The organism is Sphingomonas sp. URHD0057 (genome assembly GCF_000620665.1).
GTDB lineage: Bacteria > Pseudomonadota > Alphaproteobacteria > Sphingomonadales > Sphingomonadaceae > Sphingomicrobium.
On record NZ_JIAU01000012.1, the window covers coordinates 1 to 56,457 of the forward strand.

Consider the following 56,457-nt stretch of genomic DNA (forward strand, 5'->3'; position numbering starts at 1 on the left):
ACGATCAAGCAGGGCGCGACGGTGCTTGCGGATTACACCGCCGACAATCTCGGCCGGCGCACTGGCGTCACGTTCGCCAATGGGGCGTCGCAGAGCTTCGGCTACGACCCGGTGTCGCGCCTGGCGAGCGTCGGCAACACGCTGACCGACGCCAACAATTTGTCGGCGACGTTCGCCTACAACCCGGCATCGCAGATCACGAGCAACGTGCGCACCGGCGACACGTACGCCTGGACCGGGCACGGCAACGGCTCGACCGCGAGCGTGGCGAACGGCTTGAATCAGCTGTCGTCGATCGGCGGCGTGAACACCACGCACGATACCAAGGGCAATCTCACCACCGACCCGATCAGCGGCAAGACGTTCAGCTACTCGAGCGAGAATTTGCTGACCTCGAGCTCAGGCGGCGTGACGCTGGCCTACGATCCGCTGCTGCGCCTGTACCAGGTCGCCGGAGCATCGACGACGCGGTTCGTCTACGACGGGCTCGACGCAATCGCCGAATATAACGGCAGCAACGCGCTGCAACGGCGGTTCGTGTTCGACCCGACCATGGACCAGCCGGTGGTGTGGTACGAAGGCACCGGCACCGCCGCGACCGACCGGCGTTACCTCTCAACCGACGAGCGCGGCAGCGTGATCAGCGTCAGCGACAGCAGCGGTGCGTCGCTCGGGCTCAATACGTACGACGAGTTCGGCAAGCCCGGCGCATCGAACATCGGCCGGTTCCAATACACCGGCCAGGCGTGGATCCCCGAGCTCGCGCTCCCTTCGCGAGGCCCTTCAGCCGGCATTCCGCCCATAATCGTTTGCGCTCGGACTCCAGTGCTTTGAGATACAGGTCAGCCACCGCTCATTACCTCTTGCGGATCTTGCCGGGGCGAACGCGTCGGATCGCGGCATTCCTTTTGTTCACGACATCCTCATCGCTCAACTTGCGCCAACGTTGCACTCGCGCAAGTTCGAGAGTCCTTTGCGCGATAGCGGCACGAATGGCACATCCAGGCTCCTCAGCGTGGGTGCAGTTAGTAAACCGGCACTCGAGCGCGATCGCCACTATGTCATCGAAGACCTCGGCTACGCCAGAGGTCACTTCGGACATTTGAAGCTCGCGCATTCCCGGCGTATCCACGAGCCAGCCGCCTCCCTCCGGACCGGAGCCAAGGCGGTGCATCTCTCGGACGGTAGTCGTGTGAAGTCCCTTGCCGTCACTTTCACGTACAGCCTGTGTCAGGATGGTATTAGATCCTTTCAGCGTATTGACGAGAGTTGACTTGCCGACACCGGATGATCCCACCAGCGCAACCGTTTCCCCAACGCCACATTGAGCCACGAGGCCAGCGGCGCTCTTGGGATCGAGCGCGTTCACCAACTCAACCTGCAGCCCAGGCTGGAGCGCCCGCGCTGCTTCAAGGAAGCAGCCGGGCGCGGGCGAAAGGTCGGCCTTCGTCAGCACGACGATCGGGCGCACACCGACCTCCCGCGCGAGAACAAGGTAGCGCTCGGTGCGCGCGACATTGAAATCCTGGTTGCAGGACGTGACGACGAAAAGTGTATCGACATTAGCCGCGATGAGCTGAAGACGCCTGTCGTCGCTCGGAGCCGGCCTCTTGAACAGGCTTGTCCGATCAAGAATGCGGACGATGTTCCGGCTTTCTCTGTCAATCAGCAGCCAGTCGCCTACGCTAGGCCGGTCTTCTGGTCCCCTCTGCGCGGAGAGGCTGGACGATATCGAAGCCTCCAGACCATCGCCTACGACAGTCACCATTCCCCGATGAACAGACATCACGCGAACAGGCTGGCAGTTGCGATCTTCGTCCAAAGTTACTTGCTTGCGGAAGAACGGTTTCCAGCCGAGTTGGAGAAGGGCCGAACTCCTTGCTTCCATTGGCTTTCAACAGCGCTTTCGTAAGAGCTCGGTCGACCCGCCATGCGACGGCTCATGCGAAAGACTCTTCACTTACGTTTTAGTGCCGTTTTTCTCGTCCGCCGGTTCGTTCCGCAATCCACGCGAGCACCAGGAGCGCCGGCGCCCAGAAAGGGAAAATGCCGTAGAGCGTGTCGCTGGCCGAGTGCGAGTGGCGATCGATTCGCCCAAAAGGTGTTCACGCTAAATGTAAGCGCGCCACCGCACAGCAGCCAGCCCGTGACCGAGTGTCGCAGTCAATCTCGAGTTCGATCGATTTCGAACGATAAACTTGCCACCTTGGGTCGTACCGGTTACGCAACGCTCATTGCCTGTTGAAGGATTCAGCCGGATGGGCTCGGACGGCCGGTTGCGTACACGCTGTCGCGTCACCACGGCGCTGTGCTGCACGCTTGCACCCCTGCTTGCTGTGATCGCCGCATCGCCGGCGCGCGCGGCCGACGAATGCGGGCCGGTTCCGCCGGGCGGCGGGACCGTCGAATGTCCGGCCGCCGATTATCCTGACGGCATCTCTTATGATGCAGGGATCGAGGATTTGACCGTCGTCGTCGATCCCGGTTCGACGGTCGAGGGCGGATTCAGCCTGGACGGACAGAGCGACCTCTCGGCGCTGCTCTATGGCGTCAGCGTTTCCAGCACGGATGATTTCATCAGCGCCGTGTCCGTCAATTCTGCCGGCGGCCAGCTCATCCTCCATGTCGCCGATGCCGCGACGTCCGGTGACGGCGCCGCCGGCGTCTATGCCCGCGACGGCGGCAGCTATGCCGCGGTCTACAGCGGCACCGTCGCGACGACCGGCGACGGGTCGGCGGGCGTGCAGCTGATCGGCGATTACGGCTATCAGGTGGTCGTCGCCGATCTAACCAACACGATGGGCGACGAATCCACGGGAGTGTCGGTCGGAACCAAGTCGGGCGACGTTTTCGCCATGACCTTCGGCGTCGAGACCGAGGGCGACGACAGCGACGGCATCCAGATCTCGTCGGGCAGCGGCGACATCGTGTCGCAGAGCGGACAGCATATCCTCGTCGGCCAGGTGACCACCCATGGCGATCATAGCGATGCAATCGACCTCTCAACCGTCGAGGGCGACATTGCTTCGCGTTCGCAATATGTGACCACGTTCGGCGACCACAGCGACGGCATCCACGCCGTTTCCGGCAGCGGCAACATCGCCATTTACAATGGCTTCAACACCTCTCCCGGGGTGATCGCCACTTACGGCGATCTGAGCGACGGCATCCACGCTGAAAGCGGCGGCAATATCGGGATCGTCAGCGATACCGTTCAGACCCATGGCGCCGGCAGCGACGGCATCGACGCGGCGAGCAGCGGGGGCTCGATCTTCATCGCCTCGAACTCTGTCGAAACCTACGGCGGCGGCCGCGGCATCGTTGCCGACGCGGCGCAGGATCTCGCGATCGTCAGCGGGTCGATCGCGACCGAGGGGAAATATGCGACGGGCATCAGCGCCGTCGCGCATGGCGGCAACATCTCGATCGGTGGTGGCGGCGATGTCGCCACTCGTGGCGATGACGCATTCGGGATCATCGCGACTGCGGCCGGTTCGATCGATGCCGACGTTGGCGATGTCTCGACGTACGGATTTTACAGTCGCGGGATCCAGCTTGTGGCGGGCGGCGACATCAAGCTCCGCGCCGGCGATGTCTCCACGCACAGTCCATCCTTCGCCGCCGCCGGGATTACCGCGATCGCCGGTGGTGGCGTTTCGATCGATGCGGGATCCGTCGATGTCTACGGCAGCCACAGCTACGGCATCTACGCCTATGCGACCGGCGACATTTCGATCGCCGCGGAGTCGGTCAAGACTCGGCACATTTCGGTCGACGGCTACGCTGCCCCAAGCGCCGGGATCGTAGCGGTGTCGACCTATGGCGACATGACGATCGACGCCGGCTCAATCGACGCTGCGGGCGTCGGAGTGATCGCATTCGCCAGCGGCTATTACAGCTCGGGCGACGCTCTCGTCACCGCGGACAGCATCAGCACGACCGGGGACCTCGCGACCGGCGTTCGTGCCGTAACGCGCTATGGCGACACGGAAGTCCGAGCCGGCTCCGTTTCCACCGACGGTTACTATTCCGGTGGGATTTGGATGGTCGGCAATGGAGACAAAGCGACGTTCGGCGATATCCAGACAAGCGGGGACTTTTCATTCGGCGCTTATGCAAGGAGTAGCCAGGGTGGTGTCGCCATCTCCGGCGACCGCGTGTCCACCTCGGGCTACGCGGCGTTCGCGGTATCGGCGATCGCGGATGGGGGCGCCGTCTCGATCAGCGTTGATACCGTCAAGACCGAAGGGATCGGAAGCTTTGGCCTGGTTGGCGCGGCGCTGCGCTATTCGTTCGTCGGCGGATCGGTCGAGTATTTCGGGAATCTCGATATCGCCACCGACGACTTGCGCACCTACGGCGACTTCGCCGGCGCCATCTACGGCGTCACCCAGGCCGGCGACGTCAAGATCGACGCGGGCCATTTGGAGACCCATGGCGCTTATGCGCCAGGGATTCAGGTGATTGCCACGTCGCTCTATGCGCCGGACGATTATCTGCGATCGCCCTCGATCGTGGTGACCGGCGGCGATCTCGCAACCTTCGGCGACCGCTCGGACGCAATATCGATCTATACCAGCCTGGGCGGATCGGTCGACGTGGCTGTGGAGTCCGTCAAGGTCGAAGGAGCTTATTCGGCAGGCGTCGTCGTCGACACGCCATTCGTATTGTTCGGCAGCCCCTCGCCGGTGGATGTGACCCTCGACATCGGCAGCGTTGAAGTGGGCGGGACCGCCGGGGTCGGCGTCCTGGTTTTCGACGGCACCGGTTCGGTCACCATCGATGTCGATTCAGTCGAGGCAACCGGACATAACGCCAGCGGTGTTGTCGCGTTCGGGCGCAACGGCGCAAGCCTCGACGTCAATGCCGGAAGCATCGAATTGCATGATCCCGGTGGCGATTACGCCTTCTTTTCACCGGGGCTTTACGCCGTCAGCAGCGGCGGCAACGTGACGGCCTCTGCCGGCACCGTCACCACCGAGGGCGATGACTCCGCCGGCCTCATCGCGGCGTCGAACGGCACCATCGACTATTACGGCCAAATCCATATCGGGAACGTGTCGGCCTCGGTCGATAATGTGTCGACGCTCGGCGACTATTCGATCGGTGCCGCCGCGACCTCGTCCGGAGGTTCGGTCGATCTCAATGTCGGTTCGGTCGAGACCCATGGCGACTATTCGGTCGGTGTCGCCGGCAACGCGCTCAGCTTCGTCGGTGGCTATGGAGTGTCGGATCATACGCTTCACGGCGGCGAGCTGACCGTTGCCGCCGGCAATGTCGTCACGACCGGCGACCATTCGGACGGCGTCAGCGCGCTCGGTTTCAGCGGCGGCGACACCGATGTCACGGTCGGCACGGTGGAGACCAGCGGAGCCGATTCCTATGGCCTCAACGTCGTCACCAGCGGCCAGGCCAATTATTACACGGGTGAGTTTTACAGCGGGTCGACGACGGTCACCGTCGACAAGGTCACAACCTCGGGCGCGAACTCAACCGGCGTGCGGGTATTCGCTTTCACCGGCGACGTCGACTTGACCGTGGGGTCGGTCGAAACCGCCGGCGAAGGCAGTGATGCGGTCGTCGCGGTCAACGGCTCGGCCGGCTCGGTCGTCGTCAATATTCTCGATCAGGCGCGCTCGATGCATGGCTTTGGCGTCGCCGCCAGCGCCTACGACAATGTTGACGTCAGCATTGCCGAGGGCGCGCGCGTGTTCGGCGGCAAGGTCGGTGTTTACGCCGGCGCCTATGCGGACGGCGCGGCGGCACACATCGTCAACAACGGCGAAATCGCGACGGGCGGCGACGGCATCGCGATCCTCGCAACGGGCCAGAGGATCACGATCGACAACGCAGGCGCGGTGATTGGCCCGGTTTCGCTCACCGATCACGACGACCTCTTTAATAATCACGGTGTGTGGCAAAGCTTCGGCGCGAACCGCTTCGGTCTCGGCGACGACCTCGTCGTCAACGCCGGGCAGTTGATCATCGGGGCCGGACAAGCGGGCGCGGAAACCGACTGGAGCGCGCTCGAGACGCTCGACAACCGCGGTCTCGTGACCATGGCGGATGGTCACGCCGACCAGGTCTTCGATCTCAATGCGACCGCCTTGATTGGGGGGACTGGAAGCCGTCTTTCCATTGATGTCGCGACGACGGGGACGGGCATCATCGCCGATCAGGTCCAGCTCGGAGCGGCGTCCGGCTCGACCCGGCTTCTGCTGAACGGGACCGGCGGCCTCGGCCGCGCCCTGGTTGTCGACGCATCCGCTTCGACCGCAGCCAACAATTTCTCCCTCGGCGAGGAGAGCGTGGACCTCGGCTTGGTTCGCATGTCGCTCGACTATGATGCGGCCAAGTCGGATTGGTCGCTGGTGGGCGCGCCCGATCAAGAGGTATTCGAAGGCGTTCGGTTCGGCGCCCAGGCACAATCATTGTGGCGGCGCGCGGTCGATGTCTGGTCGCTGACGATGGACGAGAGTCCGTCCCCCGAGCGCTTCACCCTGTGGGGCCGCTACCTGACCGGGCACGAGGACCAGGATCTCAGTCCGAGCTTCAGCGTCCTTGGGACAAATCTTACGCCCGCCCTCGATACGCATGCCGAATGGAACGGCGCGGTGCTCGGAGCCAATTTCGGCCATGGCGGATGGACCTGGGGCGCGCTTGCTGCGGTCACCACGCAAACCACGCGCTTCACTTTCGACGATAACAAGCTGCGCGCGAAGGGCACGAGCTTCGGCGCCTATGCCGGCTGGCGCGGCGACAAATTGTTCGCTCGCGCACTCGCCAATTATCAGCATATCCGGGCCAAGGCCGACCTGACCAGCGCCGGAGCGAACGCGAGGATTCCCGGGTCGATTTCCGGACTGCGCGCGGAAGCCGGGCTCGATCTCGCCGCGGGCGCCCTGGAAATTCGGCCGCTCGTTTCGGTGGACTGGACGCACGGACATTTGGGCGATCTCCGCGCGCCGGGCGGCGATCTCGATTTCCGCGGATTCACCAGCCTCGAAGGCAGCGTCGGAGCAAGTTTGAGCGGGGCCTTTCGCATCGGCTCGGTCCCGCTCCATCCCTATGCGGGTATTTACGCGGTGCACGAATTCGCCGCCGACAACGCCCTTGATTTTAACATCGGAAGTCAGTCGCTTCGGCTCGTCGATCGCCCCAAGTCCGACTATGCCAAAGCGACTGCAGGCTTCGCCGCCGATCTTGGGCGCACGGCCCGCATCTCGATCGGCGGCGAAGTCGACGCATTCGGTGGACGTAGCGCACTCAAAGGCGTGATCGGGCTAAGCTGGCACGGCTGACTTCATCCGAAACAGCAGATAAGCCTCCTCGCATGGCAGAACGAAAACCGCGCGCGAAGCCGACGAAGAACAAGGCCGCGGCGGCGGCGGCGCTGGTGCCGCCCGCGACGGATTCCCTCGAGACGACGTCCGCCAAGCCGCCCGCGACCAATATCACCACCTCACGGGGGCTTGCCGCCTGGCTTCGCAGCCAGCGTTGCGCCGTCGCGTTCACCTCATACCAGACGGGCAAGCTCTTTCTGATCGGGTCGCTTCCGGATGGCCGCATCAGCTTTCACCAACAAAGCTATCAACGGGCGATGGGCGTGCATGCCCAGTCCCAGCGGCTTTACGTTGCATCGCTGTTCCAGATCTGGCGCCTGGAAAACGTCCTTGCGCCCAGCGAGCGCGCCAACAAGGTCTTCGACCGCCTGTTCGTGCCGCGCAACGCCCAGATCGTCGGCGATCTCGACACCCACGAAATCGGTGTCGACCGCGCGGGCCGGCTGATTTTCGTCAATACCAAATTCAGCTGTCTGTGCACGACGAGCACGCGCTTCGGGTTTCGCCCGATCTGGAAACCGCCGTTCATCTCCCGGCTCGCGGCCGAAGACCGTTGCCATCTGAACGGCCTCGGCATGGCGGGCGGAATTGTACGCTATGCGACCGCGGTCAGCCGGTCCGACATCATCACCGGCTGGCGCGACCGCCGGCACGAAGGCGGCGTGCTGATCGACGTTCAGGACAACCGAATCGTCACCGATGAATTGTCGATGCCGCACAGCCCGCGGATGCACGCGGGCAAGACCTATCTCCTCGATTCGGGCCGCGGCATGCTGGTCGAGGTCGATGCGAAGTCCGGGAAGCGCCGCGAGATTGCTTTTTGCCCGGGCTTCCTGCGCGGTCTCGCTTTCCACAATGAATTTGCATTGGTCACGGTTTCGCTTCCTCGCGACGGCAGCTTTTCGGGCCTCGAGCTCGACGAGGTGATCCGCAAGCGTGATGGTGAACCATGGTGTGGCGTGCTCGTCATCTCATTATCGAGCGGAGATATCGTGGAATATCTTCGTCTCGACGGCGAAATCCGCGAGTTATTCGACGTCGCGGTGATTGCGGACGCGACGCTGCCGATGGCGATCGGCCTGAATGCCCCGGAGATCCATTCGATGACCTCTTTCGACGCCGAGTTCGGACTCCTCAATCCTGCGCCACAGTGATCGAGGGGCCTGGCGAAATTCTGGCGGCATACCACACACCAGGAGCTGGATGACCCTCGGCTATGGCACGACGGGGCTGTCGGTGGGACAGCGGCTGTTCGGCCTCATGGATTGGTATCGCGACCACACCCTGGCCGAGCATGAGGCCGTCCAAGCGCGCAATCTCGCGCCGCTTCCGGGCGACATGGCTAGCTTTCTCAGTGCGGCGTTCACTGCTACCCGACCGCAGCATCCAGAGACGGGAGCGGCGCGCTATGGGTGATGGCGACGCAGGTGAAACGAGAATGGTTTCCGCTGCGATGGGCCTCCGACCCCTTCTTCGCGCGGGGCCGCCTCTCTTGGCTTTGGCTCTCTTCGTTTTCGATTTTTGGCTATTCGCTCCCGGACTCGTCACCTTCGATTCCATCCGCCAGTACCAGGAAGCGGTAAGCGGCCAGTACACGGACACGCACCCGCCATTGCTGGCCGCCGTTTGGCGCGCGCTACTTCCCCTGTCTCCCGATGCGCGTCCGATGCTCGGCCTCAATCTCGTCCTATATTGGGGCTCGTTCGCAGCGCTTGGGCTCTATTGCGTTCGCTCGAACCCGCGGCGGTTGGCAATCGCCGCCGTGCTCGCCGGACTGTTCCCGTTCTTGCTGTCTTTCTCCGGGGTCGTCTGGAAGGACGTGACGCTGGCTGCGAGCTGGGGCCTTGCGTGCGCATTGTTGCTCCTTTCATGCTCGTCCCGGCCCGATGGCATGGCATTCCGCGTGCTGTGGACGGCAAGCGCGCTGCTCCTGATCTTCGGCGCTGCGATGCGTTACAACGCCGCTCCCGCGGCAATCATATTGGCAATCGCGCTGGTCCAGCCGCTCGATGTCAGCCGCCGCCTGCGCTTCTTCATCTTCGCATTAGTAGCCGCGACGGTAACCTTGGCCGTGCCGATCTCGGCCCGGCTACTTCAAGCGAGAGACATGGCGCCCTTTCAAAACCTGGTGCAATGGGACCTTGTCGGTATTTCCTATTTCAGTGGACAGAATGCCCAGGCCGATCCACCGGTGGCCCTGCGACCGTACAGCCTCGATTGCTACTCGCCCCGGGTGAACCGCTGCCCATTGGTCGAATTCAAGAACACCGGCGAGGCCATCTCGCGCTGGCGCCAGGCGATCGAGCGTGAGCCTCTAGCCTATTTGAAACATCGGGTCCTCGCGTTTGGCATGTTGATTCGCTTCGGGTGCAAGGATTGTCGCCCTTATGTTTGGGAGAGCGGAAGCAAGGACAATCCGCCCGGGCTTGGGTATCGGCCGAATGTCGTCCGAAAGGGCCTCGGCTACGTCATGTTTCAGCTCGGAAAAACCGCGCTTGCTCGCCCTTATGCATGGCTGGTCGCGGCTTTAGGAATGAGCCTCATGCTGCGGGGCAAGGGCCGAAACCTCGATCTGAACGTGCTAGCGCTGATCGCCCTCTCGGGCGCCGTCTACGTGCTCGGATATGCAATCGCTACGGTCACCGACGAGTTTCGCTATACCTATTGGCTGATCTATTCGGTCGTCCTGGTCGGGACCGCATCGGTCTTTGCCGTCGGTGTCCGATGGCGCGACCTGATGGCCTGGGTGGCGGTCCCCGTCCTCGCCGCGATCGCAGTGGACACGCTGGTGCAGTACGTTCACCCCACTGACGGCATCGCTCCATCCATGGCCGCAATCTATTAGCGGTTTCTCCCGAGCTGCCTGGGCGGCGGGCAAGCGTGCAGATTGCCTGATCGCGGGATCATGGCATACACGCGGGCGAACGCGGCCGAGCCGGGTTCGGATCGGGACGCGATAGGATCGCGAGCCCTCGGACGCGGGAGCCTTGTACGTGGCGTTATCAACAGACTTAGGCGAGCGCCGCAGCGTGCTTGTCACCGGCGGCGCCGGATTCTTGGGGTCGTTCTTGTCCGAGGAGCTTCTTGGCCGCGGCCACGATGTGTTGTGCGTCGACAATTTCTACACCGGCATGAAGCGCAACATCGAGCACCTGCTCGACAACCCGCGCTTCGAGCTCTTGCGCCACGACATCACCTTTCCATTGTCGGTGGAAACGGACCAGATCTATAATCTCGCCTGTCCGGCGAGCCCGATCCATTATCAATACGACCCCGTCCAAACCACCAAGACCAGCGTCCACGGCGCGATCAACATGCTCGACGTCGCCAGGAGGACCAAGGCGCGGATCCTCCAGGCTTCGACCTCGGAGGTTTACGGCGATCCCACGGTTCATCCGCAGCGCGAGGAATATTGGGGCAATGTCAATCCGCTTGGACCGCGCGCTTGCTATGACGAAGGCAAGCGGTGCGCCGAAACGCTTTTCTTCGACTATCGGCGGCAGTTCGGCCTCTCGATCAAGGTCGCCCGCATCTTCAACACCTACGGGCCCCGCATGCGTCCCGACGACGGCCGGGTCATTTCCAACTTCGTCGTCCAGGCGCTGAAGGGCGACCCGCTCACAATCTATGGCGACGGCTCCCAGACGCGTTCCTTCTGCTACGTCACCGACCTGATCTCGGGGCTCATCGCCCTGATGGATAGCGACGACGAGATCACCGGTCCGATCAACCTCGGCAACCCGGTGGAGTTCACCATGCGCGAACTTGCGGACCTCATCATCGACCTGTCGGGATCGCGGTCCGCCATCCTACACCAGCCATTGCCGGAAGACGATCCTCGGCAGCGCAGTCCCGACATCGCGCGCGCCCGCGAAACCTTGGGCTGGGAGCCGGGAATCGCCCTTCGCGATGGTCTCCGAACGACCATCGGCTATTTCGAGGAATTGCTGAGCCTCGGCGTCAACGCGGGGACCGGATCGCAATGAGCAAGGCACTGATCGTGGGGGGCGCCGGCTATATCGGAGCCCATTGCTGCAAGGCCTTTGCCCAATCGGGTTGGGAGGTCGTCGCCTTTGACGACCTTTCGCGCGGTTGGCGCGACGCGGTCCGATGGGGACCATTGATCGAAGGCAACCTTCTGGACGGCAAGGCGATCGGAGCGGCCGTTCGCGACGCCGGTCCCGATGTCGTCATCCATCTCGCGGCGTTCGCCTATGTGGGGGAATCCGTCACCGATCCGGCGCTTTATTATCGCAACAATAGCGTCGGGACCCTCAATCTCCTCGACGCCATGCGCGATGCGGGCTCTCAATCCTTGATCTTTTCGAGTAGCTGCGCGGTCTACGGCAACCCGGTCGTGCTTCCGATTGAGGAAACGCACCCGCGGCTTCCGATCAATCCCTACGGCCGCTCGAAACTCAGTGCCGAGATGATGATCGAGGATTATTCCCGCGCCTACGGCTCGCGGGCAGTGTCGCTTCGCTATTTCAATGCAGCCGGCGCCGATCCCGATCTTGAGATCGGCGAACGGCACCAGCCCGAGACCCACCTCCTGCCGCTCGCGATCGAAGCGGCCTTCGAGCCCAGCGCCGAGCTGGTGGTGATGGGGACGGACTTCGATACGCCGGACGGCACCGCGCTTCGCGATTACATTCATGTCACCGACCTCGCCGAGGCTCATGTCGCTGCCGCAAAGTTCCTTCAAGCGACCATCGGATATCACGCGTTCAATTTAGGCACGGGGCAGGGGACGAGCGTTCTTGAGGTGATCGGCGCCGTCGAGCGGGCTTCAGGAAAGCCGCCAAGCTATCGCCCGGGACCGCGGCGCGAAGGCGACCCTGCCCAATTGATCGCGTCCAGCAGCAAGGCCAACCAGGAGCTCGGCTGGGAAGCGACGATGTCGGACATCGACACTATCGCCCGTTCTGCAGTCGCCTGGCGCCTGAGGTCCGAAAGCCGTCCTTCCTAAACCATGACGGTGCTGGTGACCGGCGTTGCGGGGTTTATCGGCTCCGCAGTCGCGCGACTGCTCCTCACTCGAGACGAGGAGATCGTCGGCCTCGACAATCTGAACGATTATTACGATCCTTCGCTCAAGAGGGCGCGGATAGAGCGGCTGACCACCGAGTTCGGGCAGCGGTTTCGCTTTGCGGTCGCCGATTTTGCTGACCCGGCCGCGTTAGGCGAGGCCCTCGCGGCATGCGAGATCGAACGCATCGTGCATCTGGGAGCTCAGGCGGGCGTTCGCTACAGTCTCTCCAATCCCGCAGCTTACGTCCAATCAAACCTTGTCGGCCACTCGAATATCGTTGAGCTCGCCCGTGCCCGGGACATCAAGCATCTCGTCTACGCGTCCTCCTCATCCGTCTATGGAAACAATTCACAGCTTCCGTTCCGGGTCGAGGACCGAACCGATCATCCGCTCTCGCTCTATGCGGCGACGAAAAAGTGCAACGAGCTGATCAGCGAGAGTTATGCGAACCTCTATCGCATCCCGACGACTGGCCTTCGCTTCTTCACGGTCTATGGGCCGTGGGGGCGCCCCGACATGGCGATGTGGATTTTTACCGAGGCCCTGCTCAGCGGAAAGCCCATCCCGTTCTTCAACGGAGGGCGGATGCGCCGGGATTTCACGTTCGTGGACGATGCGGCGGGCGCGGTTGTATCCTCACTCGACAGTCCGCCAGCAGACGATCGATCGGTCAAGGCCGGAGGGAGCGTGGGTCCTCACGCCCTTTACAATATCGGGAACAACCGAAGCGAGGCGCTCGGCCGGGTCATCGAGATTCTCGAAGAGGCGACCGGCAAGCGCGCCTTGCTCGAGCCCAGGCCGATGCAGGCGGGAGACGTGCCCGAGACCTTCGCCGATATTGGTGCGGCCGAGCGCGACCTCGGCTTTCGGCCTGCTACGTCCATCGAAGTCGGCATTCCCAGATTCGTCGATTGGTACCGCGACTATCATGGCCTCGCCTGACAAGCGGCTCCGGCCTACCGCTAGCCTCTTGCGGGCCACCGCTGTTTCGCGGCGGGCCAAGCGGTCCAAATCGAGACGGGTGCCGGCCGGCACTTTCGTTGAACTTCAATTAACGCTAGCATAGGTGACAATAATTAAACGCTAATTGTGGCGTGAGCGCATATGCTTCTTCCTACCGGCCCGACGGGCGCACGGCCTTCCTCATGAAGATCAGGGCGCTCAGCCTCGTCAAGAACGAGGGCGATATCATCGCGCACAACCTCCGCGCCGCCTGCGCATGGTGCGATGCCATTTATGTCTTCGACAACGGCAGCACCGACGGGACGTGGGAGATCGTTCGCGGGCTGGTCGGAGAGCTGCCCGCAATCGTTCCGTTCAAGCAGGACTCCAAGCCATTCTGTGATTCGCTGCGCCAGCAGATTTTCGAGCGCTTCCGCAATCAAGCGCAGCGGGGGGACTGGTGGTGCATCCTCGATGCCGACGAATTCTACGTCGACGATCCACGGGCGTTCCTGAAGCGCGTCCCGGACATGTACAGGTCGGTGTGGCCGCAACTCTATACCTATCTGTTTACCGAAGCGGATGCGGCGCTGCCTGTCGATGCGCCGGCGCCCGAGCGGCTGCGTCATTACGTCCTTGGCGAATATAGCGAACCTCGCTTCGTCCGGCACGAGCACGGGATGAGGGATTTTCCCCCGAAGCAATTGCACCCCATCTACCCCGAGCGCATCCGGATGCGTCACTATCCTTATCGCTCGCCCAAACAGATCGAGCTTCGCCTCGCAACCCGGCGAGAGGCGATGAAGAACGGCGAGTTTGCCCATGAATTGCGCTCAAACTGGGCGACTTCGGCGATTGCGAGCGAGCTCGACCCCAACGCTTTGCCCGAACGCTGGGAGGAACGGCTGGCGACGTGCGACGAGTGCTGGCTCGATCGCGGCTCCGAAAGGCTCCTGCCGGCGCTGCCGTGGCGCTCGCCCGGCCTCCCGGCGTCCGGGCCCGAGCCAATCAAGAGTCTCGCCACGCAGATCAAAGAGCTGCTTCTAGGAAGCTGAGTTGCTGGACCTCGTTGCAATCCAATGTGATACTTGAGGGCCATGTCGAAACAGAGCCTCCCGGCGCGTATCGCGAGACGGCTGCGTTCAGCGCTGAACCTCCCGTCCCCGGCGATCCTGATGTACCACAGGATCGCGGACGAACGGTTCGACCCTTGGGCGCTCGCAGTCCGTAAGGAGAATTTCGCCGGGCAATTGGCTTGGCTCAAGACGCACCGCGTCCCGCTCGGCCTTGCGGAAATGGTCGAGCTGCAACGCCGGCGGAAACTCCCGCCGAAGGCCGTCGCGATAACCTTCGATGACGGTTATTCCTGCAATGCGAGGGTCGCGGCGCCCCTGCTCGCCGAACACAAAATTCCGGCAACCATGTTCCTTACGACCGGGCCGATCGTCGAGGGCAAGGAATTTTGGTGGGATGAGCTCGAGCGGATCGTCCTTGCCGTGGAAGCAAGTGAGATGGCGCTGGAGTTGCCGCGCGGGACCCGGACCTTGGCCTTGGGTGAAAAGCGGCCCGACGACCGAACATGGACGCCCGGCCATTCACCCCGAACGCCGCGGCAGAAGGCTTATCATGAAGCTTGGTCGGCGCTGAAGCCACTGAAATCCGGCGAACAGCAGTCGATCCTCGAGGGCTTGCGGTCGACGCATGACCTCTCGCCGGGTCCACGCGAAACGCATCGCCCGATGACTAAGGTCGAGGTGCGAAGCCTCGAGACCTGCGGCATTGAAGTGGGCGCGCATTCGCTAACCCATACGTCCCTGCCGGACCGGACCAATGAGGAGAAACGGCAAGAGATTGGGGGAAGCCGCGACCGTTGCGCGGCGCTCACGGGAAAGGTGCCTCGAACCTTCGCTTATCCTTATGGCGATCTTGACGATGAGAGCGCGGCAATCGTCGAGGCGTTCGATTTCGACTGCGCCTGCACAACCCTCGAAGGAAGCGTCAGCAATGACGACCGCTATCGTCTTCCGAGGATCCAGGTTCGAGATTGGGGCCCGGAGCAGCTCCGCGCCGCTTTGGCCGGCCGATGAAGCGGCGCCGCCCGGCCAAATCGGGCGTTGATGTCTCGGTCTGCCTGATCACCTACAATCACGCGCGCTTCGTCCGCTCGGCGGTGGCGAGCGTTCTCAAGCAGGATATAAGACGGCCGTTCGAGCTCATCATCAGTGAGGATGCGTCAACCGACGGAACGCGCGAGATCGTCGAAGAGCTGGCAAATAAGGATGCAAGGATTCGCCTGCTGATGTCGCCCTCCAACTTAAGGTCGAACGAACCGGTACGGCGGGCGATTGCCGCCGCCGAGGGCCGCTATATCTGCATCCTTGATGGCGACGATCGCTGGCTCGCCCCAGATAAGTTGGAGCGTCAGGCCGACTTACTCGACCGCAATCCCGACATGGCCGCATGCTTTACCAATGCCTTGGTTGCGTACGATGACGCCACGGGTCCGACCGATATCCGCTGGACCGCGCCCAGCCTCAACAGCCGCGTCAGCTTCAAAGAATTGTGGGAGGGCAATCCTTTTGCCACTTGCGCCGGGATGCTTCGCAGGGACGCGCTCCACGACCTCGGAAGTTGGTACCTCGACTGCTTCCCGATCACCGACTGGCCGCTTTACCTCCTCTGCGCGCAATCGGGCGACATCCTGTTCGTCGACGAGCCGTCCGGCCTCTATCGCGTCCACGGCGGCGGCGAAGTGGCGGGAAGGCCGGAGCGGGACCGGCTGCGACTTATCGGGCGCTTTTACGAACAGATGAAGCGCGCCCGCAATGGCGCATGGTCGGATCACGCGCGGCGGGGCGGCTCTTTGTATTTCGCCGGCAAGGCCTCGCAGTTCATTGCCGAGAACCGGCGATCCGAGGCTCGCCTTGCACTGGTTCTGGCGCTCAAGGCCGGCGGCGTCGGCAGGTCAGTTCCATGGCGAAATTGGCTGGGCCTTTTGCGCCGGGGGTTGGGGTGAGGGCAAAGTTCGTCCCCCGCCCCGAGACGGCCGAGCGTCCCCGCTGGTCGGTCATGATTCCGGCCTATAATTCGGCGGCCTTCTTGCGCCGGACCCTGGCCAGCGTGCTTGCCCAGGACCAAGGCCCCGGCCGCATGCAAATCGAGGTTGTGGACGATGCCTCGAGCGACGATCCGCGAAGCATCGTCGATGAGGTTGGCGGCGGCCGCATCGGCTTTTTCGCGCAGCCGGCGAACCGTGGGCAGATCGGCAATCTGAACTGCTGCATCGAGCGGGCGCGGGGCGAGATCGTCCATCTCCTGCACGGCGACGATTATGTGCTTCCCGGATATTATGCAGCGCTCGATCGGGCGTTCGAGCGGAGCGAGGTGGGAGCAGCCTTCTGCCGCTGGATGATCGTCGATGAAAGCGATCGAACGCTTACCGTATCCGAGCCCGAGCAAGAACATGCCGGTTTGCTTAAAGACGCGCTGGCGCACCTCGCGGCTGAGCAGCGCATCGTCACGCCTTCGATCGCCATCCGGCGGCGTGTTTGGGAGCAGCTCGACGGCTTCGATTCGCGGTTGCGCTGCGCCGAAGACTGGGAAATGTGGGTGCGGATCGCGGCCCATCATGCGATCTGGTACGAACCCGAATTGCTTGCGGCTTACCGTCGGCATGATGGATCGACCACGGCGCGCGGCAGCCGAAACGCCGAAGAACTTTATTATAGCGGCCTTGCGATTACCCTGTTTGCGCCACTCCTTCCGCCCGAGCGTGCCCGGGACATTGTGCGATCTGCTCGCCGCGCTTACGCCAAGACGGCGATCGCCAATGCCCGGGGCTATCGCCGTCGACGGGATTGGTCCGCGGCCCGGGCCAATGCGGCCGCGGCTCTGAGGCTCGACCCTTCGCGCGGCTCGTTGGCCGAGCTCGCGCGCGCTTTCCTGAAGCGGCGGGAAGGCGCGTGAAGCGCCTCGGGATCGTCGGTTGCGGGGCGGTCGCGCGCCGATATTATGCGCCGGCGCTTCTCAAGGCTGAGGCGGGCGGCAAGCTGAAATTGGCCGGAGCGTTCGACCCGGACACGCGTGCGGCGCACCGCTTCCTCGATGACTTTCCGGATGCGAGTGCAGAGGCGACGCTGGAGGGTTTGCTGGGCATCGCCCATGACCAGGTGATCATTGCCTCGCCGCCCGCCTTTCATCGGGAGCAAGCGATCGCCGCCCTTCGACGGAAAATTCCTGTCCATTGCGAGAAGCCCCTCGCAACGGGCGTCGACGATGCGCTGGCGATGATCGCGGAAGCGAGGCGCGCCGGCACGCGATTGTCGGTTAACATGGTGCGGCGGAAGCTTCTGTCGGCGCAATCGATCGGCTCGATGATGATGCTTGGATCGATCGGCGAGCTTCGTTCCATCGAGATTTTCGAGGGCGGCCCTTTTTCCTGGCCGGTCGATTCTCCGGCCTATTTCGATCCGGCGTCGGGTGCTGTCGGGGTCCTCGACGATCTCGGGACGCACATCCTCGACCTCCTGTGCTGGTGGCTCGGCGCAGCGACCGGCATCACTTATTGCGACGATGCAATGGGCGGCATCGCCGCCAATTGCCTCATCCAGGCGAGCTTCGGGATCGCCACGGCGCGCATCCGGCTCAGCCGTGACTGGCACCGGCCCAACCGCTGGACCCTCATCGGAAGCGAGGGCTTGATCGTCTGGAACCGCGAAGACGAGAGCGTCGAAGCCGAGGTGGGATCGTCACGCTGGCGATTGAGCGGCGCCGGAAGCGGCCAGCATCAGACCTTTGAGCAAGCCTTCGCGGCGCCCATCGAAGCGATCGCGAATGACTCGCCCGACAGTGCCTTCGTGCTCGCCGGCGACATCCTCCCGAGTCTCCAGGCGGTGGAGGCCTGCAAGGCGGTTCGAACCGCGATGGCGATGCCATGGCTGAAGTAAGCAAGACCGCAATTCTTGGAGCCTCGGGCTTCATCGGCAACCGGCTCATCGAAATGGCTGCCGCGGAGGGCCGTTTGGACGCGATCGTCCCGGTCGTCCGAAGAGCAAGCGGGCTCGCGCTTGCCGGCCGGTTCGGCCTTCAGGGCCGGGTTGTCAGCACGCTTGATCGCACCGGCCTTGCCTCGGCGCTCGGAGGCTGTTCCGATCTCGTGTGCGCGGCCGCCGGCGACCCGCGCACAATCGTTGAAAGCATCACCCCAATCTATGAGGCCGCTCGACAGGCGGGGCTTCGCCGAATCATTTATCTGAGCAGCGCGATGGTTCACGGCCAAGCCCCCGCGCCTGCAACGAGCGAGGCTTCGCCGCTCTCGCTCAAGCAGCCTCTCGCCTACAACAAAGCCAAGATCACGGCCGAACGGCTGCTCCAAGACTTGCTTGCCGATGGCGGCCCTGAAATTGTGATCCTGAGGCCAGGCATCGTTTACGGGCCGCGGTCGCGATGGACCGGCGGTCTCGCCAACGACCTCCTTTCAAAAACGGCCTTTCTTGCCGACGCGGGAACCGGGATTTGCAATGCCGTTTACGTGGACAATCTCGTTCATGCGGTCAATCTCGCCCGCCTCGCCAAAGGGGTAAGCGGGGAAGCCTTCCTGCTCAACGACCGCGAGACCATCCAATGGCGCGATCTTGTGGCGCCGCTCGCCGAAGCCTTGGGAATCGAGCTCGAGGCCCTGCCACGCCCGGCTGCCCAGGACCTGCTGCGATCTATGGGCGGCCTGTACCAGCGCGTCCTGCTGCCGGCGGCGCGCGGCGCGGTGGGGCTGCTCCCGAAACGCCTGGCCGAAGCGCAGCGGGCAGCCCGGCGCGCCCTTCGGGGATTGAATATCGATGATGATCGAGGACCATCCCAATCGGCCGAGGCCGTCCGCGAAATGGCGCTGCTGCAAAGTTGTCGCACGCGCTTGAGCTCGGCCAAAGCCGAGCGGATGCTGGGCTATGATCCGCCGATCCGCTTTGCCGAGGCGTGCCGCCGCTGCGTCGAATGGCTGCGCTTCGCCGATTATCCGGTGCGTTGATGGCCGCCGCTCCCGAAACCGCGCCGGTGGCCGTGGTCATCCCGACATACAATCACGCCGCCTTCCTCCCCGCGGCGATAAGGAGCGTGCTCGCGCAGAAACCGTGCCCGCTTGAGATCATCATCGTCGATGACGGGTCCGACGATCACCCGGAAGAGGCGATCAAGACGTTTCCCGGCGTGCGCCTGGTTCGCCAGAGGAATGCCGGCCTTTCAGCCGCGCGCAACCGCGGCGTCAGGGAGACAAGCGCACCTTTTCTGCTGTTCCTCGACGCCGACGACCGGCTGCTCCCCGGCGCGATCGCGTCCGGCCTTGCCTCCCTGGCTTCGAACCCGCTCGCGGCCTTGACCTACGGCGCCTACGACATTGTCGATGCACCAACGAGGAAGGTGACGAAAGTTGCGTTCCGGCCGGTTCCCACGGACGCGTTTGCCGCTTTCCTAGCGGGCAACCCCGTCGGAATGCACGGATGCGTTCTCTACCGGCGGCGGGCATTGGAAGGGGCCGGCGGGTTTCGCGAAGGCTTAAGCGCCTGCGAAGACTATGAGCTCTATCTGCGCCTGTCGCGCGATTATCCCGTGCTTTGCCATGACGACCGCTGCGCCCAATATTGGCATCATGGCGGCAATATGTCGCGCGATGCCGCTTTCATGCTTCGCTCGGCCCTCCGCGTTCTTCGCGATTATCGCGAAGAGGCGGATCGGCGTGGCCATTTCAACGCCTATCGCGCCGGCGTGGCCGGCTGGAAACTCTTCTATACCGGTGTCTGGGCCGGCCTTGTCCGGGAGCATCGGCCCGGCGCTGCAGCCATGGGGCTGAAGCTGTTGAGGCTCGCGCCCGCGACGCTCATCGCAAAGGCCTGCTCGGCGGCATTGAGGGTGATCCGGTGAGAAGGGAGGCCGTCCAGGTCAGCGCGATCATCATCGTCCTTAATGGCGAAGCCTATCTCGAGCAGGCGGTGCGAAGCGTGCAGGGCCAGACGTTGAAGGATTGGGAGCTTCTCATCGTTGACGATGGTTCGGCCGATGGGACGATCGCCATCGGCAATCGCTTCGCTGAAAGCGACGCGCGGATTCGCTTGCTCCGCCATCCCGATCGCGGGACCCGTGGAATGAGCGACACGCGCAACCTCGGTCTTTCCGCGGCTGCCGGCGATTATGTCGCATTCCTCGACGCCGACGATGTCTGGCTGCCGGAAAAGCTTGCCGAGCAGGCCGCCTTGCTCAAAGCCCATCCGGCCGCCGCAATGGTCTACGGCCGGACCTTGATCTGGAACGAGTGGGCCGGCGGGAACGACTTTTTTTATGAGCTGGGGGTTGCCCCAGACCGGCTCCACGAGCCGCCCAAGCTCTTCTTTCAATTGCTCGAGAACCGGTATCAGACGCCGACCACCTGCAACGCCATGATCCGCCGCCAGGCGGCGCTCGACGCGGGAAGCTTCGATGGACGTTTTCGCGGCATGTTCGAAGACCAGGTCTTTTTCGCCAAGATCCTTGCACTGCATCCGGTCTACGTCAGTGGCCAAACCTGGGCGAAGTACCGGCAACATGCCGATTCAAGCTCGGCGGGAGCCCGGGCCGCGGATGTGTTCGAGACTCACGTGCGCTATCTCATGGCCATTCGCGGCTTCCTTATCGCCCGCGGCAAGCGCTTTTCAAAGGAGCGGCTGGCCGTCGAGCGAACGATCGCGCGGCTGGTCGCGGGAAGAGCGAAGCGCGCAATAAGGTCGCGGCTGCGCGAGGCGCTGCGGTGAAGACGCTCGTTTCCATCATCCTACCTTATCGCAACGCCGCTCCCTTCCTCGCGCAGGCGATCGCGAGCGTCGAGCGGCAAAGGATTCCGTTCTGGAAGCTGCTTCTCATTGACGATCATTCGACCGACGAGGGGCGCGGCATTGCGGAACAGGCGGCCGCGAACGACAAGCGGATCCTGAACCTGCGCTCGCCGGCCGGTGAAGCGGGAGCCGCGGCTGCCCGCAATCTCGGCCTTCGCCACGCCACCGGCGACTATGTGGCCTTTCTTGACGCGGACGACCTGCTCTTCCCCGACAAGCTCGAGACCGAGATTTCGCTGATGGAGCGGTTTCCCGAGATCGGCATGACATGGGGCGCAACTCGATGGTGGTATCCAGGGCAGGAATATCGCAACTGGTCCGATTGCCCGCGCCGCCTCGCAGGAAGGGTCCATAAGCCGCCATCGCTCTTGAATTCCGCATTATTGCTGCAGGATACCCACGTTCCGAGCCTGTGCGGGATCATGGTCCGCCGCGCCGCAATTCCAGAGGAACCTGCGTTCGAGCCCGGCCTCGAGCTTTATGAAGACCAGAGTTTCATCGCCAAGGTGCTCGCCCATTGGCCAGTTTATGTCGGCCGGCATCGGACGGCCCTTTATCGCCAGCATGCGGGCTCGGCGTCGGCGCAGGCAGAAACCGAGGGCGCCTACGGCCGGATCGGGCCCCACCCGGCGCGTTCGAGGTTTCTCGCTTGGGTGCGTGCCTATATCGATCGAACGCCGGACCTCCAAAGACAGAGCGGGGGTGCCCTTCGCATCGCCGGGGCCATCCAAAGCGGCGATCCTTCAACTTTGAGTGTGGCGGAACAAAGAGCGCTTGTCCGCCGCCAGCTTGTGAAGAGCGCAACACGCCCCTTCGCCTGGGCCGGCGGGTCGCTGAAGCGTCGCCTCCTGCAAGTCATTCATTGGCGCAACGGAGCTTCAGATCCGCTCGGTCGACCACTTTAGGCTGGGGCGAAGGACCCCGGGCCATGGCCCAAACCATCCGAAGCGCGCCTCGCCAGAATCAAGAATGTCGATATTGAGCGCGGCGGGGAGATCGAGGATCGAAGCCCCGCCGCAGGTGAAGCTGAACGAGACCGAATAGGCACCGTCATTGAGGAGACGCCCGGGGATGAGGCAACGCGTTCGATAGGTGCCTGCCGGCATTGGCCGCGGCAGCTCCCATGGCGCCTGGTCGAACAGCAACAGGCCATTTTGATCGAAGAACTGGATATTGGCCTGGTCGATCGCGCCGTCGGCCAGGACTTCGAATTCCCACTCGACCGCAAAATCGCTCGACGTGTCGATGGGGCGTGATGGATCATTGATCGGCTGTGCGCGCGCGGCCAGCGGGTGCACCAAAGCGGGTGCCGCAGCGGACTGCTCGAAGGTCGCCGTCGCGCCGCCCTCCTCAGCCGGAGCCCTCAGGCTCGCGAGATAATTGGCGATCACGGAAGGCGCCGGACCGTCCTCGGCAAGACGCCCCCGGCTTATCCAAAGCGCGCGCTGGCAGAGGGCCTGGACGGCGGCCAGATTGTGGCTGACGAAAACCACCGTCCTTCCTTCTTCGGCAACGCTCTCCATCCGCCCCAGACATTTCTGCTGGAACGCTGCGTCGCCGACGGCGAGGACTTCGTCGACGAGCAAGATGTCGGTTTCGAGGTGCGCGGCCACCGCGAAGGCGAGGCGGACATACATTCCGCTTGAATAATATTTGACGGGTTCTTCGAGGTGGCTTTCGATGCCCGAGAAATCGACGATCTGGTCGAACTTTCGTGCGATCTCGGGACGCCGCATGCCGAGCAAGGCGCCGCTCAGGAATATATTGTCGCGTCCTGAAAGCTGGGGATGGAACCCGGCTCCGACCTCGAGCAGGGATCCCACGGCGCCCCGGTATCTTACGGTTCCCGAGGTCGGCTCGGTGATCCGCGAGAGAATCTTGAGCAGCGTGCTCTTGCCCGCGCCATTCGCGCCGATGATCGCGACTGCTTCGCCTTCGCCGACGTCGAACGACACATCCTTCAGCGCCCAGAAGTCACGGAGCTTGGACTTGCCGCTCCGGATTCGCCGTCCAGCATCGCCGAGCGCATCGATCAGCGACAAATGGCGGGCGCCCGCGCCGATCGAATATCGCTTCGCAAGGTCGCGGACTTCGATCGCGGAGAGCATCAAATGACGTCCGCGAAGCTGCGCTCCATCCGCCGGAAGATCATGAGTCCGCCAACGAGCAGGATCAAAAGCGAGGTGAGGGACAGCGGCAGGTAGGCCCAGGCATCAGCGTCCGTGCCGAGCATCGCCCAGCGAAACAGCCCGACGATGCAAGCGGCAGGGTTGAGCGCCATCAGCGGCTGCCACTTATGAGGAACCAAGCTTAAGGGATAAGCGATCGGCGTTGCGAACAGCCAGAGCTGGAGCGCGAAGGGCAGGACGTAGGCGGTGTCGCGGTAGCGGACGCCAAGCGCGGCAAGTGCCGTTCCGACGCCAACGGACAGGAGCAAGGCCAGAGGGATTGCGGCGAGCGCGACGAGCGCGACTGGTCGCGGAGGATAGCCCGCGATCGTCAATACGGCGACCAGCATCACGAAGGTGATGAGGAGGTCGAAGAGGCCGGAAAGGATCGCCGCCAGGGGAATGGCGAGGCGCGGCAGGTAAACCTTGTCGACCAGCTGGGAATTGCCGACGAGCGAAGCCGCTGCCGCCGAAACGCTTTGGCTGATGAAGGTCCACAGGACGAGGCCGGTCAGCGCAAATATCCAGTAAGGCACCCCGTCCGATTGAAGGCCGATCAGGCGCCCGAACACGAAGGTCAGGATTGCCATGGTCGCAACCGGCTGCAGCACCGCCCAGCCCCATCCGAGCAAGGTCTGGCGATAGCGGACCTTGATGTTTCGTTTCACCAGGAAGAGCAAAAGCTCGCGATGGTCGATGAGCTCCCTGGCGTCGGGAAAACCCCAGCCGCTTGAGGCACGGATGAGCGTGACGGGCCGGTCGACGGCCGGGCTCGCCGCGTTCGAGGATTGGGTTTGATCGTTCATGCCAAGAATGCCAGAAGCTCAGCTTTCGACTGTTTGCGCGGGGCTTGCTCGAGTTGATTGAATCTCTCCGGCGTAAAGTAAAGCAGCTCATCCGCCGCAGGATCGATTTCGGCGACCTTGGCTCGACGCGCCCGGTGAGCCGGAGTTTCGGCTTCGACCGCGGAACTCCGGTCGATCGTTATTTTATCGAGAGCTTCCTCGACCGGCACCGCGAGCTGGTGCGCGGCGCCGCGCTCGAAGTCGGCGACGATACGTACCTCCGGCGGTTCGGCGGGAATGGCGTCACAGCCGTCGACATCCTCCACATTGACGCTTCGAGCGATGCGGCGACCATTATCGGCGATATGTCCGATCCCGCGACCCTTCCCGAAGCAAAGTTCGACTGTCTGATCGTCACCCAGACGCTGCATCTGGTGTACGACATGCCCGCAGCCGTCCGGAACCTCTATCATGCGTTGAAGCCGGGCGGGACGTTGTTGATGACCGTGCCCGGAATCACGCCGATCGCCAGGGATCGGTGGAAGGAGACATGGTACTGGTCGGTCACGCCCGCGGGCGCCGGCCGCTTGTTTGCGGACGCGTTCGGACCCGGGGACTTCCGCGTCGAATTTTACGGCAATGTGTTCGCGGCGGTTGCTTTCCTTGAAGGCGTTGCGACCGAAGAAGTGGCAAGGGCCAAGCTCAATCTGAAAGACGAATCCTACCCGGTGATCGTGGCGGTACGGGCGACCCGCGCATCCGCCGATTGAGCGACGCCCACGGGTTTCAGCGGCCGGCGACCGCGCGATAAACTCGCCGGGTCTCGGCGGCAATTTTCTTCCAGTCGAAGCGGCTGCGGAAATGTTCGGGATCGACCGCGTAGGTGTCCGACGAACGCGCAAGCGCCGCTTGAAGCCCGGCGGCGTCGCCGGACCTGAAATAATGGTGCCTCGAAAGGCCCAGATCGAGATTGGGTTGGATATCGCTCAGCAGCATGGCGCACCCGCTGACGCCGGCTTCGAGGGCCGCGATCGGCAGGCCCTCATGCGACGAGGGCAGGACGAACAGATCCGCATGTTCGTAGAGATGTGCGATCGTCGAGCGCGGCTGGACGCCCGCGAAGATGATCCGGTCACTCGCTTGGGCAAGAAGCCCGCTCGCATACGCCGACCCGTGATCGGCGCCGCCGACCATAAGCAATTTCCTCGGGTCATCGCTTCGCGAAAAAGCGTCGACCAGCAGGTGCAGGCCTTTTTCCGGAACCAACCGGGCAACGCAGAGGACATATCGCTTCGGCCTGACACCGAGCTTGTTAAGTATGACTTCGGGATCGCCTTGCGCCGATAAGGACGGTGCTCCGTTTGGGATATGCCGCACCTTGGTCGCTTGGCGGGGGAAGCGCGCCTTGAGGCGCACGGCCAGTGACGGCGACACGGCGATGACCTCGTTCGCAAAAATGAGTGCGACGCGCTCGCCGAGGCGCAGCATCAGCTTTGCCGCGCGGCCCCATTTGTCACGATGGTAATCTTCCCCATGATGCGTGAACACGACACGCATTCCAGCCAAGCGCGCCAATGGCGCTGCAAGGCCCGGCCCGATTGCATGAATGTGAACGAGGTCGGCGCCCGTGCGCCGCGCATGCAGAATCCCGACGAGGGTCGACGCCAGGGCCTCCGTGCTTCGTCCCTTGGGCGAGGCCAAAGCGGTGACCCGGACCCGCCCGACCTTGCCGGTTTCCGAGGACATGTAGGGGCGGCGCGCAAGCACCTCGAGCTCGACGTCCGGGTCGAGCGCGGCGATCCTCGGCAGCAGCTCTTCGCAATGCGATTCGACGCCGCCCATGATTCCCGGGATGCCTCGTAGGCCGGTGACGCAAATTTTGATGGGCGAGCGCTTCTGGGGCATCTTTCAGGTTTCAGGCTTATCAACTGCCAGCGCGTGAAGGCAGACAAAAAGCGCCGTCAGTTTGGCGACCGCGCTGTCAGGCGCGGCACCGGACCAGGAACTCCGCATAATGCGGGTTCCGGCCGACTCCCTCGGCCTTATATTTCGAGCGGACCAGCTCGGAAATCTCGAAGGGAAGGCCGGCAATTGTTTGGCCCAGGAATTTCGGGTCGAAGGACGCCATGGCGCGAATGACGCGGCTGATTTCGCGAGCGCCTCCGCGGCGCAGTGCCCGATGGAGCATGAACCGGCTCAACCGATTGCGCCCGAGGTGGAACTTGGACTTAAGCTCGGGATGCCGGGGCAGGAGATCGGCGGTGGCAAGGTCGCGCGAGCGCAGCATCGCTGCGACGTTGGCGGACATGTTGTGCGGTAGGCTGCGGTAGCCGGTCAAATGGGAGGGAACGACCGCATATTGGTACTTTTCAGCAAGCTCGCAGTAGAGTTTCCAGTCTTCGCAGCCCTCGCCGCCGCGGCCCCGCAGGCTCGGGTCGTAGCCCGACGTATTGCGGAATGCGTCCATGCGGATGAGCGGCGCGCTTCCATTCCCGACGAAGTTGAACTCCGCGAGGACCGGGAGGACCCAGCCTGCGTAATCGGGAGAATGCTTGGTGTGAATGATCCGCGATTCATCGTCGATGAGCGCGAACCAGGTGTACACGACCCCGACTTCAGGGGCGCCATGTTCGAAGGCCTCCAATTGCCGCTCGATCTTCGTCTTGTGCCAGAGGTCGTCTGAATCGATGGGGGCGAGAAACTCCCCCTTGGACAGTCTGGCTCCGGTATTGCGCGCCGCGGCGACCCCGGCATTGTCCTGCCTGACGTAGCGAATACGGGGGTCGGCGTTAGCGTGGGACTGGACGATCTCCGGCGTCCTGTCGGTCGATCCATCGTCTACGACGATGACCTCGAGCTGCGCGTGGGTCTGCGCGCGAGCGCTCCACAGCGTTTCAGACAGGGTCGCTTCCCCATTGTACGCAGGGACGACGACAGAGACGAGCTTCTCAGAACACGAGATCGGCATGAAGCATTCAGTATACAAAAATTTAACGATGGAAACTCCTCCAAGCCAAGCCGTCTTTATTTGAGACGCCCGACCTTGAGGACGCGCTCGGGCCCGCAGGCCGTATTGCGGAGCGTAGCGACTTTCGACAGCCTCCCGCATGAAAGGTGGCCTGGGGAGGGTAAACGCTGGACAGCTTCGTTGAGGGGTGCATGGTCTGCTACCCTCTCGGGCCGCGCAGGTGAGAGCGTTGTGGAGTGCCCTGGATGAACGGTAGAGAAGGCCTCAGCCCGTCACTTCCGCTGTGGTGCAGCGTTCCGGTCGCCGCGGTCCTCTGCCTCTTCATCGCCTATCGGTTGCTGAGGACGCGGACCTGGCCGGAGCGATATCTCATCATCGCCTGCTCCTTGCGGTACCTGGTGTCGGCGTTTCACGACTTTACTTATCGGCTGGCGCCGGGCGGCCTTAGCTACATTGCCCTTGTTTCGATCGGGCTGGTCGCGCTTGGCGCGCTCACGCTCGACAAGCGCCGGCTCTTTATCGGCGCCTTCCTGCCTGTCATCGTCATTTGTGTCCTGATGCTTGCGAGCGGCGTCTTGAACCACGACCCGAAGAGCGCACTTGAGCCGATCGTTCGCAACGCCTTCTTCATCGTGATCGCCGTCGCGGTTTGGCAAACCGTGGATGTCGCCGGTCCCCAAGCCTTGACGAGATTGCTAGTCGTCTTTGTCCAGCCGATCATTTTCCAGGTCCTGTCGATCGCCCTGCATGTTGCCAAAGCGGGCGAGTCCGACGGATCGGTGAGCTACATTGGTGGCTATAATCACGAGCAAGTCTTCTCGCTGATCCTTGCCAGCTGCTTTGTGGTTGCCACCTTCGCGAGCCGCATAAGCCGGTGGGCCAAGCTCGCTATCTCGGGTTTGAGTATCGTCGGCATCGGCCTCGCGAATTACCGAACGACGATCCTTGGTATGGTGCCGCTGTTGATCGTGCAGCTATTCACAGCAGTCCCACGGGCCGTTCCGCTGCAGCAACGCGGGCTCGTCCGGAGCGCTATGCTCGCGCTAGCGGTTTGCGCGGCTGCCGGTGCCATTGCCGTCGACCCGACCCGGTTCAGCGATATCGCGAAGGTCGCGACTCATGGCACTGGCCTCATCAAGCCGCCTCACGAATTCAGTGCTGACGACCGGCGCGTGCTGTCAGGGCGGATCTATATCTGGAGCAGCTATCTTTATGCTTACAACGAGGCGACACCTACTCAGAAAGTCTTCGGAACGGGCCCTGATGCGTGGGCAGAGCAGTTCCGTTTCTATGCTCACAATACGCTAATCTCCTATCTCTACGAGCTCGGCGTCCTCGGCGTTGCCGCAATCCTTCTCCTGTGGGGAACGATGCTCAGCATTGCCTGGCATGTGCCAGGAACAATGCGAGCGCAGGTCCTCGGCGCCCACGCGAGCTTCTTCCTTCTCAACATGGCAACCATGCCCCACTGGCAGATCGAGGGTAACATCCTCTACGGCCTCATCTGCGGCTATACGCTTGCGCTTGCGCGCCCGGGACGACCGGCCGGGCGAGCGCAACCTCGTCTCCGGCAAGCGCCCTACGAACCTGAAGCGTCAAGGGGCTCGCCAAGCGCCCCTTCGATGACTTCCCAATAGCGCTTCACAGAACTTTCGACGGTAAAGCCTTCAGCGCGTCTGCGCCCTGCTGAGGCAAGCTTGTTGCGAAGCTCCGAATCCTGAACTTTGATCAGCGCTTCGCTCATCGCTTGAGGGTCGTCGACCGGTACGAGGAGGCCGGCTGGCGCCTCGACTGAACCGCTCACCTCCTCGCGGCGCACGCCCGCGAGGATCTCCGCGGGTCCGTCGGCGCAATTGGTCGCGATTGCGGGAATGCCGAGGCTCATTGCTTCGACAAGGGCGTTCGGAAAGCCCTCGGCATTCGAAGAGAGAACAAACGTCCGCGCCCGCGAGAGCAGCGGATAAGGGTTCGCAACAAAGCCCGGTAGAAGGACTCGGTCGGCAAGGCCGAGCTCGCGGCCCAGCTCGAGCAAGGCATCTCTCTCGGGCCCCTCTCCAGCAATCACCAGCCGCCCCGGAAGGCCTGCGCGGGCAAAGGCGCGAAGAAGAAGCGCGAAATTCTTCTTTGGCACCAAGCGACCCATTGCGAATGTGTAGGGGTCCTCCGGAACGTCCGGAGTCTCGTCGGAGGCACGCGCCCGGATTTCATCGATGTCGACCGGATTTGCGATGACGTCGATTCGCGACCGCTCGACGCCGTAATCGCGCGCTAGGGCCTCTCCGACGCCAAGCGATACGCCAATGACGCGCGACGCTTTCGGGTAGGTGAAGCGAACGATGCGCCTGGTGACGACCCCGCGGAGGCCGGCGCCTAGTTGCGCGCCGGTATTGATCCGCTCGCTGATGATCGCGGGCGTGCCGCGCTTCGCGCTCACCCATGCGTTGGCGACATTGGCGCGGGTCAAAAAACTCACCATGCAATCGGGGTCGATCTGCCGCGCGAGAGCGCCGAGCTGGCGAAGGCTTGCGCCAAGGCGAAAGCGGCAATCGAGATCATGAACCCTCACCCAGTCCGGCACCGAATAGGCCGAGGGCTCGCGGTCGAGGAGCGCAAGACGGATGTCGAAACGGCCGCGAAAGCCCTCCGAATGACGCAATAAGGTGGTCATGACGCGCTCCGCCCCGCCGCCGCACAGCGAGTTGATTACGAACAGGATTTTGCGTCGATGTCTTGGCATGGCGAAGCCGCGATCTTCAGCCGGTGCACAGATCAGGGTCAATCACTTCTTGGACGTTGACGCCCTTTTCCGCCTGCCATAGCGTTCGGCCAGTGCTGTCGACCCTGATCACGCGGTTGCCTACCCAACGAGCGCAGCGGGTGGCCGTCAAGGCCGCGTCCCTTGCCCATTTTCACCAGGGGACGCTTCCCAATTTCATCATCATTGGCGCGCAAAAAGCAGGCACGACGTCCTTATATTCCTATCTTCGCGAACATCCTGACGTTCTTCCCTGTGCCTATAAGGAAGTGTGGTACTTCGACCTGAACTACCACAAGGGAACGAAATGGTATCGACGGCAATTCATCGACCCGGCGTCCTTGCCCGATTCCGCCACGCGCCATTATGCCGTGGGCGAGGCCACGCCTTATTATCTCTTTCATCCCTGGGCTCCGCAAAGGATTTGGCGGACGGTTTCGCAAGCGAAACTGATCGTCCTCCTGCGTGATCCAATCGCTCGGGCTTACTCACAATATCAGCATAATGTCCGCAAAGGGCGCGAGACCTTATCGTTCGCTGAAGCCATCGAGCGGGAGCGGCAAGTCTATCCCGGCGAAATGGAGCGCTTCTGTTCGGATCCGAGCTACGAGGGCGAGTTCCATCGCCATTATGCCTATTTGAACCGGAGCTGCTATGCGGACCAGCTCGAGGAATATCTTCGCTATTTCGACCGCTCGCAGCTGCTAATCTTGAAAAGTGAGACGCTGTTTGCGCATCCCGCCGCGGCTTATTCGGAAAGCTTGCGTTTCCTCGGCCTTCCGAACCGCGAGCTGCAGGATGCGCGCGCGCTGAACGTCGGCAAATACGACCAGACCGCGATTCCTGTGCATGACAAGCTTCGGGCGCATTTCGAGCCGCATAACCAGAGGCTTTACGACATGCTCGGGGTGGACTTCGGGTGGTGAATTCCTCGGCTCGGGGCGCGAGGCTGTCAGAGCGATGATCACTCCTCCTGGGGCGATGGCCCCTCTGCCGATGGTGAAAAGTCCTCAGGGCGGGGACGAGCATTGATTCTGTCTCACAGGCACCGTTTCATCTTCATCAAAGGTGTCAAAGTCGCTGGGACCAGTGCGGAGATCGCGCTGTCTCAAATCTGTGGGACTGATGACATCATCACACCGGTTACTCGCCGGGATGAGCAGCACCGCCTTGGATCGGCTGGCGAGCCGCGCAATTACACCGCTCACTTCTATCCGCCGATCATGCGGAGAGCCTTCGAACGGCGATATCTCCGCTTGCTCAAAAAGCCGCAGGACCGGTCCTTGCTCGGCCGTTTACACAAGCGCCGGTTTACCAATCACATGGCTTTGCGGGAGGTTTTAAGGCTCGTTCCGGAGGCTTGCGATTACCAGGCAATTTGCGTGGAACGCTCGCCATATGCAAAGGTCATGTCCTTCGCCAATTGGCGACGGCATAACCGGACCTACATGCGTGGCGGTGCGCTCCAGCAGGAGCCATCGGGTCTGGTGGAATCGATCGATGAGTACCTCGAAGACGGCTCGGTGAGGCGCGTGCTGAACGTCGAGCGTTACCGCAACCTCCAGGGCCAGGTCCTTGTCCGGCCGTGGACAACCGCCAACTTGGAGTCTGAGCTGGCGGACTTCTTTCGCTCGCGGGGTGTCGCGCCGGTCCCGCTGCCTCGCGCCAAACAGGGTGCAAATTCGGACAGCTTGGATCCAGCAAGAATTCTTCGCGGCGATCAGATCGCGGCCATCAACTCGATCTTCGCCGAAGAGTTTGAACTCTTTGGATGGCCTATGATCGAATAGGCGGTTAGGTTCGTCGCAGGTTCCCGTGGAATGTCGGCCCATGCGACGGACGGTGAACTCACCTTGGCCACCAATTCGCTCGAGTGTCGTACCCAATGAGGCATGCCGTAGTTAAAATCTTTGGCGAGCGTAACACGGCGACGAATGCTCTTCAGAAGGTGATTGAGCTGAATTCGGCTGCTCGATGCTTGCCATCGACGGCAATTCAACTCGATCCTGGTGCTGCGCAGCGAGCGCGCTGGTCACTCACTCGGCGGTCCCGGGAGCGCAAGATCGACGCGATTTTTGCTGGCCGCGGCGCTCTCGAGGCCTGGAAACATTGCGCCACGGATTTTCGCGACGCGAGTGCGTTCGCCAACGTTTTAGTGACTTTCACGGTGCGTCATCCGGCGTCCTGGCTGCTGTCCCTGTACAAGCACCCCTATCACGAGCTGGGGCGGACCGTGCGAGATTTGACCGGCTTCATTCATGCTCCTTGGCCGACGGTCGGGCGCGAACGCCTCGGCGGCGGCGAGTTTCGCCCTCTAGAATTGTATCAGCGGAAGTTGGACTCCTACTTCGAGCTGGAAGAGAGACTAGGTCAAGCCGGAATGGACTATCGGTTTGTAAAATTTGAGGATCTTATCTTGCGTCAGCAAAGCGCCTTCGAAGAGGTCGCTCAATGTCTTTTCGATCCGAAACCTGAGTTCGAGGAACTCAGGCAGTCGACGAAGGACCGCACCAAACAACTCGACGATTATAAACGCTATTATGGCTTCGAGAATTGGCGGAGCGAACTCACTGGGCATGAAGATGCTGTGAACGGTGAGATTGAGTGGGCTAGACTGGACCGTTTCGGCTATGCTCCGCTGTAATTCAAGCCTTGCTACGAACTGAATCGATGTCACTTCGGCGACGCTTTGCGCAAAGTTCGGCATGGCTGATCGCCGGCACGAGCACCGACAATATCATTCAGTTCATTATTTTTGCGATTCTCGCCCGCATCCTTCCCATTCGTGATTTCGGCATCGTCGCCTTTACGATGTTGTTTGTTGATATCAGCCGCATCTTCGTGACTGGAGGACTGCCGGCGTCCCTCGTTCAAGCTCGAGACTGGAACGATCACGTCTCGTCAGTGTGCTTCACCTACAATGCGGCGATGGCGGTTGCCTTCGGCCTTCTTTTTGCAGTCGTGGGCGGACCTCTCTTCGAGCATTTCTACGGGGCCGGAAGCGGCTGGATTGTCGCCAGCTTAGGGCTGGTTTTCTTCATTGATTCGATCAAAGCTGTTCATGTCGCGAAGTTGCGCCGGGAGATGCGCTATCGCTCTCTAGCCGTGCGCGGCTCCGTCGCCGGCATTGCCGGTGGCGCGATTGCAATCGGGATCGCGTTGGCGGGGGGCGGAGCGTGGGCCCTGGTGTTCCAGAGACTGATCTACCAGTTGGTCTTGGCCTGGCTCTCTCTCAACGCGACCCGCTGGTGGCCAAAGCTCGTGGTTGATCGGCAAGTCCTCCGGCAATTGATGCCGTTCGGCTTGCGAGTGACGATTAGCCGAGGTCTCGACATGATCAACCTGAGGATGCCCAACATCCTCATCGGCTTTGTCGCTGGGCCGGTTGGCGTTGCCTTGTACCGTGTCGGAACGAGAGCCCTGGATACACTGAGGCGCATTTTTCTCTTCCCGTTCCAAGATGCCGCTTTTTCCGCTTTGTCCCGGATCCAGGCGCGGCCGGCGATTGCCGCTGCCTATCTCAGGCTGAACCGAGCCGTCGCCACGGTCGCGTTTCCGGTTTTCTTCGGCCTGACTGCCGTTGCGACCGACGTCACCACCTTGTTCTTCGGCGAGAAATATGCCGCGAGCGGCGACATTTTCGCGGTTCTCGCGCTCGCCGGGGTTCCAAACACCCTCGCCCTGTTTGCCGGCTCCGCATTCCTGGCGGCCGGGCAGCCGCGCATGGGCAATATCACCAACGCGACCTTGCTCCTGTTCAATTTGGTCCTGATCGTGCCGCTCACGTACCGGTTCGGAAGCGTCGGGGCGGCGATCGGCAACCTTGTCGCAATGTTGCTCGTCATGCCGCTCACCCTCCACCTCTTGAAGCGCCATCTCGATCTTCACGTCGCGGATCTTCTGCGGGCAATCGCGGCACCGACGATCTTGTCGGCCCTGATGGCTGCAGCGCTGTGGGGGATAAAGCTTTACTTACAATGGCCCATGCCGAGGCTCATCGAAGTGGCATTCCTCGTCGCCGCCGGCGCCGTCCTTTATGTCGGGATGTTCGCGCTGTGGGGGCGGGCGCACCTGCGCGAGCTGCTGATCGATCTCGAGCCCCTGTTCCCCGAGTCCGTCGGACGACGCCTCGCCGCCCTGAGCGGACGCCTGTCATGAGCCGTCCGAATTTCTTCATCCTGGGCGCGCCCAAATGCGGGACGACATCGCTCGCCGCATGGCTGTCGCAGCATCCGGACGTCTTCATTCCGCCGGAGAAGGAGCTCAATTTCTTCGACGACGACCATTCTTACAACGAGCGGATGTCGCTCGCCCAATATGAGCGACTGTTCGCCGCCGCCGATGCGAAAGCGATCGGCGAAGCCTCGGTTTGGTACCTCTATTCCCGCACAGCGGTCGCCAACATCCTCAAGTACCAGCCGGACGCGCGTTTCATTGTCTGCGTTCGGGATCCGGTGGACATGGCCTTCTCCCTGCACCAGCAGCAGCAGTTCAGCAGGTGGGAGGATCTCGCGGACTTTCGCGAAGCCTGGGAGGCGCAGGAAGCGCGCAAGCACGGGGCGCCAGTCGCCGCGCCGGAGCGGTCCCATCTCTATTATGGAGATGTGTGCAAGCTCGGCGAGCAGGTCGAGCGCCTGCTGGCGCAAACGGACAAGGTCCACTTCGTTCGTCTCGAAGTCCTGCGAGCCGATCCGCGCCGGGTTTACCAAGGGGTGTTGGAGTTCCTTGAAGTACCACCGCACGACGCCGATTACGGAGCGCATAACGTCGCCAAGGTGCGCCGTTCCCTCTTCGTCCAGAAGCTTCTCCAATCGTTGTTCAGAACGAAGCACCGGCTCGGTATCCGAGCAAGCTTCGGTGCTCTGACCAAATTATATCAGTGGAATACTCGGCGCTCGGAGTGGAAGCCCGACCCCGCGCTCGCAGCGGAGCTGGAACGCTATTTCGAGAGCGACAGGGAGAAGCTGGATCGATTGATCGCTGGGCAAGGCGCAGCCGCGCAGCGCAAATGGCGGGCGATTTCTTCTTAGGCCTTCTTAGAGAAACCGGCGATCAGGCCAGCGAGATACAGCATCCTGACCGCGATAAATCGGAATGGGCTCACCCTAAAATCGGTCGCTGTGAGGGTCGCGGCGTCGATGGGATGCAGGCGCCGCCTTCTTGCGTACAGCCATGCTTCCCGGCTCGCGAGCTTCAAGAGCATCGTTCGCGCTCTCGTGCTCGTTTCCGCACCTTGGCTGAGCGCAATCGCGGTTGCGAGAATCGGCGGGCTTTCGAACGGCGGCGGCTTTCGGTTGAGCTGGCCCGGGATATTGTCGCGGTAACGAACCAGTGGCGCGGGTATGAAAATCGCGCTCGCTTTCCCCATCACCCGTAACCAAGTGTCCTTGTCCTCGCCGCGATTGCAGCCTTCGGGAAACAGACCAGCCGCTTCCAGCACGGACTTGCGGATCACTGATGCACTCGAATGTATGGGCGACAGGCCCCGTTGGCCGGTCGCGAGCCAAAGGTCGAGATAGGCTTCGAAGTCGAGCTTTTGCGCACGGTCGCCGAACAGCGCTGGCGGGTGCTGGACGGCAGCGTCCTGCCCGATTGCCCGGCCTGAGAAGACGCAGCCCACGTCCGGATTGTCGAGAATGGCGCTCATGACCTTCGCCAGATAGTCGGCGCGCCATTGATCATCGGCATCGAGGAGCGCGATCCAATTCGAGCGCGACGCGCGGATGCCCTGGTTCCGGGCGACCGACGGCCCGCTTTGCGGCGATGCAGTCGTCAGTAATCGGATGTGGGGTCCGCCGACCCTGGTCGCGATCTCCCGGCTGCCATCGGTCGAGCCGTCGTCGACGACGAGGATCTCGCCCGGCTGGATCGTCTGCGACAAGATGCTCTTCAGTGTGTCTTCGATCCACGCGGCCTTGTTGAACAAGGGAATGACCACGCCGACGGTCTGCAGCAGGCTTGGAGCGTCTCCGCCGGATGCGGCATTAGGCCTGCGCCCGGTCATCCTGGTCTTTTGGGTCCGGCCGTCGCCTGGTCCAGCCCAGGAGCTTTGGCGATGCATGTTGCTCGTCGTCGTAATAATAATAGCTGTAGAGACCCCTCTCGAAGGTCCTCCTGGGCGCGAACTTCAGGAGCACCGAACCGAGGATGTCGGCGCGGACCGCGGTCAGGCGCTTCAGGCTTTCCTTGACCGCGCGCCGGTGCGCGCGATCACAGCCGACGACAAGGATCGTTTGCTCGGTAACCGCCGCCATCTCCAAAGTGTCGGCAAGCCCGAGGATCGGGGGCGTATCGATGATCACCTGGTCGTAGCGCCCCCTGGCCTGCTGGAGGAGGTCCCGGAACCGCGTTCCCGACAAGAGCTGTGCCGGGCTCGCCTTCGGCCGTCCAGCGGACAGCAAGTCCAGATTCTCGATGTCGGTGTGCTGGACGAGCTGGTCGTCGAAATGGCTCGAACCTTCGAGCACATCTGCCAATCCAGGGTCGAGCGATGCGTTGAGGAAGCCATGAAGGGAGGGGTTCCGCATGTCGCCGTCAATGAGCAGAACCCGTCGGCCAGACGCTGCCGAGCTCCGCGCGATCGCGAGCGCAGTGGTGGATTTCCCTTCCCCCTTTTGGCTGCTGGAGATGAGCAGTGAGGAGGGTGGACCAGCGGCCTGCGCGAGATCGATCGCCGCGCGGACTGCCTGGTAGGGCTCGGTGATGATCGAACGATCGTCGGCGAGGGCTTCGACCGGTGAAAGGCGGCGGCCAAGCTTTGGAACCGCCCCCAGGATCGGAACGCCGAACCGGCGCTCGACCTCATCGGGATTACGAATCCTGTCGTTGAACATCTCCCGTCCGAGCACGATGAGCAATGCAAGGACCGCGCCGACGATGCCGGCAAGAGCAAGGTTGACCATCAGATTGGGAGACACCGGCGACGAGGAGGGCTCGGCGAGGTCGACGATCGAGATGTTGTTGAGCGTGACGCCCGCTTCGGCGCTCACTTCCTTGTAGCGTTGCAGGAGCCCGTCATAAAGCTGGCGGTTGGTATCGACCTCGCGCTTCAGGATATTGTAGCGGATCCCGCGTGTCTGTTCCGAGAGCGTCGCGCCCTTGAGCTGCGAGACAGCGCCCGAAAGAGCGCCCTCCTGGCGCGCCGCCGTCACATATTGGGTGCGGATTGAATCTTTGACGGTGGCGGCGATATTCGCAATCTGCGAGTCCAGTTCGGCAAGCTGCGCGGCCTGCGCCTTGACCGCGGGATGGTCGGGCTGGCGGTGCTCCAGCTGCTGTTGATAGTCGGCCTGGACTTCCGCCCGCTTCTGCTCGAGTTGCTGGATCGCCGGGCTGGTCAGAACTTCCGGCAGGCTCATGACCGGCGTCGCCTGCGCGGCCTGCCAGCGTTCCTGAGCCTGCAGGCGCGCCGAACGCGCCGCCGCATAGGATTGATTGAGCTGAATCAGGTTCGAGGTGGTAAGCGATGGGGAACCGGCTCCGCCGCGATCGTTGCCGTCGGGGAATCCGGCGCCTTGGCTAGTGTCGACAATGCCTACGGCCCGCGCATAGGCAAGCATTGCCTGCTCGGAGTTCTCCAGCCGAGACTTGGTAATCCCGAGCTGTTGCTGAAGGAAGTTTTTCGAATAAGTCGAGGTGTCGAAGTGGCGTTGCAAATTGGCCGCGATGAAATTTTCGGCATAGCTGTTCGCGATCACCGCCGCGGTCTTTGGATCCGGACTCTGAAACGAAATCGGAAGTACACGCGAGTTCTTCGGAAGCTCGACGTCAAGATGCCCCAGAAGCTCGCCGATCGCCGTCTCGCGCCTCGCCGCGGGCTCCGCTTCGACGTGCATGGCTTTTAGAAAACGAGCGTTCGCCGCGAGGTTGAGGCTGTCGATGACCCTCGCCGCCAGCGCGCGACTATGCAGGATGTCGACTTGGGTCTGGAGGAAGCGGTCGGTGTCCTGGAGTGCACCGGCCGGCGCCGAATCCTCCGTTCCCAACACCTTGTCTTGCTGCTGATCGATCGCGACGCTGGCGGTCGCCATGTACATTGGGGTCATCAGCCTCGTGACGATGAACCCCGCGGCAAGGAAGGCGGCTACGACGACAAGTATGAGGTACCGGTTTCGCCACAGCGCGAGCCAGATGTCGCGCAGGTCGATAAGATCGCCCCTGTGCTCGTCCTCGAACTGGCGCATGAAGTTTGGGGCATAGCCCGTGACCGGGACGAGTTCGTTCCTGCCGTCGGGTCCGTTCACAATGATGCCGTTCATGGGATGACCGGCCGGAAGACGTTGAACAGGGACGCAGAGCTGACGACGTCTCGCCACAACCGCCTTGCTCCCGAGAAGCCGACCACCACCATGTCGTTGCCGACGATCTGGGGATCGTCGGCTTTGCCTTCACGAATAGCGCGGACATCGAACACCGCGCCCATCCTTTGGCCGTTGATGTTGCGGAAGACGACGACTTGGTCGAGCGCGGCCGTTCGAAGCTCGCCCTTGGCCATCGACAGCGCTTCGAGAAGGCTGGTTGGGCCCTGGAGCTCGAATACGCCCGGCTGGGCGACTTCGCCCTGCACGGCCACCTTTTGTGAAGCACCTTTTGCAACCGTTGTCGTGACCTTGGGATCTTTCAGGTACTTGGCGCCGAATAGGCCCTCCAATTTCCGGGAAAGCTCCGAGGCCGTGCTGCCCGCCGCATGAACATTTCCGACGAGAGGCAGCGACAGCTCTCCGGCCGCATCAACCTGGATGGCTTTGACCGAGAGGTCGGGTTCGCCAAAGACGGTGATGTCCACGACATCGAGCGGGCTGATGCGATAGGTCGCAACGGTCTGGTCGGAACTCGCGGCGGGCATCATCTGATAGGCGGCCGCCCCCCGGGGCAGGGTCTCGCTTACGCGCGAACCCGCGCAAGCCGAGAGCAAGGCCAATAGGATGACGGCGAGCCAACCTCGCATATTCTCTAGCCTTTGAAATAACGGGCGAAATTTCCGCTTTGAAGCGATTTCAAACCCTTAGTCGGGTCGGCGAGCGAAATAAACACGCCAAGCGGATTATTGTGCCGGCGTTTCGAAACGGGACACGCCGGAGTCTGCCCTTTCGCTCCCGTCAACGCGGGCATCCTCGGCGGCATTCACGCCCTGCCCGACGGGCGACGCCGGATCGGCGTTGCTATCGACGAGCTTGAGAAGTGCCTCGAACGTCGAAGCCCTAATGGATGCCGCGCGAACCATCGCCGCATCAGGATCGAGGCGCTCGAGGGCCCTCTCGCTCCGTGCCGCTTCCGCCTGGGGTTGGAAATAGGGTTCGGCGAGATACGTGCCGCCAACGCCTTGCTGCCAATAGATGAAGGCGGTGTCGAACGCTATGCAACGGTCTGCCGCTGAGGGGGCATCCGATTTGTCCGCTTTGGCGAAGCAGCCTCTGCTGAGGGCGGTAGCTTCCTCCACCGGTAATCTCGAAGCGAGCCGGGCAATGGGTGCAAGCGAAGCAGAGGTCGGAATATTCTCATGTAGCCCGGGCCGCGGCCCCGCCGCTTTGCGCCCATCAGCCTTCAGTGACGTCTGACCATTCGTGAGCAGTGCAAGAGCGAGCGCTGCAATTGCGAGCACGAGCACAGATAAAGCGACCGCGGGTGCAGGATTGCGATCTGTGCGCCGGCGCTTGCGGGTCCTGGCCGCTTGAGCCCAGTGCGTCCCTTGGCCCGAACCGACAAGCAGCTCTTCGTCATAAGCGGCGCGAAGGCGGTCGTCCTTAAGTATCTTATAAGCGGTGACGACGCGTTCGACCTCAATGGGCCGGCTATCGGTTCCGGCCGGCGCGCTGTCGGGGTGGCTATGTTTCAAGAGCCGCACATAAGCGGCGCGGATCTGCAAGGAATCGGCGGAAGGGCCAAGCCCAAGCACGTCATAATGGCTGGCGGTCCGCGGGGAACCGGCCCTTTGCCAACTCACGGCCTTGGGTCTGAACATCTTCGAACTATCCCCAACATTCACGCGCGCCTGGTAACATTTCATTAACGCCGTTCGATCAACAGGAGTATAGACCAATCAGGCGGGGGACTTGGAGCTGAAACTCGAGACTGGCTTCGTCGGCAGCGCGTCCGATATGAGGTTCGGCGATTTGATCGTCGAAGCGCCGGTCGCGGTCGATCCACCCATCGCGCCCCTTCTGCTCGCTCTGGTTTGCGCCAGTCCGCCTGCCCTCGTCGCGCTACTCCTGTGCTTCAGCTTTTGAGCCTCAAGCGCGCAAGCCGTTCAACAAACACCCTTACCTAGACGTCTTGACCGTGTATCCCTGACAGGTCGCAGCCTTAGTTCCGGGGTTATTCCATCGATTTAGCTCAGTCCTCGGCGGGTTTCCTTGTGGGTCTCCTCGTGGGCTTCACTGGCGTTGGTGGGGGCTCGCTGATGGCCCCCGTCATGATCCTCCTGCTTGGGGTTAGCCCCGCCACCGCGGTTGGGACCGATCTCTGGTTCGCGAGCATCACCAAGAGCGTTGGTGGAGCGATCCACCGCCACAAACGCGCCGTCGACCTCAAGGTCGTTGCCCTGCTCTGTCTCGGAAGCATTCCGGGCGCCTTACTGGCCTTGGGACTGATCGCCGCCTCGCCGCAGATGAAGGGGAGCCACGGCTGGATCAGCCCGCTGCTTGGAGTCGTGCTGCTGCTGACCGCTGCCGCCACGATCTTCCGGTCACGGCTTCACCATCTGGGGGAGCGTCTTCGCTTGCACGAACCAATTCCGTTCAAGGCCCTGCAAAAACCGCTGACGGTCATCGTCGGCTTTTTCATCGGCATCCTGGTCACCCTCACCTCGGTCGGTGGCGGGGCCCTTTGCGCGACCGCGCTCATTTTCCTTTACCCGCTTCGCCTGAATTTTCGGCGCCTTGTGGGAACAGATATCGTTCACGCGGTTCCGCTCACGCTCGCGGCCGGGCTTGGGCACCTGTGGCTCGGCAATGTCGAGTGGCGGTTGCTGGTTGCGCTCCTCATCGGCTCGCTGCCGGGAATCATCATCGGGTCGCTGCTCGTTCATAAGGTGCGGGAGGTTCTCATTCAGCGCGCGCTTGCGATCATCCTCGTCGTTGTGGCGTTGCGGCTGATCGCCGGCTGACGATGAGCCTTTTTCGAAGCGTTGCACTGGTCTTTCTGCTCGTCGCGGTGACGCTCGTTGCTGTGGGCTATCGGCAAGCCGTTCGCGATCCGATCGTGCGAACGGCACAGGTCCGGGTCCAGGGCCTGACGAAACCGCTCCGGATTCTCTTCATCTCCGACGTTCATGTTCAGGAACCGGACATGCCGCCGACGCGCCTGTCGCGAATATTAGGCAAGCTGGATGTGCTCAATCCCGACCTCGTCCTGCTTGGCGGCGATTACCTTGGCAACAAGCCGCTGGGACCGAGCGTGAGCGTGGATGCGGCTGTGGCACCGTTTCGGCGCCTCCACCCGCGCCTTGGAACCTTCGCGGTCCTCGGCAATCATGATGGACCAATCGAAACGACCATGAAGCGCGCCCTTGCGAGCGTTGATATAACCGTCCTCGACGACCGTGCCGTACGGGTTGGGCCGGTGGCTGTTGCGGGAATCTCCTTTCATCCGAAACGCACGATGAAACGGCTCGGGAAGCTTCCCGGCCCGCATATCGCTCTTTCTCATCATCCCGACTTCATCGAGAAGGCGCCGGCGGGAATAGACCTGTTCCTCGCCGGCCACACGCATTGCGGGCAGATCGCGATTCCGCTGATTGGGCCGCTGCTGACCGGAACCGCCCTCGACAAGCGCTACGCCTGCGGCAAGTCGGACTTCTCGGGAATCCCGCTGATCGTCTCTGCCGGGCTTGGAACGAGTCACCTTCCGATCCGGCTCGGCGTCCCCCCCGATGTGTGGCTGATCACATTGTCTCCTGTGCAGAGCCAAAAGCGAGCAATCAGGGGCCGTGTTCAGTTGCCACGGGCAAAGAATCGCTGAAGCGCGAGCGGCGGCAACTTCGTCTTAGGGACAGGCCGCGAAGCGGCCACAGGAGCACCGCCGGCGGGGCGCATCGTCACAGGACCTTGCAGCCGGTCCCCAGCTCGGCGCTCCCCAAGCCCTTTTGCATTTTCAGGAGCTCGGACCCGCGAGGCGCACGGATTGTGCAACGGTCGATCCGGATGCTCGCATTGCCTTTCTGAACCGCGACGATCTTGAGCGGTTTCGATGCGTTGACGATGAGGTTGCGGATCCTGATGCTCGGCCCGGTTTGGCCCGGCGAACCTCCCACCCAAATCCCGGCGCAAGCGCTGCTTCCGCCCCGGCGGGTGACGTCGCCGATCCTGATCGTCCCGATGTCGGCGTCGGACCAGAAGCGGAAGTTGCGGCAGTTGCCCGAAGCGCTTACCCCGTCCATCGAAACCGGCGATTTGATGTCGAAGCCCGCATCGCTGTTATTGTTGGCGCTGACGTTCCGGAATGAAATGTCACTGACCCCACGCTCAACCGCGACGCCATCACCGTTCCAGTAGACGGCCGCATCCAGGCTCATCTGGAAATCTTCAAAGCTGCTGTCCTCAATCCGGATATGATCGCCGGATTTGATGTGAAGGCCCTCGGGCAGTTCGTGCATCGTGCGTTGCGGCGGTGGCAGCATCCAACAATGGACGTTGCGGATGATAATGCGGGTCCCGTTGATCCGTATGCAATCGCGGATGACGTGGGCCTGAAGCCCGTCGATGGTGACGTCTGAAACTGGGAGCTTGCCGGGCGGCCCGACCGCGCGATAGGCGCCATCGATAGTGCCCGGTCTCAAGGTCGCGCCGCTGCTCTTGCCTGTGAGCAGGATTGCCGGCCTTCGCGCCGCATTCAGAGCGCGGGCATTCGAGGAGCTTGGGCCAAACCCCGCCGCTGCCGCTGCGGCTGCTGCGATCAATGCTACGCCGATCACGCCTTGAAGGCGCGTTGGCTTCGCTGGAAACGCGGAGGGGAAAGCTGAAAAGCGCAAATTCGAGTCCGCCCAGTATCAGTAAGCGTTCATACTCGTCAAAACCTTGAACGTGCGGGCAATGATCCTGAAGTCCCGCCAGATCGTCCATCCGGCAAGATACTCAAGATCGCTTTGCAGCCGGTTGGTAAGGTCGGCCTCGCGGACTGTCGCGCCGCGATAGCCGCGAACCTGGGCCAAGCCCGTCATTCCCGGCTTCATCGCATGACGGTGGAAATAGCGAGGCTCGATGTGCCAGAACAGGCGGGCCTCGGCCATCGAGCCGAGAGCGTGGGGACGGGGGCCGACAATGCTCATGTCACCAGCTAGCACATTGAAGAGCTGTGGAAGCTCGTCGAGGCTCGTCTTGCGGAGGAACTTGCCCAATTCGGTAAGCCGCTCGTCGTCCCGGCTGGTCGAGCGCAAACCCATTAGATCCGAATCGCCGGCACGCATGCTCCGAAACTTGAGCAGTTTGAAGATGTGGTTGTTAAGGCCCATCCGATCCTGCTTGAACATGACCGGGCCACGCGAACTGAGCTTTATTAGAGCCGCCATGACCAGCATGAGGGGCCCGAACAGGATGATCGCGGAAACGGCAATGGCAAGGTCCAGCGCGCGCTTCATCGCACGATCGCGAAGGCCGAGCGGCCTGCTGCTGACGACCAAAGTTTTGCGGTCATGATCGGTGCGGATGCCGACCGCACCCAAGGTGAGGAGCTCCGGGCTGACGATCTCGACGTCGATGGCGCATCCCTTGAGCATGTGCGCCCAGGCGACGCGGCGCTCCTGCGGGCAAGCGACCACCACCCGTTCGCAATGACGGATAATCTTCGATAATTTGTCGAGTATCGACGGATCGTCGGCCGCGGGATTGAGAGCTATTTCGTCGGCGAAGACGATGACCTCGCCGTGACGCGGCACGACGGTGATACCATCGACGAGCACGAGCGTATTTTCGAAGCTCCAATTGTGCGACCGGCCCGCCCAATTGCCGACGCACCAGCGCGATAAGGCCAGCAAGGCCGCACCAAAGACCGTGCCGATGCCAAAGATGAGGCGTGAGAAGTCGGTGCTGACCTTCAAATAAAAGAGCAAGGCGATGACCGCCGCCACGCTGAACATCAATGCTTCGAACGCCTTCGCGATGCCGCGGCCCGGGCGCTCCAGGGAAACGATCGAATAGGCTCCATTATTGAAGGCGACCCCGATGAAGGTCGGAATCATGACCCCGATCAGGCGCAGGCTTTGGACCTGGAAAACGTGTCCGGTGCGCAAGGTTCCGGCGATCAGATAGCCGAGGAGCAGGGCGGCAAGATCAAGCCCAATCAAGGTAAGGTAGAGATGAAACCGCGCGCGCTCCTTCGAACTCGCGAAGACTTCCTCTGCGGGTGCAACCGTCGAAGACTTATCCCGGTCGAGAGCAAACGGCCCCAATTCCACCTGTTTTCCTCCAGCAAGGCTGACGCAACTCTTCAGAGACGCAGCCGGCGAAAACGAAGCGGGCGTTGGACGCTGTTCAAGGCCTCAAGTCAAGCACTTGGTATTTAAAGCGAATCCCATTCTGGAACAGCATTTGAAACGCGACGTGCACCTTGAAAAAGCGGACGCGACCTTGGCGTTAACCAGGTTTCAAGAGGCTTTGGTGGGAGTTAACCATCAGGTTCCTTGCAGAAAGCCGATTCTGCGGGGAAAATCATGTCAATCATCTACGTCAGCCCGACCGGGCTTGGCTCCGCGACGGGGACGAGCGCTTCGAACGCTTTACCGATCGCCAAACTCAACCAGGCGATCCAATTGGCCGGCGCCGGCGGCACCGTCGTGCTTCTTTCAGACCAAGGCGCTTATGATCTGAGCGGCACCCTCACGATCACTCATGGCGGAACCGCGGACGCCCCGGTGACCGTGACGGGTCAAGATAGTTTTGGAAACGTGCACGATATCGTGATCAGCGGGACAAGACCGGCCGACTATTCCTCCGCGAACCCGGCCGGCAACGAGATCTTCAAGCTCGCGTCGGGCGCGGATAACCTCGTCTTCGAGCATATGGCGTTCGAGAATGTCGGAACCGCATTTCGCGCGGCGGCCGACATTTCCAATATCGTCATTCGCGACATGTCGGCGACCAACGTCCAGCGCTTCTTCGCGGACGTCGCCGGCGGAACCGCGACAACCGCGACCGTCACCGGGCTCACGGTCGAAGACGTGGAGGTTCATGGCTTCTCCAAAAGCGTGATCGAGCTTCGATATAATTCGAGCAATGTCGTCATCCGCAACGTGTTTGGCGACAGTGAGCACCAGGATGGTGACGGTTACGCCATGGGCATCCATCTCGACGGGACCGTCCATGGCGTCCTCGTCACCGGCTGCACGATGGAAAATGCGGTCTCGAGCACCACTGCTTACTGGAATGGCGACGGCTTCGCGACCGAGGGCGGCGTCTACGATGTGACGTTCGAGAATTGCATCGCTCGCGGCAACGCCGACGCCGGCTTCGACCTCAAGTCGCGCGACACCGTCCTGATCGACACCGTCTCCGATCAGAATGCACACAACTACCGGCTGTGGGGGGACAATGTCACCCTGATCAACCCGGTCGGGACGGACCCAGAGAAATATGGCGGCACCGGCGGGCAATACCAAATTCAGGTTCTCAACGGCGCGACGGTCAAGGTTGAAGGAGGGGTGTTCGCGGACTCCGGCTCCGCAAGCACGATCGTGGTTATGGATGGCGGGCAATCGATCGCCTTCGCCGGTACGACCTTTGTTCATGCCGACGGGGCGGGGATCAGCGTCGGCAGCGGCATTTCCGGCCTGTACGCGCTTTCCGTTGTCGGCGTCGCTGCGACCGGCAGCTATTCCACAAATGGCGAGAGCCTGATCGCTTACCTCGCCAGCGTTTCCAATCATGCTCCCGACGCAATCGCCATGAGCGGCGGGACTATTCAGGAAGATGCGCCGGCTGGAACCTTGGTGGGGACCGTCACAGGGCATGATCCCGACGGCGACCCGCTGGTTTATGCCTTGGTCGACGATGCCGGCGGCAGGTTCACGATCGACCCCCACAGCGGCGCGATCCTCATTGCCCAAGGCGCATCGTTCGACGTCGATCAGCCGACGTCGCTCTTCCTCATCGTATCCGGGAAGGATTCCGGGGGCCTCTCCTATAGCCAGGCCATCCCGATCGAAATCACGCCGGCCGCGGCGATCCTGGCGCCCCAAGCCCTCAACGGGACCACGGCTGACGATGTCCTCGCCGCGAGCTGCGACGCCCAATATACCGTCAACGGGCTTGCCGGGAACGACCAGATCACCACTGGGGCCCGCGCGGATACGATCTGCGGGGGTGGCGGCAACGACGTCATTTGCGCCGGCGCCGGCGACGACTGCATCGCTTACAGCGGCACAGGGTCCGGCTTCGACACGGTCGACGGCGGTACTGGAACCGACACCATCCGCGCGATGAGCAACGGCACCGTAATCGGCCTCCATGCCGTTTCCGGCATCGAAGAGATCAGCGCCAACGGCTTCACGAATGTTTCCATGCAAGGATCGGCCAACGCCGACAGCCTCGACTTTTCCCAAGTCAGCCTCGACCAAATCGGCAAGATTGCCGCCGGAGCGGGCGACGATTTCGTCTGCGGCAGCGCGGGCAATGACGTTATTTCGGGCGGCTTGGGCGCCGACCGGCTCGCGGGTGGCGCGGGAGCGGACACTTACCTTTATGGGGCGGCCGGCGAATCAACCGTGAAGGCGCACGACATGATCACCGACTTCACAGCCGGAATTGACCGGATCGACCTGAGCGCGATCGACGCGAGCTCGAAGCAAAAGGGCAATCAGGCGTTCACCTTCATCGGGACTAACGCTTTTTCGGGCCATGCCGGGGACGTCCGGGTGGATCATTCGGACCCGGGAGTCACGCACCTTTACGCCGATATCAACGGAGACAAGGTTGCCGATATCCAGATCGATCTTGTCGGCACCGTCCCGCTTTCATCGTCCGACCTCATCCTTTGAAACGAAACCTAGGATCTTAGCCGGACTGATCACAAAAGGCCGAGCAGAACTGCGATCAGGATCAGGATCGACCAGGTTAGCCCCGCCAGCCCGAACTGGATCGCCAGCTTGGTTCCTCGCCCAAGTTTTCCGAGAAGCGGGCGGGGCGCGCCCGATGCCTTCACCAAGCGAAGATGCCTGTTCGAGGACGGCGATCGGACGGGTGTTTCGAGCGAACGCGGGTCCGAAGGCGCCAGCCGCGATCTTGGGTTTGCCATGAGTTCCCAACTAATCCCTAGTGCAAAGCTAGACAATCGGTTACGCGCTGGGTTCGGGGGATTTTGAGACGAACCGTTGCGAGGGCGCGGGAGTGGCAATGCCCGGCCCGAAGCATTCGAGTGCCCTGATCGGTGAATTCGGCAGGAGGTTGCGCGTCCGCGGTTTAGCGATCCGGCTAGCAGCCGAGCAGCCCGCGGTGATCAGTAAGGCGATCGATCAGGTGCGAAGCATGTGCTCGACGACATAATCCGAGCCCTCGGTGGTGAGATGCCCATAATCGTGCTGCATCGCCGCGCCGCCAGGCGTGATTGCCGTGCACCCGCCGTCATCGGAACAGAGCGCCCGATAAGGGGAGAGATAGCGAACGCCATGCCGAGCGGCGACCGCCGCGATCATCCCGTCGGTCGCGCGGACGCCGTGGATGAGGTGCTTGCGCGGCAGGTCCGGCGCGTTGCGCCGAAACGCAAGGGCAAGGAGCTGGGGCAGCGGACCATTATATTCCGGAACGGGGCCGACCACGACAGTTTCGATGTGCCGGTTTTGCAGCCATGACAGCATTCGGTCGAGGTCCTTCGCTTGACCCTTCCTCCACCTGGCCGAGAGGATGACTTTGTCCTGCCGGCCCGAGGACAGCCGCTGCAGCAGATAGCGGGTCATCTCGCGGCAAAGCGGGTCATCGCTTGAAAGGCTGCTTAGCAGCGGAGGACAGCCGTTGACCGTCGCTTCCATGACGTTGGCGCCGGAAAAGCGAGCCAATCCGTGCCAAAAATGGTTTGCATGGCTGTCGCCGATCAAAAGGATGTCATTCCGCTTCGGATCCCGCTTCAGGCACACGTCAGGCCTGAAATCCGAGAACCTGGACCGCAGCAGGCCAAGGCAGCCTTGAGCGCGGGGAGGCGCGCGATCGAGCGCGTAGCTCGCGAGCCGCTGCTCCTCGACGCTTAGGCGGCCGGGGTAGCCGTTGCCAACAATGATGGCGCCGCCAGCGCCGGCGAGGAGCGCAGCGGCACCGGCGGCTGAAAGGAAGACTCGCCTTTTCCCGGCTTTGGTTCGCCGGAACGGCTGTTCGACGAAGCGCCAGGAGAGGGAGGCAACGATCAGGGTCGCGGCGCCGACAAGCGCTTTGTCCGTCACGCTTAGGAATTGCGTGGGCTTGGCTTGCTCGAAGAAGGCGATGATCGGCCAATGCCACAGGTACAAGGAGTAAGAGATCAACCCGATGAAGCGCACCGGAGGTAGGCGCAACAATCGCGAAGGGAACGTTTCGCCATGCTCGCCCGCCGCGATCAGCAGCGCTGCGCCGAGGCACGGCGGAACTGCAAGCAAGCCCGGGAAGGGCATGCGTTTGTTGATGATGAAGAACGACGCGACGATGATGGCGAGGCCGAAAAAAGCGCTGGCGTCGCGCACGGGCCGGCGGTCGAGAAGTGGCAGACGAGCCCGAACCAGCAATGTTCCGATGAGGAATTCCCAGATCCTCGTATGTGGCCAATAGAAAGCTAGGGTCGGGTTCCTGAATGCCTCGACGGAGGCGAGCAGGAGCGAAGCCGCAAGAAGCAACCATAAGGCGAGGGTCATCCGCTGCCGCAGGGACAGGAAAAGGACAAGGATCAGCGGCGGGAACAGGAGGTAGAATTGCTCTTCGACAGCGAGCGACCAGGTGTGCAGCAAGGGCGCGGCCTGGTCGGCGGAGAAATAGTCCTGGGAGCTCCAGAAATAGATGTTGGAGACGGAGAGGGCAGAGGCGACGAGAGCCCGGCCATATTCCCGAAAGTCGCTCGGGTAGCTGATCGCAGCAGCGGCGATGGTTGTCCCGGCAAGCATGACGAACAAGGCGGGGAAAATTCGGCGAATTCGCCTGAGGTAAAAGTCAATAATCGAGAATCTCCGGTTCTCGACATCGGCGATGATCCGGGCACTGATGAGATAGCCAGAGATCACGAAAAAAATGTCGACCCCGACAAAGCCACCCGAAAGCCTCTGGATGCCCATGTGGAAGGCCATGACCGGCAAGACTGCGAGCGCACGCAGCCCATCGATGTCAATTCGATAGGTAAAGCTGCTCGGGTGCGCGCGATCGGGAATTCCACGCGTCGTACCTGCACCTAAGGCCCGCATTCCCGCCTGGAGCAGAGTCGTCGTCATAAGCTCCTATCTTCGGTTTCGAAGCTCGGGGCTAGGCGCGCTGAGCAATTCCAATGCTTTGGCGACATTATACTTACCGTACCCCCTCGGGCAGGGTAGATGGACGTCCTTGCTCAGATCGCGGCGGGGACTTTCCGCCCAGTTATAAAGCGAAGATCGTCGCAATGCTGTTCGGCTATTTCGATGAGGGCGGCACTGACGGCACGGATTTACGGTCATGACCGGATTCATAGGCCCGCTGTCGGAGTGGTCGAATTTGGTGAGGCAATGGAATGAGCAGCTCACCAAAGATATGGCGTTGCGGCACTGAACGCGGGGTTCATGGGCAATTACTCATCTTCTTGGCTTCGCTCCAGCGCTACAGCGCTAGGCCCTGGAATTGGTCCGCACTAGCTTATCCAGCGCGTCGTCCGCCGCCTTTGGGTCGAAGTCTCCATCGGCCTTTCGCCTTCGGACTTCTTCCTCGAAGCGCTTGCTGCGCTCCTCCTCCGTGATCGGGTTCTTTGCCTTGGGCATCAGGCCCTCGCAGCAGCTGTTTGATAGATCTGGCGCTTGCCGATGATACCACGAAGCATGGCATCGGCGCGATCCGCGTCATTGCTGCCGGTCGCTTCGCGCTGCGAATAGCGAAACTCAAACTCGGCCAGATGCGGTGCAAATGCTTCTCGCAGCAATGCTGATAGACGCCACGCATTCCGCGCTTCGACCGATGTAAGTCTCATCGACCTCAACCGCGCCGCCGTCCTCACCGAACGGGGCAAGGTCGCCCTTGCGCATCGCTTCGCGGATACGGTGCGACAGGAACCACGCGGTTTTGACGGTCAGGCCTAAGGTGCGGGCAAGCTGGTTGGAGCTGATGCCCTTCTTCGATCCGGCGCTCAGATACATGGCCTGTAGCCAGACGTGCAGCGGCACTTTGGAACTCTCAAAGACGGTGCCCATTCTTACGGTGAATGGACTCCTGCATTGGTAACACTTGTGCAGGCCTTTCCGGGTCGATTTGCCACCCATCTTGCTGATGCGGTCGGCACCGCCACAGTGAGGGCAAGTCGGCCCGTTAGGCCAAACTCGCGCTTCAACATACGCGAAGGCTGCGTCCTCGTTGTGGAAGTGCGGCTGAATGTGCGCTTGCCATTTCATATCACCAACTAAGAGCCAAGATCGCGAGTGCCACAATCACCACAAAACCAACGAGATAAGCGGCTACAGAGCGATCCATGTAATGGGTCTAGTTGGGTGGTCTGGGTATGTCAAGTATAACGTCTTGCGCGTTCGATCGTGCCCCACCAGCGCCTGCCAATCAGTCGTCCCGATCAAACCTCAGCCCGGTGGCGAAGCGCCGCTGGCCGACATTCAAACACAGTCCCTCGCGGTCGATGGGCGGTCGACCGCCGGCTGAGGAAGGACGCCGCGGGCCTCTTGCTTGTCCGCGCACCGTCAGCAATCTCATTCATTTGGTCGCTTGCGGGCCTCAGATTATTCATCAAGGCCTGTGCGCGGCGGCTGCAATCATCACCGCCGACTACTTGATTGACGATCGCGGAGCAAAGGATAACAACCTCATCATGTGTTGAGTGGACGTTGTGCGCTTGTGAAGCTCGAGGTCGTCGACGGGCGGTCCGCTGGGCGTACGAGACCAGACCAGAAGCGAGCACGTTCAGATTGATGCTCAAACTTTGCATCTCATCCTTTGCTGGAGTCAAAGCATGGATAGAAGGCAGCGCCAGTCGATTGTGATCGCCGATCACAATCGTCCTCGTGTTCGCGTCAGTGCTATTCGGTTTTGCCCATTCCTTCGGTGAATAGAGACAATGGCCGGCGCACTTCAGCCCTTGAAGCAGCTGCATTGCGAGGAAAAAGGGATCGCTGCGCCGCATGACGACGACGCTGACACAGCTTAGCCGTCGCCGCACCGGGCGTTTACCGGCGGATGCGCGGCCAATTGCCGAATGCATGCCGGTGGGCTCTTCGGGGGGACGGCGAGGTCAAGCCTGAATATGGCCTTCTCCCCGAAGCTTCTTAGCCCGGCCGGCCGGAACCAAGCGCTCGCTGCTCTGAATCGGGCGGCAGTAAGCAGCCAGGCGTGGAAGTCCTATCGGAGCGCGATGAGCGAGGCCGTGCTCGAAACCATCCTCGATGCGGCAATGATTAGTGCAGCCGATGAGCGGGCGACGTTGCTCAAAGCGATCCGCCGCGTGCATCATACCCTTTATGTCGCCAGTCGCCTTCGGCGGGATGCGGTTCGGCAGCGCGCCGACGTGCCTTCGGACCTGCTCGGCCAGGCCGAGCAATTGTTCGATCCCGCCACTGCGCCGGTTCGCTCGAAATCTGACCAGAAGGCAATTTCGACTGCTCGAGTCCACTGGCATCTTCTTTTGAAGCGGTTCGGTGTCGTCACCGCGCGCACCACGAACATCGCTCGCGAGCTGCGCGCCGCCGCGGGCCGTCCGTTCGATGTTTCCGAGGTGCCGGCAATCGTCGAAAAGAGGACGCGGGCCCGCTTGAGCGAACTCTTGGCATTCGTCGAGACGACGGCTGCTTCCTACCCGACGGCCGCCAATTCGCTTGAAGAGTTGGAGCAAGCTTTGCGTGCCGCGCTTGAAGTGGCGAGACCAGGTGTTGAATGACTTCTCGGGCTGTTGCGGAGTGCTCGGGAATTTCCAATTTGCCCAGCGGAGGCGGGGACGAGCGTCACCGGAAGGGTCGTCGCGCGCGGGCTCGCGGACGAGCTGGCCGATCATCATTATCTGATCGTCGACGGCGTCGACGGTCGCTCGCATTATGTCGACATCGGGAGGGGCGAGGCCATCGAGCCCTTGGCTGATGGAGCGATCGTCCGCCTGGCCCCGCGCTCGCCCGCCGGCGGCGAGACCGACCGCCGAATTGCCGACATCGCGGCTCGGAATGGCGGCCGCTACAGTGTCGATCTTCATCGGGCCGCCGACGGCAGCGCCTCGCCCGGTTTCATGCAAAGCCACGCCCGCCGCCTCGAAGCGATCCGGCGCAGGACCGGCGGGGTCGAGCGTGCGCCAGGCGGAACCTGGTCGATCTCGCCCGACTTCCTCGAGCGGGCGCGCCATTATGAGGCATTGCGGACGCGCGATGCGCCGGTCGCGATCGAGCTGCTCTCGCCGCTTCCGCTGCAGCGGCTGGCGGATCATGACGGGGCGACATGGCTCGACCGTGAGCTCGTGTCGCCTGCGCAAGGCGCTCGCGATGCGGGTTTCGGGCGGGAGGTCGGCGCGGCGCTAATGCAGCGCCGCGCATGGCTCATCGGGCAGGGGCTCGCATCGCTGGACGGCCAGCGGCTGGTCTGCCGCCCCGACGCAATCGGAATGCTCGAACGCCGCGAGCTTCAACGGGTCGCCGCCGCAATCGCGCGCGACACTGGTCTCGACTTTCAGCCCGCGCACAGAGGTGCGCGTGTGGAAGGCATTGTCCGCCGGCGTGTCGACCTGGCGTCGGGCCGCTTCGCGATGATCGACGATGGCCGCGGGTTCGCGCTGGTACCGTGGAAGCCGGTGCTCGAGCGCGCGATCGGGCGGCAGGTCTCCGGCCGAATTGGCTCGGGCGGCGCGATCTCCTGGACAATCAGCCGGGGACGCGGGATCGAGATCTAGGGACGGCATTCGTCTGCTCGAGCGCGGAACTCAGATTGCGGAGCGCGGAGATCATGCTCGACTGGACCTCGTCGCGCGTATCGCCCCATGCCCAGGCATTGTGCTGGATTACATGACCCCCGGCGTTCAGTTCCTCTTCGCCGCCCAGGGGCGACGAACAGGTGCCGCCATAACTGATTGAAATAGGTAATCATGCATCGTCTCTGACCCGCAGCGGCCCGGGGCAAGCCTGAACTCCGCCGGTCCGGCGCGACTTGCGTCGTCATCCTGGGATTCGCCGAACGATCGCTCGGTGCGTCCGACAGGCGCTGTCGCCGACTCGCCCTTCCGGCCGATGAGCTTGTCCATCGCCGGCACGGGGCCGGCGGCGGGGGAGCCCGGACATGACGCCGACGAAGCTGCTGATCGGACAGATCCTGATCACGTTCGCGATCGTGGTGCTTGGGCTGTGGGCGGCGACGCAATGGGCGGCCTCGATGCTCGCTTATCAGCCCGAGCTTGGGCGGCCCTGGTTCGAGCTTCGCGGTCTGCCTTTCTACCGTCCGTGGGCGCTCTTCCCCTGGTGGTCAATTATCGATTGCGCGGCCGCTACTATGTCGTCGATCGGCTGTTCGCCGCCGCCGAGTTGCGGCTCGGCGAGGGGCGCCAGCAGGTGGTGCGGATCGTCCGCCAGAATGGAGGCCGCGGGCGAGGCGGGAGGGGCTCATGAACGAGCCTCTTCAAGCGCCTCCACCGCCGCAGTCCAAGGAAGATCCCGAAACGCTCGTGCTGCGCGGCAGTCCACGCCCGGCGGTCCGCTTCCGTCGCGGGCTGATCGTCGGGACGACGGGCGCCCTTGCGGCAGCGCTCGTCACGCTGTCGTGGCTGGCGCTGCAGCCACCGAACTTTCGCAAGGTCGCGACTATGGCCGAAACCGACGAGCCTGGGCGCAAGGGCGGGGCGGACGCGCTTGCCGACGTGCCGGGCAGCTATGGCGATGTCCCGCGGCTGGGCCCGCCGCTTCCTGGGGATCTCGGCCGCCCGATTCTCGAGCAGCAGCGCGGCGTCCCGGACCCTCTTGTCCCGGCACCGGCCGATACCGCAGGTGCGGCCGCGAGGGAGGCGGCGCTATCTTCGCCGCTGATCGTGCAGCTCGGTACCGGTGCGGCACCGGCGCTGGTGCCTGAACCTGCGCCGGGCGCGGCACCGAGAGAAGAAGCGACTTCGGCGTCCGCCGCAATCCCGGCATCAGCGCAGGCAAAGATCGAGTTCGCGCGGCCAGCCGGCGAGGGGGACGTCAACCCGCACCAAATCAGCGCGGCGCGGTCACCCTGGACCCTGAGCGCCGGAACGGTGATTCCGGCAAGCCTGATCACCGGGCTCAACTCGGACCTGCCGGGAACCGTGCTTGCGCAGGTCACCGAGAACGTGCGGGACAGCGCGACCGGGCGCGCGATCCTTATTCCTCAGGGCGCGCGGGTGATTGGCAGCTACGACTGCGCCGTCGGTCATGGGCAGCGCCGCGCCTTGCTGGTGTGGACGCGGATCGTGCTGCCCGATGGTTCATCCATTCGGCTCGACAACATGCAGGCGACGGAGGGCTCGGGTTATGCCGGTCTCCATGATCAGGTCGATACGCACACATGGCCGCTGCTCAAGGGCATCGCTTTGTCGACCATGCTCGGGGTCGGCACGCAGCTGAGCCTCGGCGGCGGCGGGAGCGACCTCGTGCGCGCGATCCGCGAATCGACCCAGCAGAATGCGGCGCATGCCGGCGACCAGATCACGAGTCGCAACCTCAACGTCCAGCCGACGATCAGGGTGCGCCCCGGCTGGCCCGTGCGAATCCTCTTGAACAAGGACCTCGTCCTTCAGCCGTGGAGGGGATGATGGCGGATCTGAAGCTTCGCAAATGGCCGGCCGGACACCGGTCAAGATCACCGTCACCGTTTCGCCCGAGCTCAATCAGGCGCTCGGTGACTATTCGCAGATCTACGGTCAGGCGTACGGCGAACCGGAGCCGGTGCAGGAGCTCATCCCGGCGATGCTGGCAAGCTTTCTGGAGAGCGACCGCGGGTTCATGCGGCTACGCAAGAAGGGGGGCTCATCGTGAGCGCGTCTAGATCGGAGACCGGCGCGGCTGAGCCGATCAGCGTCAAGGTCCCGGAGGCGGTCCGGATGACGGGTCTCAGCCGCTCCCGCATCTACGAGTTGATGAAGAGCGGCGACATCGAACATGCAAAGGTCGGAAGCTCGACCTTGATTTTGGTAGAGAGTGTTCGCCGCTTTGTTCTCAGCCGGCGAGTGCCCGTATCGGCTTCCTCAGCGAGTCATTGCACCGAATCGGCCGAGACACGCGAGACCGCCGGAATGGGCCGAGCTCGGTGAGACGAACGAAGCTGGTCGCCGATCACCAAAGCCAGTAGCGCTAATCAAGAAGCCCTTCGCGACGTGCTCGGTAAGTGCTGCGAGGGGCTTCTCGTCAGTTGGGAAGCGGTTCGGTCTTGATCCTCGTTGCGGCCGGACCGCTTCCTTCTTTCGGCACCGGTTCGGCGGATGTCGCGCGAACCCGCGCGACCCTACGAAAAGAGCACCGCCTGATCAGGAAACGGCGAGGCTCGCTTCGTCAGATTGACCAAGATGACCGGCGGTGGGCCTCACGATTGATCCCACTCTTCGATCTTCGCATCAAGTTGGGCCACCCTACGTTTCAAGGTGGCAATTACGGCGACCCTCTCCGCTTCGCTTACGTTCGCGATCTTGCGCGCCGCATAATCGTCGAGCGCACGAATGAGCACTTCCCGGTCATAGTTCAGGCGGTCTCTGCCCGCGCGCCTCGGCATTGCGTTCTCATAAAGAAGGCCCGCCCAAGGGATCAAGGGCGGGCCAGTGTACGCAGGGTATTCTATCGCACCATAAGCTACAACGATGCGATGAATGAACATTTGGAGACTGCTGCTGTTCCTGGCTTTGCCGGCTCCGCGCGTTCGCCGCGGCCGCGGCGCAAGCCGGCGCTCTAGCTATTGGCCGAACCGGTTGCGGCCTGCATTCTAATATTCACGGGCTCGGTTGAACTTTCCTCCGGCCTAAGTGTTGCGGCTGGGCGAAGGTTATGGGGCCTCTACCGAAGCCAGGAGATGCGCGATGCAGTTCAAGGACACTGTAGGCGTTTTGATCGCCGGATCATTGTTCGTCAGCTCAACCGGTGCGGTTGCCGCATCGAGCGCTGCCCCCGTTTTTGCCAATCCGTGGGCGACATTGTCGGCGATGACCGGCGGCGCTCCGGCTGCCGCTTTGTGCGGTGCCGCCGCGGTTGCCGCAGCTGCTCAGGCGCCCGCGAATTGCGTGCTTCCGGTGACCGACGCTGCGCCGCCGGTGGCGCAAAGCGCGCCGCCGGCCCCGATCCCGGTTCCGCCGGTCGAGGCCGCGGGTGGTGGCTTGGCGTTCGACCCGCTGCTGCTTGGGCTCGGCGCCCTTGCCGCGGGTGCGCTCATTTACTTCCTGGTCCGCAAGAACAACAACAATTCCAACAGCCCGGCCTGATCAGGAACGTCATCGGTTAGCCCAGGATAAGGAGGCGTCATGAAGAGCCTGTATTTGGTACGCGCTGCCGGCGCATTGGCGCTCATGACCTCGCTTT

Annotated in this window: 48 protein-coding genes and 3 pseudogenes; 35 read left to right on the top strand and 16 right to left on the bottom strand. The window is 62.5% G+C overall.

Features of this window, described 5'->3' with window-relative positions; all coding sequences use genetic code 11:
• Window positions 1-834 (top strand): annotated as a pseudogene (locus N539_RS18770) (hypothetical protein); the annotation flags it as partial.
• A gap of 22 nt (window positions 835-856) precedes the next feature.
• Here N539_RS18770 and rsgA read toward each other — a convergent pair.
• On the bottom strand, window positions 857-1,888 hold the full coding sequence (gene rsgA / locus N539_RS0108165) for a ribosome small subunit-dependent GTPase A (RefSeq protein ID WP_028969873.1): 1,032 nt from the start codon (window positions 1,886-1,888) through the stop codon (window positions 857-859).
• Window positions 1,889-2,276: 388 nt separating this feature from the next.
• On the opposite strand from rsgA, the gene N539_RS0108170 reads away from it, so the two are divergent.
• The 16 genes from N539_RS0108170 (at window position 2,277) to N539_RS16160 (ending at window position 22,078) form a co-directional block, all read left to right on the top strand.
• Window positions 2,277-7,301: a hypothetical protein gene (locus N539_RS0108170; RefSeq protein WP_156029836.1), complete on the top strand. Its 5,025-nt coding sequence runs from the start codon at window positions 2,277-2,279 to the stop codon at window positions 7,299-7,301.
• 32 nt (window positions 7,302-7,333) lie between these two features.
• Window positions 7,334-8,497 carry a TIGR03032 family protein gene (locus N539_RS16135; protein WP_037552682.1) on the top strand — a complete coding sequence of 388 codons (1,164 nt, stop codon included), beginning with the start codon at window positions 7,334-7,336 and terminating at the stop codon, window positions 8,495-8,497.
• Between the two features lie 49 nt (window positions 8,498-8,546).
• The gene (locus tag N539_RS18775) at window positions 8,547-8,759 is read left to right on the top strand and encodes a hypothetical protein (RefSeq protein WP_028969875.1); all 213 of its coding nucleotides are present in this window, start codon (window positions 8,547-8,549) and stop codon (window positions 8,757-8,759) included.
• An 82-nt stretch (window positions 8,760-8,841) separates the two neighbouring features.
• Window positions 8,842-10,188, top strand: a complete 1,347-nt coding sequence (locus N539_RS0108185; protein WP_028969876.1) for a hypothetical protein — start codon at window positions 8,842-8,844, stop codon at window positions 10,186-10,188.
• A 184-nt stretch (window positions 10,189-10,372) separates the two neighbouring features.
• The gene (locus N539_RS0108190; RefSeq protein WP_028969877.1) at window positions 10,373-11,329 is read left to right on the top strand and encodes a UDP-glucuronic acid decarboxylase family protein; all 957 of its coding nucleotides are present in this window, start codon (window positions 10,373-10,375) and stop codon (window positions 11,327-11,329) included.
• Window positions 11,326-12,312 (top strand): UDP-glucose 4-epimerase GalE, encoded by a 987-nt coding sequence (galE, locus tag N539_RS0108195; protein ID WP_028969878.1) that lies wholly within the window; start codon window positions 11,326-11,328, stop codon window positions 12,310-12,312. The genes N539_RS0108190 and galE overlap by 4 nt, the downstream gene beginning before the upstream one ends.
• 3 nt (window positions 12,313-12,315) lie before the next feature.
• A complete protein-coding gene (locus tag N539_RS0108200; RefSeq protein WP_028969879.1) occupies window positions 12,316-13,317 on the top strand; it encodes an NAD-dependent epimerase/dehydratase family protein in 1,002 nt (333 codons plus the stop codon).
• A gap of 152 nt (window positions 13,318-13,469) precedes the next feature.
• Window positions 13,470-14,372 (top strand): glycosyltransferase family 2 protein, encoded by a 903-nt coding sequence (locus N539_RS16140; protein WP_156029838.1) that lies wholly within the window; start codon window positions 13,470-13,472, stop codon window positions 14,370-14,372.
• A 42-nt stretch (window positions 14,373-14,414) separates the two neighbouring features.
• Window positions 14,415-15,404: a polysaccharide deacetylase family protein gene (locus N539_RS0108210; protein ID WP_028969880.1), complete on the top strand. Its 990-nt coding sequence runs from the start codon at window positions 14,415-14,417 to the stop codon at window positions 15,402-15,404.
• Window positions 15,401-16,333: a glycosyltransferase gene (locus N539_RS0108215; RefSeq protein ID WP_028969881.1), complete on the top strand. Its 933-nt coding sequence runs from the start codon at window positions 15,401-15,403 to the stop codon at window positions 16,331-16,333. The genes N539_RS0108210 and N539_RS0108215 overlap by 4 nt, the downstream gene beginning before the upstream one ends.
• On the top strand, window positions 16,330-17,283 hold the full coding sequence (locus N539_RS16145) for a glycosyltransferase (RefSeq protein WP_051531642.1): 954 nt from the start codon (window positions 16,330-16,332) through the stop codon (window positions 17,281-17,283). The genes N539_RS0108215 and N539_RS16145 overlap by 4 nt, the downstream gene beginning before the upstream one ends.
• Window positions 17,280-18,263, top strand: a complete 984-nt coding sequence (locus N539_RS17750) for a Gfo/Idh/MocA family protein (RefSeq protein ID WP_051531643.1) — start codon at window positions 17,280-17,282, stop codon at window positions 18,261-18,263. The genes N539_RS16145 and N539_RS17750 overlap by 4 nt, the downstream gene beginning before the upstream one ends.
• Window positions 18,251-19,339, top strand: coding sequence for an NAD-dependent epimerase/dehydratase family protein (locus tag N539_RS0108240; RefSeq protein ID WP_028969883.1), 1,089 nt, complete (start codon window positions 18,251-18,253; stop codon window positions 19,337-19,339). Before N539_RS17750 ends, N539_RS0108240 begins: the two co-directional genes overlap by 13 nt.
• Window positions 19,339-20,229: a glycosyltransferase family 2 protein gene (locus tag N539_RS16150; protein ID WP_051531645.1), complete on the top strand. Its 891-nt coding sequence runs from the start codon at window positions 19,339-19,341 to the stop codon at window positions 20,227-20,229. Before N539_RS0108240 ends, N539_RS16150 begins: the two co-directional genes overlap by 1 nt.
• Window positions 20,226-21,092, top strand: coding sequence for a glycosyltransferase family 2 protein (locus tag N539_RS16155; RefSeq protein WP_051531646.1), 867 nt, complete (start codon window positions 20,226-20,228; stop codon window positions 21,090-21,092). Before N539_RS16150 ends, N539_RS16155 begins: the two co-directional genes overlap by 4 nt.
• Window positions 21,089-22,078, top strand: a complete 990-nt coding sequence (locus N539_RS16160; RefSeq protein WP_051531647.1) for a glycosyltransferase family 2 protein — start codon at window positions 21,089-21,091, stop codon at window positions 22,076-22,078. Before N539_RS16155 ends, N539_RS16160 begins: the two co-directional genes overlap by 4 nt.
• Here the strand turns inward: N539_RS16160 and N539_RS0108260 are convergent.
• Together N539_RS0108260 and N539_RS0108265 are read right to left on the bottom strand one after the other, a co-directional pair.
• A complete protein-coding gene (locus N539_RS0108260; RefSeq protein WP_028969884.1) occupies window positions 22,052-23,281 on the bottom strand; it encodes an ABC transporter ATP-binding protein in 1,230 nt (409 codons plus the stop codon). The genes N539_RS16160 and N539_RS0108260 overlap by 27 nt on opposite strands.
• Complete coding sequence (locus tag N539_RS0108265; RefSeq protein WP_028969885.1) at window positions 23,281-24,147, bottom strand: ABC transporter permease; 867 nt, start codon at window positions 24,145-24,147, stop codon at window positions 23,281-23,283. Before N539_RS0108265 ends, N539_RS0108260 begins: the two co-directional genes overlap by 1 nt.
• Window positions 24,148-24,281: 134 nt before the next feature.
• Between N539_RS0108265 and N539_RS0108270 the strand changes: the two genes are divergently transcribed.
• A complete protein-coding gene (locus N539_RS0108270; protein WP_197018382.1) occupies window positions 24,282-24,896 on the top strand; it encodes a class I SAM-dependent methyltransferase in 615 nt (204 codons plus the stop codon).
• A gap of 16 nt (window positions 24,897-24,912) precedes the next feature.
• Here the strand turns inward: N539_RS0108270 and N539_RS0108275 are convergent, their stop codons facing one another.
• Entirely contained in the window at window positions 24,913-25,968 is a 1,056-nt protein-coding gene (locus N539_RS0108275; protein WP_051531648.1) for a glycosyltransferase family 4 protein, read from the bottom strand.
• A 139-nt stretch (window positions 25,969-26,107) separates the two neighbouring features.
• A complete protein-coding gene (locus N539_RS16165; protein WP_051531649.1) occupies window positions 26,108-27,094 on the bottom strand; it encodes a glycosyltransferase family 2 protein in 987 nt (328 codons plus the stop codon).
• Window positions 27,095-27,339: 245 nt separating this feature from the next.
• Here N539_RS16165 and N539_RS0108285 point away from each other — a divergent pair, with 245 nt between their 5' ends.
• Window positions 27,340-28,731, top strand: a complete 1,392-nt coding sequence (locus N539_RS0108285; RefSeq protein ID WP_028969888.1) for an O-antigen ligase family protein — start codon at window positions 27,340-27,342, stop codon at window positions 28,729-28,731.
• Here N539_RS0108285 and N539_RS16170 read toward each other — a convergent pair.
• Window positions 28,674-29,831 carry a glycosyltransferase gene (locus N539_RS16170; protein WP_051531650.1) on the bottom strand — a complete coding sequence of 386 codons (1,158 nt, stop codon included), beginning with the start codon at window positions 29,829-29,831 and terminating at the stop codon, window positions 28,674-28,676. The two genes, N539_RS0108285 and N539_RS16170, sit on opposite strands and share 58 nt — an antisense overlap.
• Before the next feature lie 140 nt (window positions 29,832-29,971).
• Between N539_RS16170 and N539_RS0108295 the strand changes: the two genes are divergently transcribed.
• From N539_RS0108295 to N539_RS16175, 5 genes are all read left to right on the top strand, one after another.
• A complete protein-coding gene (locus N539_RS0108295; RefSeq protein ID WP_197018384.1) occupies window positions 29,972-30,775 on the top strand; it encodes a sulfotransferase domain-containing protein in 804 nt (267 codons plus the stop codon).
• Window positions 30,776-30,877: 102 nt separating this feature from the next.
• Window positions 30,878-31,639 (top strand): hypothetical protein, encoded by a 762-nt coding sequence (locus N539_RS18480; protein ID WP_156029840.1) that lies wholly within the window; start codon window positions 30,878-30,880, stop codon window positions 31,637-31,639.
• A 95-nt stretch (window positions 31,640-31,734) separates the two neighbouring features.
• Window positions 31,735-32,493, top strand: a complete 759-nt coding sequence (locus tag N539_RS0108305) for a hypothetical protein (RefSeq protein WP_028969891.1) — start codon at window positions 31,735-31,737, stop codon at window positions 32,491-32,493.
• Between the two features lie 26 nt (window positions 32,494-32,519).
• Window positions 32,520-34,007, top strand: a complete 1,488-nt coding sequence (locus N539_RS0108310) for an oligosaccharide flippase family protein (RefSeq protein WP_028969892.1) — start codon at window positions 32,520-32,522, stop codon at window positions 34,005-34,007.
• Window positions 34,004-34,879 carry a sulfotransferase family protein gene (locus tag N539_RS16175; RefSeq protein WP_051531651.1) on the top strand — a complete coding sequence of 292 codons (876 nt, stop codon included), beginning with the start codon at window positions 34,004-34,006 and terminating at the stop codon, window positions 34,877-34,879. The genes N539_RS0108310 and N539_RS16175 overlap by 4 nt, the downstream gene beginning before the upstream one ends.
• On the opposite strand, the gene N539_RS17755 is transcribed toward N539_RS16175, so the two are convergent.
• From N539_RS17755 to N539_RS17760, 4 genes are all read right to left on the bottom strand, one after another.
• Window positions 34,876-35,853 carry a glycosyltransferase family 2 protein gene (locus N539_RS17755; protein WP_197018385.1) on the bottom strand — a complete coding sequence of 326 codons (978 nt, stop codon included), beginning with the start codon at window positions 35,851-35,853 and terminating at the stop codon, window positions 34,876-34,878. The two genes, N539_RS16175 and N539_RS17755, sit on opposite strands and share 4 nt — an antisense overlap.
• Window positions 35,834-38,107 carry a GumC family protein gene (locus tag N539_RS16185; protein ID WP_051531652.1) on the bottom strand — a complete coding sequence of 758 codons (2,274 nt, stop codon included), beginning with the start codon at window positions 38,105-38,107 and terminating at the stop codon, window positions 35,834-35,836. Before N539_RS16185 ends, N539_RS17755 begins: the two co-directional genes overlap by 20 nt.
• Complete coding sequence (locus tag N539_RS0108330; protein WP_028969894.1) at window positions 38,104-38,796, bottom strand: polysaccharide biosynthesis/export family protein; 693 nt, start codon at window positions 38,794-38,796, stop codon at window positions 38,104-38,106. Before N539_RS0108330 ends, N539_RS16185 begins: the two co-directional genes overlap by 4 nt.
• A gap of 96 nt (window positions 38,797-38,892) precedes the next feature.
• The gene (locus N539_RS17760; protein ID WP_197018386.1) at window positions 38,893-39,810 is read right to left on the bottom strand and encodes a J domain-containing protein; all 918 of its coding nucleotides are present in this window, start codon (window positions 39,808-39,810) and stop codon (window positions 38,893-38,895) included.
• Between the two features lie 91 nt (window positions 39,811-39,901).
• Between N539_RS17760 and N539_RS18485 the strand changes: the two genes are divergently transcribed.
• The 3 genes from N539_RS18485 (at window position 39,902) to N539_RS16195 (ending at window position 41,807) form a co-directional block, all read left to right on the top strand.
• Window positions 39,902-40,075, top strand: coding sequence for a hypothetical protein (locus N539_RS18485; protein WP_156029841.1), 174 nt, complete (start codon window positions 39,902-39,904; stop codon window positions 40,073-40,075).
• Window positions 40,076-40,170: 95 nt separating this feature from the next.
• The gene (locus N539_RS0108345) at window positions 40,171-40,953 is read left to right on the top strand and encodes a sulfite exporter TauE/SafE family protein (RefSeq protein ID WP_028969895.1); all 783 of its coding nucleotides are present in this window, start codon (window positions 40,171-40,173) and stop codon (window positions 40,951-40,953) included.
• Between the two features lie 2 nt (window positions 40,954-40,955).
• The gene (locus N539_RS16195) at window positions 40,956-41,807 is read left to right on the top strand and encodes a metallophosphoesterase (RefSeq protein ID WP_051531654.1); all 852 of its coding nucleotides are present in this window, start codon (window positions 40,956-40,958) and stop codon (window positions 41,805-41,807) included.
• A 76-nt stretch (window positions 41,808-41,883) separates the two neighbouring features.
• Here N539_RS16195 and N539_RS0108355 read toward each other — a convergent pair whose 3' ends face one another.
• On the bottom strand, window positions 41,884-42,744 hold the full coding sequence (locus N539_RS0108355) for a hypothetical protein (RefSeq protein ID WP_156029842.1): 861 nt from the start codon (window positions 42,742-42,744) through the stop codon (window positions 41,884-41,886).
• Window positions 42,745-42,834: 90 nt separating this feature from the next.
• Window positions 42,835-44,127 carry an exopolysaccharide biosynthesis polyprenyl glycosylphosphotransferase gene (locus tag N539_RS16200; RefSeq protein ID WP_197018387.1) on the bottom strand — a complete coding sequence of 431 codons (1,293 nt, stop codon included), beginning with the start codon at window positions 44,125-44,127 and terminating at the stop codon, window positions 42,835-42,837.
• Between the two features lie 366 nt (window positions 44,128-44,493).
• Between N539_RS16200 and N539_RS17765 the strand changes: the two genes are divergently transcribed.
• Complete coding sequence (locus N539_RS17765) at window positions 44,494-46,815, top strand: M10 family metallopeptidase C-terminal domain-containing protein (RefSeq protein ID WP_051531656.1); 2,322 nt, start codon at window positions 44,494-44,496, stop codon at window positions 46,813-46,815.
• Between the two features lie 29 nt (window positions 46,816-46,844).
• Here the strand turns inward: N539_RS17765 and N539_RS18780 are convergent, their stop codons facing one another.
• From N539_RS18780 to N539_RS16215, 3 genes and pseudogenes are all read right to left on the bottom strand, one after another.
• Window positions 46,845-46,982, bottom strand: coding sequence for a hypothetical protein (locus tag N539_RS18780; RefSeq protein WP_197018388.1), 138 nt, complete (start codon window positions 46,980-46,982; stop codon window positions 46,845-46,847).
• Between the two features lie 307 nt (window positions 46,983-47,289).
• Window positions 47,290-49,218 (bottom strand): acyltransferase family protein, encoded by a 1,929-nt coding sequence (locus N539_RS16210; protein WP_081774279.1) that lies wholly within the window; start codon window positions 49,216-49,218, stop codon window positions 47,290-47,292.
• 693 nt (window positions 49,219-49,911) lie between these two features.
• A pseudogene (locus N539_RS16215) lies at window positions 49,912-50,358 on the bottom strand (IS1595 family transposase); the annotation flags it as partial.
• Between the two features lie 965 nt (window positions 50,359-51,323).
• Between N539_RS16215 and N539_RS0108395 the strand changes: the two are divergent.
• The 6 genes and pseudogenes from N539_RS0108395 to N539_RS18170 all read left to right on the top strand — a co-directional run bounded on the left by N539_RS0108395 (window position 51,324) and on the right by N539_RS18170 (window position 55,205).
• Window positions 51,324-51,845, top strand: coding sequence for a hypothetical protein (locus N539_RS0108395; RefSeq protein ID WP_156029844.1), 522 nt, complete (start codon window positions 51,324-51,326; stop codon window positions 51,843-51,845).
• Window positions 51,846-51,857: 12 nt separating this feature from the next.
• Window positions 51,858-52,838 carry a DUF3363 domain-containing protein gene (locus N539_RS16220; protein ID WP_051531659.1) on the top strand — a complete coding sequence of 327 codons (981 nt, stop codon included), beginning with the start codon at window positions 51,858-51,860 and terminating at the stop codon, window positions 52,836-52,838.
• Window positions 52,839-53,400: 562 nt separating this feature from the next.
• Window positions 53,401-53,547, top strand: a pseudogene (locus N539_RS18490) (P-type conjugative transfer protein TrbG); the annotation flags it as partial.
• Window positions 53,544-54,707, top strand: coding sequence for a TrbI/VirB10 family protein (locus N539_RS0108410; protein ID WP_028969899.1), 1,164 nt, complete (start codon window positions 53,544-53,546; stop codon window positions 54,705-54,707). The pseudogene N539_RS18490 and the gene N539_RS0108410, both read left to right, overlap by 4 nt.
• Window positions 54,708-54,729: 22 nt before the next feature.
• The gene (locus tag N539_RS16225; RefSeq protein ID WP_197018389.1) at window positions 54,730-54,930 is read left to right on the top strand and encodes a DUF2274 domain-containing protein; all 201 of its coding nucleotides are present in this window, start codon (window positions 54,730-54,732) and stop codon (window positions 54,928-54,930) included.
• Entirely contained in the window at window positions 54,927-55,205 is a 279-nt protein-coding gene (locus N539_RS18170) for a helix-turn-helix domain-containing protein (protein ID WP_269319425.1), read from the top strand. The genes N539_RS16225 and N539_RS18170 overlap by 4 nt, the downstream gene beginning before the upstream one ends.
• A 269-nt stretch (window positions 55,206-55,474) precedes the next feature.
• On the opposite strand, the gene N539_RS18495 is transcribed toward N539_RS18170, so the two are convergent.
• Window positions 55,475-55,762: a hypothetical protein gene (locus N539_RS18495; RefSeq protein ID WP_156029845.1), complete on the bottom strand. Its 288-nt coding sequence runs from the start codon at window positions 55,760-55,762 to the stop codon at window positions 55,475-55,477.
• A 199-nt stretch (window positions 55,763-55,961) separates the two neighbouring features.
• On the opposite strand from N539_RS18495, the gene N539_RS0108430 reads away from it, so the two are divergent.
• A complete protein-coding gene (locus tag N539_RS0108430; RefSeq protein WP_028969901.1) occupies window positions 55,962-56,360 on the top strand; it encodes a hypothetical protein in 399 nt (132 codons plus the stop codon).
• Window positions 56,361-56,457: the final 97 nt, after the last annotated feature.

What these genes read in the sequence shown, in the direction of transcription:
- N539_RS0108285 (WP_028969888.1), top strand. Translation starts at nt 27,340, where the DNA reads ATGAACGGTAGAGAAGGCCTCAGCCCGTCACTTCCGCTGTGGTGCAGC.
- N539_RS16170 (WP_051531650.1), bottom strand. Translation starts at nt 29,831, where the DNA reads ATGCCAAGACATCGACGCAAAATCCTGTTCGTAATCAACTCGCTGTGC.
- N539_RS0108430 (WP_028969901.1), top strand. Translation starts at nt 55,962, where the DNA reads ATGCAGTTCAAGGACACTGTAGGCGTTTTGATCGCCGGATCATTGTTC.
- N539_RS16210 (WP_081774279.1), bottom strand. Translation starts at nt 49,218, where the DNA reads ATGACGACGACTCTGCTCCAGGCGGGAATGCGGGCCTTAGGTGCAGGT.
- N539_RS0108240 (WP_028969883.1), top strand. Translation starts at nt 18,251, where the DNA reads ATGGCTGAAGTAAGCAAGACCGCAATTCTTGGAGCCTCGGGCTTCATC.
- N539_RS16175 (WP_051531651.1), top strand. Translation starts at nt 34,004, where the DNA reads ATGAGCCGTCCGAATTTCTTCATCCTGGGCGCGCCCAAATGCGGGACG.
- galE (WP_028969878.1), top strand. Translation starts at nt 11,326, where the DNA reads ATGAGCAAGGCACTGATCGTGGGGGGCGCCGGCTATATCGGAGCCCAT.
- N539_RS0108410 (WP_028969899.1), top strand. Translation starts at nt 53,544, where the DNA reads ATGAACGAGCCTCTTCAAGCGCCTCCACCGCCGCAGTCCAAGGAAGAT.
- N539_RS16150 (WP_051531645.1), top strand. Translation starts at nt 19,339, where the DNA reads ATGGCCGCCGCTCCCGAAACCGCGCCGGTGGCCGTGGTCATCCCGACA.
- N539_RS0108265 (WP_028969885.1), bottom strand. Translation starts at nt 24,147, where the DNA reads ATGAACGATCAAACCCAATCCTCGAACGCGGCGAGCCCGGCCGTCGAC.
- N539_RS17755 (WP_197018385.1), bottom strand. Translation starts at nt 35,853, where the DNA reads ATGACCGGGCGCAGGCCTAATGCCGCATCCGGCGGAGACGCTCCAAGC.
- rsgA (WP_028969873.1), bottom strand. Translation starts at nt 1,888, where the DNA reads ATGGAAGCAAGGAGTTCGGCCCTTCTCCAACTCGGCTGGAAACCGTTC.
- N539_RS0108305 (WP_028969891.1), top strand. Translation starts at nt 31,735, where the DNA reads ATGAGGCATGCCGTAGTTAAAATCTTTGGCGAGCGTAACACGGCGACG.
- N539_RS0108200 (WP_028969879.1), top strand. Translation starts at nt 12,316, where the DNA reads ATGACGGTGCTGGTGACCGGCGTTGCGGGGTTTATCGGCTCCGCAGTC.
- N539_RS16135 (WP_037552682.1), top strand. Translation starts at nt 7,334, where the DNA reads ATGGCAGAACGAAAACCGCGCGCGAAGCCGACGAAGAACAAGGCCGCG.
- N539_RS17765 (WP_051531656.1), top strand. Translation starts at nt 44,494, where the DNA reads ATGTCAATCATCTACGTCAGCCCGACCGGGCTTGGCTCCGCGACGGGG.
- N539_RS16165 (WP_051531649.1), bottom strand. Translation starts at nt 27,094, where the DNA reads ATGCCGATCTCGTGTTCTGAGAAGCTCGTCTCTGTCGTCGTCCCTGCG.
- N539_RS0108260 (WP_028969884.1), bottom strand. Translation starts at nt 23,281, where the DNA reads ATGCTCTCCGCGATCGAAGTCCGCGACCTTGCGAAGCGATATTCGATC.
- N539_RS0108275 (WP_051531648.1), bottom strand. Translation starts at nt 25,968, where the DNA reads ATGGGCGGCGTCGAATCGCATTGCGAAGAGCTGCTGCCGAGGATCGCC.
- N539_RS0108310 (WP_028969892.1), top strand. Translation starts at nt 32,520, where the DNA reads ATGTCACTTCGGCGACGCTTTGCGCAAAGTTCGGCATGGCTGATCGCC.
- N539_RS16195 (WP_051531654.1), top strand. Translation starts at nt 40,956, where the DNA reads ATGAGCCTTTTTCGAAGCGTTGCACTGGTCTTTCTGCTCGTCGCGGTG.
- N539_RS18495 (WP_156029845.1), bottom strand. Translation starts at nt 55,762, where the DNA reads ATGTTCATTCATCGCATCGTTGTAGCTTATGGTGCGATAGAATACCCT.
- N539_RS0108210 (WP_028969880.1), top strand. Translation starts at nt 14,415, where the DNA reads ATGTCGAAACAGAGCCTCCCGGCGCGTATCGCGAGACGGCTGCGTTCA.
- N539_RS0108215 (WP_028969881.1), top strand. Translation starts at nt 15,401, where the DNA reads ATGAAGCGGCGCCGCCCGGCCAAATCGGGCGTTGATGTCTCGGTCTGC.
- N539_RS17760 (WP_197018386.1), bottom strand. Translation starts at nt 39,810, where the DNA reads ATGTTCAGACCCAAGGCCGTGAGTTGGCAAAGGGCCGGTTCCCCGCGG.
- N539_RS0108330 (WP_028969894.1), bottom strand. Translation starts at nt 38,796, where the DNA reads ATGCGAGGTTGGCTCGCCGTCATCCTATTGGCCTTGCTCTCGGCTTGC.
- N539_RS16225 (WP_197018389.1), top strand. Translation starts at nt 54,730, where the DNA reads ATGGCCGGCCGGACACCGGTCAAGATCACCGTCACCGTTTCGCCCGAG.
- N539_RS18775 (WP_028969875.1), top strand. Translation starts at nt 8,547, where the DNA reads ATGACCCTCGGCTATGGCACGACGGGGCTGTCGGTGGGACAGCGGCTG.
- N539_RS0108395 (WP_156029844.1), top strand. Translation starts at nt 51,324, where the DNA reads ATGAGCGAGGCCGTGCTCGAAACCATCCTCGATGCGGCAATGATTAGT.
- N539_RS16185 (WP_051531652.1), bottom strand. Translation starts at nt 38,107, where the DNA reads ATGAACGGCATCATTGTGAACGGACCCGACGGCAGGAACGAACTCGTC.